Origin of the sequence: Shewanella basaltis (assembly GCF_023283885.1) — a bacterium.
Taxonomy (GTDB): domain Bacteria; phylum Pseudomonadota; class Gammaproteobacteria; order Enterobacterales; family Shewanellaceae; genus Shewanella; species Shewanella basaltis.
Window position 1 is genome coordinate 1 of sequence record NZ_JAKILA010000020.1, and the last position, 57,671, is coordinate 57,671.

A 57,671-nucleotide genomic window follows, 5' to 3' on the forward strand; every position below is an offset into this window, starting at 1 on the left:
GCTAGCTATTGACGCGTCAATTCGCCTTGTTAGCAGAACAAATGACAAGCTTGAAAGTGAGAATGGGTAACATGTTGATTTTAAATAGTATAAGTTCATCCCTTATCCCGACCTCAGGTTAATCAGAGTGATAAGTTAACCTTATCGCGAACAAGTTCTCGTGGTAAGTTATTTTTTAGACGATGGCCTAAGTGTTTTACTACACCCAAAACAATGTTGTGATAGCTGACTAACATTTCTCCTTGAGCCAAATCTGCTAAATAATCTTGCAATGGCTCATTAAATGTTTGAGTTGCTATGTCTCTACCCATTAAAAAATCTTGCGCTTGCTCTGGCGTCAGTTCGATGGTTCTGGCTGCGTCACTTGTTGAGGCTAATGCAATAATGGCCTCATGTTTCGCTTTATAGCCTTTCTTTAATGCATCAGCGAGTTTAAGACCAATACGCTGAAAACGCATTTTGCCGATAAAATCAGTAAAGTGTGCCGGAAACAACCAATACTCGTCATCTCGTAACATCATGATGTCGTCATTTGGCAGCTCGATTGAAAAAGTCTCTTTAAAATAATTTTTCAACTCAATTTGTTGCTTATCACCTGCAACAGTAAAAGGAAAATTCTTTTGCAGTTTAGGCTGTTTTTTAACCCGTTCGACTGACGCTGTTTTACGGATTTTTGCAACAAAAAAACCTTCACTGTCATAAATTTGTGGCCAAACGTGTAAAAAGCCTTCCTCAGTGCATGCTTTATCAGCACCGTCGAATAAATGGTTAAGTGATACAAATTCAACGGCATGAGGAAATTGTTGTTGTAAATGTTTACAGATAGATTGGTTCTCTAGCTGGCTGAGTGTGCATGTGGAGTATACTAAGGTACCACCAGGTTTTAAGGCTAAAAAAGCAGACTCTATGAGGTCTTTTTGAGTCTCTGCAATAGCTGTAACATGTTCAATATCCCAGTGTTTTAGTGCTAATGGATCTTTACGTACCGTGCCTTCGCCGCCACAGGGCGCATCCAAAAGAATGGCATCAAATGATTCAAATAAATACTCACCAAATACACGACCATCAAAGTGGGTTAATGCAGTATGGCTGGCGCCCATTCTGGATATGTTAGCGTGTAATACTTTCACTCGACTGGCCGAGTATTCATTTGCCACCAAAAGGCCACTATTATTCATTAATGCAGCAATTTGCGTGGTTTTAGAGCCGGGTGCTGAGGCAACGTCTAGCACTATTTCTGGATGGGTATTATCAGCAAACAAGGCTATTGGCGGTAACATTGAGCTCGCTTCTTGGATGTAAAATAATCCTTGAATATGCTCTATGGCGTTACCAAGTTGAATGTCATCATTGCCTTCGATCCAAAAACCGTCATTACACCAAGGAATACTGGTTAATTGCCAACCTGCTTGCGTCATAATATCGACAAATTTCGGTGTAGCGATTTTTAAGGTGTTGACCCTTATCGACTTTCTAAGAGGTTGATTGCAATAATCTATAAAGTCGGTGAGTGAAAGATGCGCTGGCAGTTCGTTTTCAATATGTCGAATAAAATTTGGATGTAATGGGATCATAATAAGCGGGATCATTTATATATTGCCGAATTAGCACGATCATAACACGGAATTGTTGCTCCAGATCGTCAATGATTACTGTATATTAACTAATATATGTCTACAGGGTTATGGAGCCGTGAGTGCTAAATAGAGTTTGGTTGTTATTTTTTATTGTGGCTGCAATTTCCATTTTGGTGCAATTACTTGCAGGTAACACTGAGGTGTTGAGTGATTCGGTCACGGCATTGTTTGCAAGTGCAAAGTTAGCTGCAGACATTTCATTGGGGTTGATTGGGGTTCTTGCATTATGGATGGGCCTGATGCAAGTCGGTGAAAAAGCCGGTGTGGTTGGGCTATTTGCGCGATTGTTTGAGCCTTTATTGTCTCGATTAATGCCTGAAGTACCTCGAGGGCATGTTGCTTATGGCAGCATTAGCATGAATTTAACAGCGAACATATTGGGCCTAGATAATGCCGCCACGCCCTTAGGTATAAAGGCTATGCATGATTTACAGAGCCTTAATCCAATCAAAACCGTGGCCACCAATGCACAAATTCTTTTTTTAGTATTAAATACCTCGTCAGTGACCTTAGTGCCTGTGACGGTATTTTTATACCGTGCACAACAAGGGGCTGAACACCCTGCCGATGTGTTTTTACCCATTTTACTCGCCACGAGTGCATCGACGCTGGTCGGATTGTTGGTTGTGGCAATCATACAAAAAATTCCATTATTTAACAGTGTGATATTGGCGTATACAGGACTTGTCATGGGGTCATTAATGGCGTTAGTTGCATACCTTTTGACCTTATCTGCCAATGCTATCGGATCAATGTCGATGGTGTTGGGAAATGGCATTCTATTGTTGTTAATTTTCAGCTTCATTTTGGCCGCCGGTTACCGCAAAGTGGCGGTTTTTGATGAGTTTGTTGAAGGTGCAAAACAAGGGTTTAATCAAGCGATAACCTTAATTCCATATTTGATTGCGATGCTATTGGCGATTGCTGTTTTGCGTGCATCTGGCGCGTTAGAATACGTATTGCAAATGCTCGCCACCCTTATAAGTGGATTGGGCTGGGACACACGGTTTATTGATGCAATGCCCACTGCATTGATGAAACCCTTTAGTGGCTCAGGGGCGAGGGCGATGATGTTAGAAACCATGGATCATCACGGAGTTGATTCTTTCGCAGGTCGACTCGCCGCTATTTTACAGGGCAGTACTGAAACCACTTTTTATGTGTTAGCCGTTTATTTTGGTTCTGTTGGGATCCGTAATGGGCGTCATGCGCTCAGTTGTGGCTTAACTGCTGATGTTGCCGGCATTGCAGCTGCAATTGGCGTATGTTACTGGTTTTATGGCTAGCAATGGTATTTCTATAGATAATAAAAAAGACCGATAGCTGTATCGGTCTTTAACGGTAAATACTTAGACTGGGCTTCTAGCGTGACGCATTCATTAAAACGCGCTGGCATACTCTCAGTGGTCACTTTTTATTAGGTTAAGGCTGGTAAGTCGCACAGCCTTAATCGTATCAAGCAACCTTATTTAACCTGAGCTCGGGATAAGGGATGAACTTATGCTATTTAAAATCAACATGTTACCCGTTTTCACTTTCAAGCTTGTCATTTGTTCTGCTAACAAGGCGAATTGACGCGTCAATAGCTAGCCTATTGTCAGTCGATTCGACGCAGTGAGCAGGGCAAAGGACTGTTTGAAAGGCATTTATTATCCCGAGCTCAGGTTATTTAGTTTGCTCTGGTTGCCATTCTGCCCATTCTTCACGCATAGTATGCTGCAGATTAACTCGGTCATTTTCTGATAAGCGGTTAGCGTCTGTGGTGACATCTTTTGTTGCAATAGCGATACCGCCAGCGAGGATGGTTTCAAGAGATTGCGTTTCTAACTGTGCGCCAGAAAACAAACCAACATCCAGTTTAATCCCAGAGGCATCCCAAAATTGGCTTGTTTTATTCACGAGATGATCGTATTGAGCATCGACATGCACAAACAAAGTAATGTCAACACCGCTATCTGCTAATTGGTAGCCGTCAACTTGGCCAATATTGATTCCCCTGAAAAACAGTGGGGTACCAACTTTAATCGAGCCTAATTGACTGTCTACAAGTTGGAACTTAATGGCATCTGCTGGCACGTTTGCATCTAAGCGTGCATGATTTTTAACAATAAACTTATCTGCAGTTGGCACCGTTTTACCTGGGATCACGCCAATATAAGGTCCTGTTATTAAGGTTTCTGGAGCACGGATCCCGGCTAATGAAATTTGGGCATCTACGATAAAGTATTCACTGTCGGCACGACTAAAATGTGCTGCATAGTCTCCGTAAAGGTATGCTTTTGCCTTTAGGGTTGTTAGTGCAGGGTCTAATTTCACTTGTGAAAGCTCACCTATCTGATGGCCCTGATAACGAATCGCCGTTTTGGCTGACACTTTAGCGCTCACGGGTAACGTGAGCTCTATCACGCTTGCTTGCATCAGTGCTAACGCTTCACTGTCGTAGAGTTGATAGTGAGTAGGGCTGCTGCTGACGATGTTTTTATCATGATGGCCTAAGGTTATCCCACCATTAATCGCGCCTTTTAAAGGCGCAACATCAATATCTACTCCAGTAAGGCTTGCATTTATCTTTACAGCACTGTTGCGCCAAAATAGGGTATTTTCCTTAATTAAAGGGGTAAACTTTTTATCGATATTGATGTTAATGGCAAAGGTGTCTGCGTCGGCTTGCCACTCGACTGAAGATACACTGCCTACTTGCATTTTTTTGTAATAAACCGGCGAGCCTGCGATTAAATCAGCCCCATCGATACTGTTTAAGGTGAGGGATAGCATCTGCTGTTGAGCAAATTGTGCCTGAGCACTTTCAATCGATTCATGTAATGCCAAGGAGCTGTTTGCTTCTACCAAGGTGCTGTTTTTAGCCGGCACTAGGCTTATGGCACCTTCAAGCATTGTTGTTAAATCGCGAGTAGCAACAGAAATCCCTTCGAGGGTTGCATTAATTGATAATGCTTTTTCAGGCACAAAAAAACTGCCTTGGGTAACTAAATGTTTAAATTCAGGTAAGATTTCGATTTGATATTCCACATTGGCAAAATCGTCACTTAAATTAACGCCTGTGATCGCACCAATGGGTAATTGTTTGTAGCGTACCTGCGCGCCATTGGCTATTCCGAAATGACTCGCTGCTACAACTTTGAGTGTTAACTTAGCATCTTTAAGTAAATCAGGGGCCTTCGCAGCCAGTTCAAAGCGCATTTGCTCAGTAGGTGATTGATTACCAGGCAAGACGTTAATCACACTGCCAGTAATTAAGCGGCCAACATTTTTCATGCCTTTAAGAGACAATTCAGCACCGCTTAACCAGAAACGACTGTCAGGTGTAATTAAGGCTTTATACTGATGTTCAACACGAATGTTTAACAAAACACCTTGCTCTGATAGCTGTTTTTTCTCAACGTTACCTACCGTAATACCTCGGTATACTAATGCAGTGCCTTCACTGATGTCTTCAGCGTTGTCAGCGGTTAACGTAAACAGCACTCCGCCAATGGCTGTTTGTTCATCTTGGTATAAGGCATAGGTATCGCCGTTTTGGGCTTTTTCTGTTTCAGAACCACTGTCAAAGCTAATACCACCGGCTAAAATAGAGGCGATGCTTTCTGTATTAACTTTTATGCCTGCAAGTGATGCATCAATCTTTAATCCTGACACATTCCAAAAACGAGAGTCCTTGTGTACTAGGTGAGTGTATTGCTCTTGGACAAATGCACTGATTATGATTTGTTTATTGCCATCTAAACGGTAACTAACAACGCTTCCTACAGGTACTTGACGGAAAAAGACGGGTGACCCCACATCAATAGACCCAAGCTTAGGTGATTTAAGTTCAACCATAATACCTTCGCTACCCGGCAGAATAGCCGGTGCTTCACGTTGGGCTTCAAATTCAGTTGTAGATCGGCCATCACCGGGTTGAATGGCAATATAGTTACCAGAAAATAAGGTGTCTAACCCTTCAACTCCAGTAATACTTGCCTTGGGCTTAACTAACCAAAATAAGGTATTTTTATTTAAAAATGGGTCTGCTCGATAATCCATAACCACTTTGACGTTAACGCCTTTTAAATCATCATCAATACCAATGTCAGACACTTTACCTACAGTTAACCCTTGGTATTTAACTAACGTTTTACCAATATCGATACCCGCAGCGCTCGGGAAATGAATAACAATTTCAATGCCAGATTCTTTGATACTTTTCACCCCAAGCCATGCGCCTAAAATCAACGCGACCACGGGTAATAACCAAATTGGCGAGAATAGTTTTTTCTTCACAACTTTAGGCGATTCAATTTGTGTCATGTGTTTTTTCCAAGCGGTCCCAGAGTAAACGAGTATCAAGTACTTTCGCGGCTAATTGGGTTAATAATATCACTAACGCAAAAGCCGTTGCAGCAGGTGCGGGTTTAGCATCAAGTAATTGCCCCATGTTAACAAGGGCAACAGTTAATGAAATAACAAATAAATCCAGCATCGACCATCGGCCGATCCATTCAATAATATGAAACCCTACCATTAATTTCCTTTTAGAAATTGGCAGGTTAAAGCTAATTGCAGCTAAATAGGTTGCCAGCCCAACTATTTTGAGCCAAGGGACTAAAATACTGGCAATAAATACAATAATGGCAATTGGAAACATGCCTGTTTGAACTAAATGGCTGATCCCACTAAAAATAGTATCGTTAGTCACCACCCCACGATTAGTAAGCAGCGTAATAGGATATATATTGGCCAAGACAAGTAAAATGGTGGCGGTAACCAATAGCGCCCAACTTTGTTGAATACTTGCATAGTTTCGTGTTGATAATGGGCTATAGCAACGACGACAATGGCTATGTTTGCTTGTATTAAGTTTTTTACACACTGGGCATAAACACAAACCAAGTTGGCTGCCTTGTAAATGCACTAAGTTGGCAGGCTGATGCGGATTTGCGTTGGTTGTTGGCAAATCTGCTGTAGATTGATCAGTGCTCATCTACATAACTCCACATATGTTCAAGATTGTATTCTCGTTGTAAAAACAAAATGATCGCAAACAGCATGGTAAAGCTAAATGTGCCCATACCAAAATAAACATCAGAAAAATCAGATAATTGGAATGCGGACACTAAAAAACTGATGACATAAATCTCGAGCATCGTCATTTGGGTAATTAACCCATGGTTTTTGAGTAATGTGGTATAGATCCGCTGCCAAAAAGTGGCATTGAGTGATAATTTAACGATAATGACTTGGGTTAAAATCGATAAAATTAACAAAGCTGGCGCAATCACTGCTGCCACAAGTACCGCAAGCCCTACCACCCAATACCCTTGTGCCCACACCGCAATAGCGGCTTCAGTGACTGTCGTGGTTCTTATGCTTCCCAAAAAATGGATTTCAAGCACAGGCAGTAAATTTGCAGGTACAAAAATAATCAATGCAGCCACACACAAGGCTAACATACCGTTAATAGAACAATAAGGTGTGTCATATAATGCTGTGTCGCATCGGGGACATATTGCCCTTGCGCTAGATGGCAGGGCGCGCTTTCTTACTGCCAGATCACAAGAACGACATAAGATGATGGAGTCATGATCATCAATTTCATGCATCAAATGAGTTAATCCAAAGTCAAAAGCAATGTCAGTAGGGCAAATATGCCGCCATATTGTTAGTGTTACTAAGGCCTGTTGGTCTTTGTTGCAAAAAACAACCTTGAAGCCCCTAGTATGGACGGATAAATCTGAATATCTATTTATCCGCTTAGCACGATAATATCAGAATAATCAGAACACTTGCATCATAAGTTGAATATGTGAGATTCTATGTACTGTATATAAAAACAGTGAGGATTGAATCATGGCAGTGATTACCCAATTTGTCGTGGTCAGAGAAGGGGTGGAAAAGATGACATTCACATCTAAAAAGGAGGCTGATGCCTACGATAAGATGCTTGATATTGCCGATAATCTGCTCCCTTTTTTGATTAAAGCAGACTTAGATCTTGATGAAAATAAGTGCGAACAACTCGCCTTTTACTTAGCAAACAATAAAGATGAGCTTTCTAACTTGCTAAAAGGCACTGTACAGGTTAAAACCCCTGCTGCAGTCAAAAATAAAAAGGCCGCTGCAAAAAACACAACCGCAGAATAACGACGTTAGTCCAAGAGTGAGTCATTAACGTCATAGTAAAGGAACTGAGATGAAAACCGAATTTTACCAAACATTAAACCGCCAAGCTCAAGCACTACTAGAAGGCGAAGACGATTTAATTGCAGGTATGGCCAACTTTTCAGCATTACTGAATGACAACCTTGCCGATCTCAATTGGGTTGGTTTCTACATTAAACGTGATGAGCAATTAGTATTAGGGCCTTTTCAGGGAAAAGTGGCCTGTACTCGTATCGGTATGGGCAAAGGGGTTTGTGGTACGGCAGCTGCACTTAATGCAACCCAACGCGTCGCAGATGTACATCAATTTGAAGGTCATATAGCGTGTGATTCGGCAAGTAATTCAGAGATTGTGATTCCTGTTCGTTGTGGCGAAGAGGTCGTTGCCGTGTTGGACATTGACAGCCCATTACTTAACCGATTTGATGAAGATGATCAAAAAGGCTTAGAAATGATGGTAAAAAGCTTTGAATCTTGCTTATTTGCTCAAATAGCGAACAAATAAGACTAAATCATAGTCGCATTCGCTGCTGTGGGCTTTATAATACGCAACTGCACGCATTTGTGCTGGATTTCACTGTTAGCGATGATTTAAGCTGATAGTTGGTTCGGCAAAATTGTTAAGGTTTGTGTCAATGACTTTAGCAAACAGGCGGATAGTGATAATTTGTACGTTGAGCTTTAACAGCAAAGTTTGGCGAAAGATGAACGACTGCGTGGCTAATGTTGCCGCTGAACAGTCCCTTTATTAACGTGGAAGTAAAAATGGAATCAACAGACAAGTTGACCGACACCAACGCAATTTTAGCGTATTTATATGAAACCTTTCCTTTATGCTTTATTGCTGAAGGTGAAACTAAGCCATTAAAAATTGGTTTATTTCAAGATTTGGCTGAACGGTTAGCTGATGATTCTAAAGTCAGTAAGACACAATTACGGGTAGCGCTTCGCCGTTACACCAGCAGCTGGCGTTATCTAAAAGGTGTTAAAGCGGGTGCTAAACGTATTGACCTTGACGGTAATGATTGTGGCGAATTAGAACAAGAGCACATAGATCATGCTCAAGCAACGTTAAAAGAAAGCCAAGAAAAGGCTAAAGCCAAGCGTCAAGCTCAAGCACCTAAAACGGCCGCGAAAAAGCCAGCCAAAAAAGCGCCACCAAAACGCGAATCAGTGAAAAAACAACGCCCAGCACCTGTCGCTGCTCCTGTTGTAAAACTTGAGCCAGCAAAGCTTGAAGAGTTAAAGCAACAGCAACGGGTCAATGTTAAGTTAGGTGCAACACCGGTACCTGGTGTGATTACTGACATTAACAAAGAAGATGTGCATGTTCAGTTAGACACTGGCTTGACCATTAAAGTACGTGTAGAACACATACTATTATAAAAATTTAAGGAGTACTTGTTGATGCGAAAACTTACCTTGGCCGTGTCGATTGCCAGCTTATTTGTCGGCTTTTCGGCGTGGGCAATATCACCAACGATTCAAATCAGCGAGTTACCTAAACTGGCCCAAGAGCCACAGCATAAAGTGGCTAGCAAGCGAGTAACAACCTTATTTACTCGCTCGCATTATCACCGTTTTAACCTCGACGATGCGTTTTCTGAACAAATCTACGCGCGTTTTTTAGAGCAACTCGATTATCGACGCAATGTACTTACTGCCCAAGATATTGCGAGTTTCGATAAATACAAAAACGAATTTGACAACATGGTCACATCGGGCGATATCAGTCCAGCGTTTACCATGTATGATCTTGTCCAACAGCGTCGTTATGAACGATTTGCTTACGCGCTTTCTCTTCTAGATAAAGAATTTGACTTCACCAAACCCGGTGATGCTTACGAGTTTGATCGTGAAGAAGCCGCGTGGCCAAAAGACGAAACAGAGGTCAATGAGTTATGGCGTCAACGTGTTAAATACGATGCGTTAAACTTAAAGCTAACAGGAAAAAATTGGCCAGAAATAGTTGAAGTGTTAGAAAAACGCTACAACAATGCCATAAAGCGTTTAAGTCAGACCCAAAGCGAAGATGTATTTCAAAGCGTTATGAATGCCTTTGCCCGCAGTGTTGAGCCTCATACCAGTTATTTATCGCCTCGTAATGCAGAACGTTTCCAAATGGAAATGAACCTAAGCCTTGAAGGTATAGGTGCTGTGTTACAAATGGACGACGACTACACTGTGATTAAAAGCCTTGTTGCCGGTGGCCCAGCAGCGAATAGTGAAAAACTATCCCCTGAAGATAAAATTGTCGGCGTTGGTCAAAAAGGCAGTGATATCGTTGATGTTATTGGCTGGCGTTTAGATGATGTTGTTGACTTAATTAAAGGCCCTAAGGGCACTGAAGTGGTATTACAGATTTTGCCTAAAAAAGGTGGCGCTAATGCCAAACCTTTTGAAGTCACCATCATTCGAGACAAAATTCGCTTAGAAGATCGCGCTGCAACCTCAAAAGTGATTGAGCCAAAAGACGGTCAATATGCTAAGCGAAAAGTCGGTGTGATTCAAATTCCTGGTTTTTACATGAATTTATCACAAGATGTTGCCAAAGAAATCGTTAAGCTTGAACAAGAAAACGTGGAAGGTATCATTATCGATCTACGTGGTAATGGCGGTGGAGCACTCACAGAAGCAACCTTGTTAACAGGTTTATTTATCGACATGGGACCGGTTGTTCAAATTCGTGATGCCAATGGTACTGTAAATGAAAATCGTGATAACGACGGCAAAAGTGCTTACACGGGCCCATTAACTGTGATGGTAGACCGTTACAGTGCCTCAGCATCTGAAATTTTTGCTGCCGCGTTGCAAGATTACGACCGAGCTTTAATTGTAGGGGAGTCAACCTTTGGCAAAGGGACTGTACAGCAACATAAGAGTTTAGGTCGCATTTATGACATGTATGAAAAACCTATTGGTCATGTGCAATACACTATTGCTAAATTTTATCGTATCAATGGTGGCAGTACCCAATTAAAAGGCGTCACGCCTGATGTTCGCTTCCCAAGTGCGTTAGAACCTGGGGAATACGGCGAATCTGAGGAGAAAAATGCCTTACCTTGGGATAAAGTCCCAGTGGCACAATACAGCACGCTAGGTAATATTAATCCAAACTTAATCAGTGCGTTAGATGCGAAACACAAGGCGCGTATTAGTACTGATACTGAGTTTAGCTATATTTACGAAGATATTAACGAATTTAAAAAGCATCATGATGACAAAACAATTTCGTTAGTTGAACGTGAGCGTATTGCATCGCGTGAGTCAGATGATAAACGTGCTTTAGATCGTGCAAATGCACGCCGAATTCAGCAAGGACTTGCCGCGGTTAAATCGCTAGATGAGATTGAAACCACTGACGACAGTAAACTGCCTGATGCATTTTTAGATGAAACTGCCTACATCACTTTAGATATGGCCGATGCAGAAAAGTTGGCCAAGATTGGCACTCAATAATTAATCATCTTTACAACAAAAACGCGCTTTAGGCGCGTTTTTTCTTAATGAAATGACTATTGTACAGTGACAAATTAACTGATTGGCGGTGAGGATCAGTGTAACTGTACTAAATACAAAGCGACATCAATGAGTTTGTTCGAAAAGGATCCTGTATGAGCCAAGCACAAGAAAAACACTTAAAAGATTATGCCAAGCCCGCTTTTACTATTAGCCATGTCGATCTTAATGTTATTTTAGATGGTAAAAACACCAAAGTCACAGCCACTAGTAAAGTGCATCGTACTGGCGATCATCAGCACGAATTGGTACTTGATGGTGAACAAATTTCATTAAGCTCAGTAAAATTAAATGGCGTTCCTGCTAAGTATCGTCAACATGACAATCAATTATTTATTACAACTGATCAATCAGAGTTTGAACTGGAAGTTATCACTTTATTAGATCCAGAAGACAACTCGAGCCTCGAAGGACTGTATATGTCTGACGGTGCATACTGCACACAATGTGAGGCAGAAGGCTTTCGTCGAATCACCTATTTTTTAGATCGTCCAGATGTATTGGCCATATACACAGTTCGCATTGAAGCAGACAAGAGTGCTTTTCCATTTTTATTGAGTAACGGTAATTTAGTGGATAAAGGCGAGATGCCTCGTTCTGGTCGTCACTTTGTGAAATGGCACGACCCATTTCCAAAGCCAAGCTATTTATTTGCCCTTGTGGCAGGTGATTTTGACGTATTAAACGACAGTTTTACGACTATGTCTGGTCGAGAGGTTAAGCTGCAAGTTTTTGTCGATAAAGGCAATTTGCATAAAGCTGATCATGCAATGGCCTCGTTAAAAAAATCGATGGAGTGGGACGAAACACGTTTTGGTTTAGAATATGATTTAGATATCTATATGATCGTCGCCGTCGACTTTTTTAATATGGGGGCGATGGAGAATAAAGGCTTAAACGTATTTAACACCAAATATGTGTTAGCAGACAAAGCCAGTGCTACAGATGATGATTATCATGGTATTGAATCGGTAGTGGGCCATGAATATTTTCATAATTGGACCGGCAACCGCGTAACTTGTCGCGATTGGTTTCAGTTAAGTTTAAAAGAAGGCTTAACGGTATTTCGCGATCAAGAATTTAGCTCTGACGTTGGCTCACGTGCAGTGAACCGCATTCAAGCAATCCGCGTAATGAAAAACCAACAGTTTGCTGAAGACGCAGGCCCAATGTCGCATCCCATTCGTCCGGAAAGCGTAATAGAAATGAATAATTTTTATACGGTGACGGTTTACGATAAGGGTGCGGAAGTCATTAGAATGATGCATACCATTCTGGGTGAAGCAGGGTTTCAAGCCGGAATGAAATGTTATTTTGAACGCCACGATGGACAAGCTGTGACTTGTGATGACTTTGTCGATGCCATGCAAGATGCCAGCGGTAAAGATCTCACATTATTCAGACGTTGGTATAGCCAGGCAGGTACACCGGTGTTAACAGTAACCGATAGTTATGATGCAGAAAAAGGCGAATATCATCTTACTGTTTCCCAGCAGGTTATCTCGAAGGGCATAAAAGGCCAAACCTTACATATTCCTTTCAGTATTGAGCTGTTAGACGCCACAGGACTTTCTTTAGTTAATAAAGTACTTGATGTGACTAAGGCAAGCCAAACGTTTGTATTTGATGGTTTAAGCGCTGCTCCAACACCTTCTTTACTGCAAGACTTTTCTGCACCTGTAAAATTGGTTTACGATTTTTCTATCGATCAGCTAGTTCATTTAATGCGACATGCATCGAGTGAGGTTGCAAGATGGGAAGCATCAGTACAATTAATCAGTCAAACGATTTGGTTGAACATTGAACAACTGCAGCACCAACAAGTGATGATGTTAGATGCGAGAGTGATTGAAGCGTTTAGAGGAATTATTTTAGACGGTAACCTTGACCGTGCTCTGGTGGCTGAAATCCTTTCTGTGCCGTCGGCTTCTGCTTTAATTGAACAAGTTGATAGCGTCGATTTAGATGCGCTAGCCAAAGCAAGAGAGTTTGTTGTGGAAGAACTTGCTAGCGCTTGTGAAGATGAGTTGCTGGCGCGCTATCGTGAACTGGCTAACATTGATGATGCGGGGGCGAGAGCGTTTAAAAATATCGCCCTGAGCTTACTGTGCCAAGTTTCTGATGTTTATGAGAGCTTGGTTGAAAAGCAATATCATCAAGCGAAAAATATGACCGATTGTTTAGGTGCATTAAAAGCGGCGGCGATATCACAATTAGCATGTTTGCCTACACTCCTTGATGATTTTGAATCTAAGTGGCATTCAACGCCGCTTGTTATGGATAAATGGCTGTCATTACAAGCGCTTATCAATTCAGATGACGTAATCGAAAAAATTAAACATCTAACACAGCACAGTAGTTTTAGTTTTTCTAATCCTAACCGTGTGCGCTCATTAATTGGTGCGTTTGCATCTCAAAATACTTATCAATTTCATCGGGCAGACGGTGAAGGTTATCGCTATTTAACTAAAATTTTAGTCAAATTAAATAAAAGTAACCCCCAAGTTGCTTCACGTATGATTACACCTCTTATTCAATTTGCAAAATTTGATGCTTCAAGACAAGCATTAATGAAGCAGTGTTTACAAGAGCTTAAAAATCTACCTGATCTGTCTAAAGATTTATTCGAAAAAGTGACAAAAGCCTTAGCAGAATAGTTGTCGTTTTACTGTTATTTTAGTCAAAAATTAACTCACAGTTTCTGTCATCAATCAGGAGAGCTTGCTCTCCTTTTTTTATGGTAATTAGCATGGAATTATATTTTTCATTACACGTAAGTTATGACGCTTTTTTACCTTACTACCAAGGGCTTGCAGAAAAAGTTGAGGTTCGTGATGTGCACGGCAGAGTGTTACACATCAATGGGAAGTACTTTAGGCCTTTTTTAACGCCTCAAGGAATTCGTGGAAAGTTTAAATTGGTGTTAAATAATGATGGTAGCTTTAAATCGCTCAATAAATTATAGAGCATATACTCCAAACGTTTGATTGATTCATGTTATGGGTATGTAATATTTTTGTTTATACATAAGTGCATGAAAATAAACTTTTTTCGTTAGCTGTTCATTCTCTGTAAAAAAATTGACTGTCTCAATTCAAATATTGAGTCGATTATTTTGTGTTTATTTCACTAAACAGCGTTAATTTTCTTAAACATTTTCTTTTTTTTGACCTTGCTCAATATAGTTAAATGCTGTAACAATGGTGTTGCCTGTGGGCTAACAAGATGTTGGTTTCAATTCCTATAACAACTAATCCAACAGGTTACGGAGATGAACTAAAATGAATATTGTTAAGAAAAGATTTAACAAGTCGGCTCTCGCTTTGGGGGTGGTGTCGGCATTATGTATTGGCATGAGCAGTTCAGCATCAGCAGTGTCATTTGATTGGGGTGATGTTCAAGGAACATTTGACTCAACATGGACCGCAGGTGCAAGCTGGCGTGTATCGGACCGAGATTGGTCAGGACAAATCGGTAAGGTTAACCAACCGCAATTTGACTGGTCTGGTTATTCTGCTTTTGGTGGCGCATTTGGGTCAACTAAATACACATCTGCTCAAATTTGGGACCAATCGGGCTCGTATTCGAGCAACAACGATTTAAGTAACTTATTATATTCAAAAGGTGATACCACCTCTGAGATTGTAAAAGGCCTTCATGAGCTGTCACTAAAATATGAAAACTACGGTTTATTTTTACGTGGAATGTATTTTTATGACCGCAAGTTAAATGATGGCAGTTATGATTTCAATGACCCATTAACAGGTAAAGAATTTGATCCTTGTGAAGACAGCAAAGCTTCAGAAGTGCAATGTAAAGACATTCGCCTACTTGATGCATTTGTTTATGGTAACTGGGATTTAAATGACGGTGCCAATCCACTGAGCGTCCGAGTTGGTAGCCAGGTGGTGTCATGGGGTGAAAGTGCGCTGATATCTCATGGTATTTCAGAAATCAACGCCGTAGATCTTAACATCCTTAACGCTCCAGGTTCTGAGCTTAAAGAAGCGTTCCGTCCTCAAGGCATGGTATGGGCATCGTTAGGGTTAACTGAAAACCTAAACGTTGAAGCTTTTTATCAATATGAATGGCAAGGAATTTGGGTGCCGACTCCAGGATCTAACTTTGCAACCAACGACTTTGCTGGTTTTGGTGGTTATGATCAAAATGCTCAGTTAGGTTTCAATGCTAACCCAGATATCAATCAAGATTTCTTAATTTCTGAATATTCACGTTTGTATGAAGCTGCTGCAGCTACAGGCTTTAACGCTGCTTATGCTGCCTACATGACAGCTTACTCAACCAAAGTTGCTTTGGTTCAAGATGCTGCTGATCCAAGCGATGACGGTCAATATGGTGTTAAATTAGGCTACTATTCACCTGAACTTGGTGAAACAGAGTTTGGTTTGTACTACATGAATTACCACAGTCGCCGTCCTATTATTAGTGGTACCGCCTCTAACTTCACATCAGAAGCGATTGCTCGAGATTATGGTCGGTTAGCGGCTAGCGGCGGTAATATTGATCGTGACTTATTACTTAGCATGGAAACATTTACTAAATCTCAAATTGTGTATCCTGAAGATATTCAATTATACGGATTTAGTTTCAACACTTTGGTGGGTGAAACCTCTGTTGCCGGTGAAATTGCACATCGTGTAGATGAACCGTTACAAATTGACGATGTTGAATTACTGTTTGCTGCGATGCCGCAACAGTTAGCTAACGCAGGTTTACGACCTGATTTAGACGGCATTTCTCAAATGGATGTATTCCCACCTGGTGAAACCGTCGATGGGTATATCACACGTGATACTACTCAAGCTCAAATGACGTTCACTCATTTATTTGGCCCAACGTTAGGGTTAGATAATTTGACCATGTTAGCTGAAGTGGGTGGGGTTTGGATCCATGACATGCCTGGTTTTGATGAGTTGCGTTTAAGTGGTCCAGGTACTGCTCGTTCTGGTGGTAACCCTGATATGCCAGGTATCATTGAAGCGTTACATAATGGTCCAGAAACTAATCCATTCCCAACCGATTTTGCTTGGGGTTACCGTTTAGTTGCTAAAGCAGATTTTAACAACGTGTTTGCTGGGGTAAACATGTATCCTCGTGTGATTTTCTCTCACGATGTTGACGGTATTACACCCGATCCAATGTTTTTATTCACTGAAGGCAGAAAATCTGTTGCTGTGGGTCTAACCTTTGACTATCAGAGCCGCTGGGGTGCTGACATCTCTTACAACAACTTCTTTGGTGGTGTAGGAACAACTAATGCGATGACTGACAGAGATTATATCTCTTTCAACGTCAAGTATTCGATTTAAAAGGATAATTATAATGAAGAAACTGACGATATTATCGGCAGCAGTGATTATGGCACTTGGTGCACCTGCTGCGCTGGCGAAAGTATCACAAGCTGACGCTGATAAATTAGGTACAACATTAACGCCATTAGGTGGTGAGAAAGCTGCAAATGCTGATGGCTCAATTCCTGCTTGGGATGGTGGTATTACAAAACCAGTTGCTGGCTACACTAAAGGGATGCATCACCCAGATCCGTTCCCAGAAGATAAAATTTTATTTACCATTACCAATGCCAATAAAGCGCAATATGCTGAGTTTTTAACCCCTGGGCAAAACAAGCTATTCGAGTTGTATCCTGATACGTACAAAATGAATGTCTACCAAACGCGTCGTAGTGCATCAGTACCTCAGTATGTTTACGATGCAACAAAAAATAATGCTGTTACTGCTGAATTAGTTTCTCAAGGTAATGGTATTTCTGGTGCGACGATTGGTGTGCCGTTTCCTATTCCATCTAATGGTTTAGAAGTCATTTGGAATCATATTCTTCGTTATCGTGGTGTAGATGTTGAAACGTATCGTAGTCAAGCAGCACCTACGTCAACCGGAGCGTATACTTTGGTTGAAAATGCTGAAGAGATCCGTTTTGAGTATACCCGTCCTGAAATTACCCTAGACAAGCTTAAAGAAACCAACACCTTGTTTTATTTTAAACAAGTTGTTACCCAACCTGCGCGTTTAGCTGGCACCGCGCTACTCGTGAAAGAAACCATGGATCAAGAGGCATTACCTCGCCAAGCTTGGACTTACAACACTGGGCAACGTCGCGTTCGTAAGGCACCTAACGTGGCATTTGATACGCCAGGTACTGTATCTGACGGTTTGAGAACCACAGACGATTTCGATATGTTTAACGGTTCTCCATCGCGTTACAACTGGGAATTGGTTGGCAAAAAAGAGATTTATATTCCTTACAATGACTACAAGCTACATTCAGATAAGCTTAAGTATGATCAGATTTTAAAACCTGGCCATATTAACCCTGAATTTGCTCGTTATGAAAAACACCGTGTATGGGAAGTGAAGGCAACGTTGAAAGACGGTATGCGTCATATCTACAAATCGCGTGTATTTTATATTGACGAAGATTCATGGCAAATTGCGCTAACCGATATGTATGATAACCGTGATGAGTTATATCGTGTTGGTGTTGCTCATTCAATTAACTACTACGATGCGCTAACAAACTGGAGTACCTTAGAAGTATTCCATGATTTGCAGTCTCGTCGCTATTTGGCTATGGGCTTAGACAACGAAGGTCGCATGTACAATTTTGATGCTTCTCTTTCTGAATCTAATTTTACTCCAGATGCATTAAGACGTGCTGGTATTCGTTAATTAGCCATAAAATTGGGGCGCTTAGCGCCCCTTCATTGTTAAGGAAGTTTGTATGACGTTTAGCATGCTTCGCAGTGCAGTGGCGATTGGGATTAGTGCATGTTTATATACTGCTTCAGTAGATGCCCAATTTGACCCACTAACTGTTCAAATTCAACCTTTAGCTCAATCTTCTCTGTTACTTGATATTGCCAATGCAGGCGACCACCTTGTTGCCGTTGGGCAACGTGGTAATGTGTTATTACTTAAAAATGGTCAATGGCAACAGGTTGCTACTCCTGTGTTAACCCAGTTAACAAAAGTCTTTTTTTTCGACGATAAGCAAGGCTGGGCGGTCGGTCACGATGCCACCATTATTCACACCAATGACGGTGGTGAAACGTGGACCTTGCAAATGCAATCTACCGAGATTGAAAAACCGTTTTTAGACGTCCGTTTTTATACTGCAAATGAGGGTATTGCTGTGGGCGCTTATGGGTTGTTTTATCGGACAACCGATGGCGGTAAAACATGGCAGGATGAATTTCATCAAGAATTATTATTTGAAGAAGATATTGCCTATTTAAATGAATTAAAAGCAGAAGATGAAGCCCTATATTTATCTGAGCGTTCTGCTTTATTGCCTCATTTTAATCGTTTAATTCGCTTAGCTGACACTCGATTACTACTCGTCGGCGAATTAGGCATGGTTGCCGTATCAGATGATAACGGACATACTTTTACGAAAGTGGATTTTGATTATGATGGTTCAATGTTCAATGCTATACAGGTTAACGATAGCATTTACGTAATGGGACTTCGTGGTCACGTGTTTAAATCAGATTTAACTTTGTCGCAATGGCAACAAGTTGAATTACCCGTTGAGTCATCTATTAATGGTGCTCTCGTGACTGCTAAAGATGAATTATACCTTGTGGGAAATGCTGGGATTGTATTGTCAGTTGACGATACCCAAGCAGAGATTGTGACGCGTAGGCAGGGTGAAAACATTGTAGCAATAGCAAAGGACAGTGAAGGCCAATTATGGTTTGCCGGTTCTAAGGGACTGTTCCAGCTTAAATAACCTTATGGTTAATTTGGATAATTAAAACAACAATAATAGGGCCGATAAGATGTTAGAAAAACTGGTCAATGGATTTGAGTCTCATTTATTCCGTAATCGGAAGTGGGTCATTATTTCGTTTATTTTTATAACCGTTTTCTTAGGTTATCAAGCCAGCCAATTAAAAATGGATGCGGCTTTTAGTAAAAATATTCCGCTCAACCATTCGTACATGAAAACCTACACCAAACACCAGAAAGACTTTGGTGGTGCAAATAGCATTATGGTTGCCGTTGAAGACACGAGTGGCAATATTTTTAACCCAGTCTTTTTTGATGCGCTAAAAAATGTGCATGACCAATTATTTTTTATTCCGGGTGTTGAGCGTTCGCAAGTAAAATCTCTTTTTTCACCGTCAACGCGTTTTACCGAAGTGGTTGAAGACGGTTTTGCCGGTGGCCCAGTCATACCTGCAGACTTTAGTAACGATGAATACGGTTTGCAAGTTGTACGTGACAATATTGAAAAAGCTGGAATTGTTGGCCGATTAATTGGTAATGATTACACGTCAGCAATGGTAACAGCACAGTTAATGGAGTTTGACCCACAAACGGGCAAAGCTATTGATACCATTGCATTTGCTAATCAATTAGAGCAAGAGCTTCGTGGTAAGTTTGAAAATGATAAAATAAAAATCCATATCATTGGTTTTGCCAAAATGGCTGGCGATGTAGCAGAAGGCGCTAAAGGTGTTTTGCTGTTTTTCTTAATCGCTATTTTAGTGACTGCCGTGATGGTGTATTTATTCTCTAAATCGGTCATGTTAACGATTTTGCCGTTAGCATGCAGTTTAATTGCTGTATGTTGGCAGTTAGGCTTATTGACAGTGGTTGGATTTGGCTTAGATCCCATGTCGATTTTAGTGCCATTTTTAGTTTTTGCCATTGGTGTGAGCCACGGTGTACAGATGATTAACGCTGTGCGTCGACGAGTGCTTGATGGCCAATCAACTAAAGCGGCATCGGCGTCAGCGTTTAGAAGTTTACTCGTACCAGGTGGCGTCGCGCTGTTATCTGACACTGTGGGCTTTTTAACCTTGCTTGCCATTGATATTGGCATTATTCGTGAGTTGGCTATTTCTGCTTCTTTGGGTGTTGCGGTGATTATTCTCACCAACCTTATTTTGCTACCGTTGGTAATTTCGTATTTTGAATTACCTAAAAAGCCAGATAATCCGCAAAAGGCACAGCAAATTGAAAACATTTGGCGCTGGTTATCTAATTTTGCCACCCCCAAATATGCCGTTGTTGTTTTAGTCTCTACAGTGATTTTGTATGGTGTTGGCTTTATGCAAGCCACCAAAATGAAAATTGGCGACTTGCAAGGCGGTGCACCGGCACTTCATCAAGATTCACGTTACAATCAAGATACCTTCTTTATCACTGACCATTTTTCTATTACAACAGATGTGATGACAGTGATTGTTGAAGCTGCGCCTGAAGCCTGTACCTACCATTCTGTGTTGTCACAAATTGATCAATTTGAGTGGATGGTGGCCAATACCCCTGGTGTTGAGTCAACGGCGAGTTTGGCTTCGGTTGCACAAAAGGTCAATGCGGGCTTCAATGAGGGTAATCCGCGCTGGGAGATTTTACCCCGTACCACTGCAAGTTTGGTCCAAGCTGTGGGGCAGGTTCCAACCACTTCTGGTTTGCTAAATGGCAATTGTTCAGTGATGCCTGTGTATTTGTTCTTAAAAGATCATAAAGCAGAAACTATTGAGGTCGTGGTTACAAAGGTCAAAGCCGTTGCGGCAGAGCTGAACAGCGATACATTGCAGTTTAAATTGGCTTCTGGTCCTGTTGGTGTGATGGCGGCGACAAATGAGGCCGTAAGTGAAGCGCAACTGCCAATGATGTTGTATGTCTATGGTGCTGTGTTTGTATTGTGCTTAATAAGCTTTAAATCGCTTAAAGCGACCATCGCCGTGATCATCCCTTTGTATGTAGTGTCGACGTTAGCGCAAGCGTTAATGACGTTATTGGATATTGGCCTTGCAGTGAGTACGTTACCGGTGATTGCGCTAGGTGTTGGGATTGGTGTTGATTATGGTATTTATATTTTGTCGACTATGTCCAATAAACTCACCAATGGCATGCCCATTCAGCAAGCGTATTTTGAAGCGTTAGTTGAACGCGGCAGTGCGGTTATTTTTACCGGCTTAACATTAGCCATTGGTGTGAGCACTTGGTTCTTTTCCGATCTTAAATTCCAAATGGACATGGGGATTTTGCTGACATTTATGTTTTTAGTAAATATGTTAGGTGCAATTATTATTCTACCTGCACTTTCAGCAATATTTTGGCGAAAAAAATAATTAAAACATGTAATTGAATAAAAAAGGGAGCCTAGCTCCCTTTTTTATTTTGCATAGTTAGTCTATCTAAACGACTTAAATGTCATTTTAAACGCTAATATCACTTCACAACTGGATTTATAGAGGATGTACCACTAAAATTTTCCTCGATATAGCAGCAATTTAGTAATAAACTTTGCAGCGGATCTCAAATATGAGTTTCTTTTGTAAAACGCAAAACACATGTTTACGTGATAAATACAAATGACTCGGACCGACCGAATCAACAAGCCGAAGCATCCATATAATGATAAGAGCGCTGCCATAGACGCTTAAGGAATCTGCAACATGGCCTTGAAAGATGCAATGCCTTCTGTACTACTTGAAAATGTAGTCAATTTAATTCACACAAAAATCCCTAGTTCTCAAGCAAAACAAGTAGAGCAATTTGCTAATTGTCTCTATGCCCATATGTCAAAAGACGACCTCAATGCGCGTAACGACAGCGATTTGTATGGTGCAGTTGTCAGCTTGTGGAATGCCTTAAATAAAACCTCACCCGAGCAAACCCATATTCGGGTGTTTAACCCAAGCCAAGCGAAACATGGTTGGCAATCATCACACAGTATTATTGAAGTCATCCAACCAGATATGCCATTTTTGGTTGACTCATTAAGCATGGCGCTGAATCGTCTGGGGATTACAGCTCATGTAATGCTACATACACCATTAGCCGTTATGCGTGATAAAAATACCGTCACTGGCGTATCATTTTTAAATGACGCAGCAGAAAACAGCGGCAGTGTTGCAGTATTTTTAATTGAGATTGACAAGCAAAACACCGATGCCGACATTAAAATTATAGAAAAAGAAATACAGTCGGTACTTGCAGATGTTGCGGCGTCAGTGAATGACTGGCAGTTAATGACAAATAAATTAACTGATACAATCAAACAATTGCCTTCTCGACCATTTCCTGGTGACAAGACTGAATTACAAGAGTCGATTGATTTTTTAAATTATTTAAACAATCACCACTTCACGTTACTCGGTTACCGCTATTACGACTTAAAGCGTGTAGAAGGTGATGTGGAGCTTGTCCCGGATTTAGATTCAAGTCTTGGTTTAATGAATCGCTCTAAAACGTCGCAAGGCGAGCGTGGTTTGTTACTGTCCACCTTGTCCGATTCAGCCCGTAAAGAAGCATTAGATAACACCTTATTAGTATTAACTAAAAGCTCAGCTAAAAGCCGTGTTCATCGTCCGGCTTATGTTGATTATGTTGGTATTAAGCGCTTTGATAAAAAAGGTAACGTCATTGGCGAAGACCGTTTTATCGGGTTATATGCTTCTAATTTATATAATCGCAGTCCGCGTGAAATCCCATTATTGGCTGAAAAAGTCCAGCGGATTTTAAATAACTCAGGGCTTACACCACGTTCTCATGACTACAAAGCTCTGATGAACATTCTTGAGAATTTACCTCGTGATGAGCTAATACAAGCCAAAGATCATCAATTGGCCAGTATGGCTCATGGCGTATTAGAAATGCAGGACCGCGATAAGCTAAAACTATTTGTTCGCAAAGATGGTTTTGGGCGTTTCTTTTCGTGCTTGGTTTATGTGTCTAAAGATCGTTACAACACTAAATTACGTCAAGATACTCAGCGTATTTTGGCGCAGCATTTTAAAAGTAATGAAGATGTTGAGTTCACTACGTATTTTTCTGAGTCTACTTTGGCTCGAACTCACTACATTATCAAAGTTGATAATAACGATATGGATGTTGATGTGGCCGCGATTGAAAGAAACCTGATTGAAGCAGCACGTTCGTGGGATGATAAATTACATACTGCATTAAATAACGATCTCGGTGAGCAGGCTGGTACTGGCTTAACAAAACGTTATCTCAATGCTTTCCCGCCAAGTTACAAAGATGATGTGCTTCCAAGCTCTGCTGTTGTTGATATGCAACATTTAGAAGCGTTAGACGATGACCACAAGTTAGGCATGCTGTTTTATCAGCCACAAGAGTCAGCGTTAAACGACAACAAGGTTCGTTTAAAATTATTCCATAAAGATGAACCGATTCATTTATCTGACGTGTTGCCAATGTTAGAAAACTTCGGCCTACGTGTCATTAATGAACGTCCTTATGAAGTGAAAACCAACGACGGTGCAACGTTCTGGATTTTAGACTTTTTAATGACAGTACAAGGTGCTGCCACTGAGAACCTGGCAGACAGCCAAGACCGTTTCCAAACCGCGCTGTTACAAGTGTGGCAAAAGAAACTTGAAGACGATGGTTTCAACCGCATGGTACTGTCAACAGGCTTAAGTGGTCGCGAAGTGTCTATTTTACGGGCTTATGCTAAATACATGCGCCAAATCGATGCGACATTTAGCCAGTCGTACATCGAAGAAACCTTTAGTCGTTATCCAAAATTAGCTGACTTACTGGTGAAAATGTTCATCCGTAAGTTTAATCCAAAGCTAAAAACGCGTACCTTGAGTAAGTTCCTAGAACAAATCAATATTCAACTAGACGATGTATCAAGTCTTGATGATGACCGTATTATTCGTCGCTATCTTGATTTAATTAACGCGACGTTACGCACAAACTTTTATCAAACAACGGGTGGCGTGGCGAAAGACTACGTTTCATTTAAGTTTGCTCCTGGATTAATTCCAGAAATGCCCAAACCACTGCCTAAGTTTGAAATTTTTGTTTATTCACCGCGGGTTGAAGGTGTCCATTTACGTGGCGGCAAAGTCGCTCGTGGTGGGTTACGTTGGTCAGATCGTCGTGAAGATTTCCGTACAGAAGTGTTAGGCCTTGTTAAAGCACAGCAAGTTAAAAATACCGTTATTGTACCTGTTGGTGCAAAGGGTGGTTTTGTGTGTAAACAACTGCCTACCGAAGGCGGACGCGAAGCATTTTTTACTGAAGGTCAAGAATGTTACCGTATCTTTATTCGTGCATTGCTCGATATTTCTGACAACATTGTTAACGGCGAAGTAGTACCGCCTGTTGATGTTGTTCGTCATGATGAGGACGATCCATACCTTGTCGTTGCGGCTGACAAAGGTACAGCAACCTTCTCCGATATTGCTAACGCCATTGCGATTGAATATAACTTCTGGCTCGGTGATGCGTTTGCATCTGGTGGCAGTAATGGTTATGACCACAAGAAAATGGGGATCACAGCACGCGGTGCATGGGAATCTGTTAAACGTCATTTCCGCGAAATTGGTGTCGATTGCCAAACAACGCCTTTTAGCTGTTTGGCTATTGGTGACATGGCGGGTGATGTATTTGGTAACGGTATGTTGTTATCTGAGCAAACTCAATTGGTTGCTGCCTTTAACCACATGCACATCTTTATCGACCCAACGCCTAATATTGAAAAAAGTTACATTGAGCGCCAACGGTTGTTTGCTTTACCACGCTCAAGCTGGGAAGACTATAACGCTAAGTTAATCTCTAAGGGTGGTGGCATATTCTTACGTTCGGCTAAGTCAATTAAGCTGACGCCAGAGATCAAGCAAATGCTTGCCACTGACAAAGACAGCATGAACCCAACTGAGCTAATGAAAGAACTTCTGAAAATGCCAGTAGATTTGATTTGGAACGGTGGTATCGGTACTTATGTTAAGTCGAGTAAAGAAACACATGCTGAAGTAGGCGACCGCGCAAATGATGCATTACGTGTCAACGGTAAAGAAGTGCGCGCCAAAATTATTGGTGAAGGTGGTAACCTAGGTTGTACACAATTAGGCCGTATTGAATACTGCGCTAATGGCGGCCGTATGAATACCGACTTTGTTGATAACGTGGGTGGTGTTGATTGCTCAGACAACGAAGTAAACATCAAGATTTTCTTAAACACCTTAGTTGCAGAAGGTGAGTTAACGGTAAAACAACGTAACCGTTTACTTGAAGAAATGACAGATGAAGTCAGCGACATCGTGATTCAAGATTGTAAGGATCAAACGCGAACTATTTCGGTCACTCAAGTCCATGGTGTATCACAGCTTAAAGAACAAATTCGGTTTATTCAGTATCTTGAAAAAGACGGTAAACTTGATCGCGCTCTTGAGTTTTTACCAACTGACGACGATTTAGCTGAACGCTTAGCCAATGGTCGTGCGTTAACTCGACCAGAACTGTCAGTGTTAGTGGCTTACGCTAAGATGGTGCTAAAAGAACAGTTAGTCACGCCTGAAATCACAGAAGATCCATTCTTGAGTAAACTGTTGGTGGCTTATTTCCCTAAAAAGTTACAAGCCAAATATGCTGACAGAATGACGGCTCATCCGCTGCGCGGTGAGATTATTGCCACTTCGTTAGCAAATGAGTTAGTTAACGACATGGGCTTTAATTTTGTACAACGTATGCAAGATGAGACAGGTGCAACAGTTGCCGAAGCGGCTATTTGTTATACTATGGCGCGTGAAGTGTTTGGACTTGATGAATTAACCACATCAATTACAGACTTAAATGGCGTAATCCCAGCACATGTGCAAGGTGAAATGTTGCATCAGTTACGCCGTAATATGCGCCGAGCTTGTCGTTGGTTTATCCGCCATCGCAACCGTGCACATGATATTGTGCAAACCGTTGCATTCTTTAAGCCTGTATTTGAACAGCTTAAATTAAACGTTGACCAATATATGATTGCTGCTGAAGTGAAAGCCATTTCTGCTGAAATCACTAAGCTAACTAACCAAAATGTCCCTAAAGCTGTCGCACAAGTGGTAGCTAAAATGAGTACGTTATTTTCAGCGTTAGATATCGCTCAGATTGCTCAACTTGAAAATAAAACGTTAGAATTGGTTTCTGAAACTTACTTTAAATTGGGTGCCAAAGTTGAGTTACATTGGTTCTTAGAACAAATTAGTGCTCAACCTGTCGCAAATCACTGGCAAGCACTTGCTAGAGCCGCGTTTAGAGAAGAGCTAGATTGGCAACAACGTGCGTTAAGCTCTGCAGTATTACGTACTTGTACTGACACGTGTAACGCCGACAGTGTGATTAATGAATGGATGGCATTAAACAAGCCATTACTTGAAAGATGGTATCATATGCTTTCAGACTTCAAAGTCTCACAAACACATGAATTTGCTAAGTTCTCAGTCGCCTTAAGAGAACTGAACTTACTGATTTTACATTGCGAAGGTCAGAAGTAGTTTTATACCCAAACTTCAACTAGTTTGGGTATATAATGTCAACAAGCCCTGGCGATTGCCGGGGCTTTTTTTAGGTCTAGGAGAAACCATGTTTTACACTATCGCACAAAAAGTCATGTTTCAGATGGACCCAGAGCTAGCGCATAATGTCGCTATTGGCAGTTTGAAAATGACTGGGAATACACCATTAAATTGTTTTTATCGCCAACATGTTAAATCAGCACCTGTGACCTGTATGGGTCTCACTTTTCCCAATCCCGTTGGGTTAGCTGCTGGAATGGATAAAGACGGTGAGTCTATCGATGCGTTCCATGCGATGGGATTTGGCCATGTTGAAGTCGGTACCGTTACCCCTCGTCCACAACCGGGTAATGATCAGCCAAGACTATTTAGATTAAAACCTGCTCAAGGGATTATTAATCGAATGGGCTTTAACAACAAAGGCGTCGATAATTTAGTGCGTAATCTTATCGCCAAAAAAACCGATATTATGGTCGGGGTCAATATTGGTAAAAATAAAGATACGCCAGTAGAGCAGGGTAAAGATGACTACCTAATCTGCATGGAAAAAGTATACCAACACGCCAGTTATATTGCCGTTAATATCTCTTCACCGAATACGCCAGGTCTTCGCGCCATGCAATACGGTGAGTTATTGGATGATTTACTCAGTTCAATTAAAGCCAAACAAGCGCAATTGGCTGAAAAACATGGTAAATATGTACCTGTTGCGTTAAAAATAGCCCCCGATTTAACCTCTGATGAAATTCAGGCCATTGCTGATTCTTTAGTGAATAACCAGTTTGATGGCGTCATAGCAACTAACACTACATTAAGCCGCGATGCGGTTGTTGGCTTAGCGCATGCTGAAGAAATGGGCGGGCTCAGTGGTAAGCCATTAACTGATTTATCAACTCAAGTGATCAAACAATTGTCGATCTGTTTACAAGGTAAGATCCCGATCATTGGTGTGGGTGGCATCAACAGTGCAGCAGATGCATTGGCCAAATTTGACGCTGGCTCTACTATGGTACAGATTTATTCTGGCTTTATATATCAGGGACCCAAACTGATTGATCAGATCGTTAAAGCCTATTGTGCAAAATAACGACTAAATAGCTAAGTTATTGATCAAAAATCATGCCGCGATCGAAATGTTGATCGTTCGATCGCGCTAACACTATGATAGATATGTTATATTTTATAATTAAATTTTGATATTGCGTGAAAATTCATCTATTATGCACTGGTGTTCATTACTATTTAGGTGCAGACAGCCATGTTATTAATGCCAAACAAGGACTGGCATTGGGAATACAATGAGACTTGCAAGCAGCTGAGTATTTCATTGGGTTCCGAGATGGAGTTCTTAACCCCATATAAATCAAAAATACTCATTCCAGATGCACTATGTGCAGCTGAATTTTGCCTTGAGCACGCCAAATTTTATATCAAAATGCTTGAAACGCTTCCTAAAATACTGCATCTGTCAGACGCGGCGATTGTTCAAACTGCGTTAAACGCTACCGCAGCTCATTTTATGTTACAGTCACAAATGCCTAAATCTTGGTTTTTTGATGTCAGTGACGAATGTGTCTACTGTGAAATCGGTAAGCTATTTCAATTGAAGTGCGGCAATTCTAAGGTATTGGCATTAGTGATTGATAACGGTTTACAGGCCGCGACTGTGATGATTTTATCGCAACATTGTCAGTTATCAGACAACAAATCCTTGATGCAATTCGATACCATTAAAGTTATGCACAACCGTTTACATCCTTTACGTAAACTTAGGCAAGTGGTTGCAGCCTAGCGTGTTCGTGTTGGTGTTATTAAACAAAATGCCAAACGTTGAGTTTGGCATTTTGTTTAGATGGCTGTTTTTAAAATCGGCTAACTCATTTTGGCAATAATGCTAATTGGCGCAACGCGTAATATCCAATGTAACAAGGCCCAAGGATAGCTTGGCACAAAGGCATTGGCTTGCTCTTTTTGTATTGCATTGACCATGGCTTTACAGCCCGTTTCGGTATCAACAATAAATGGGACTTTTTTCACTTTTTCATTAATTTCACTGCGAATAAACCCAGGATGCACACAGGTCACTTTTATGGGGGTATTGATTACATCGATACGAATCCCTTCAGTTAATGAGGTTAAGGCGGCTTTGGTTGCTGCGTATACTGTCATTGCCCGTCTAAAACCTCGTACGGCACTTATCGATGAAATGGTGACTAAATGTCCGCTATTTTGCTCACGAAAAATAGCCATAGCCGCTTCACACTGTGCAATTGCTGCAATAAAGTTGGTTTGCGCAGTTTGTAAGTTAGCCGCAAAATACCCAGTACCTATTGATGCGCCTTTGCCCATACCTGCATTGACGATGACACGGTCAAGTTGTCCCATTTCTTGTTTAAATTGGCTAAATACTTCAAACACTTGTGGGTGGTCATTCACATCAAGTGGCTTAATGAGTACATTAATATTTGGGTTGATACTCAATAAATGTTGCTTCAATTCTTCTAGTTTATCTACGCGCCTTGCACATAATGCAAGGTTATGATTTTGTTTTGCAAATTCAATTGCCATTCCGCGCCCTAAACCTGAGCTTGCTCCGGTAATTAATATGTTAGTCCGTTTCATAAGTGACTCTTTATTATTGTTAGCTCTTTTGTGCGGCAAAAGAGAAAGTGAGTGTAGAGGGTTAAATTAAAGTGTGTAAGTGATGTTGTTCACCGCTAAAGTAACTGTGTTCATTTAATGTAATGACACTTAACCTTTGTCGTTTTAGTTGTAATTGAGTGATCCCACAATTGACTAATTGCTTATTAATATTAAAAAATTCGGATTCTTTTATGGATAATATTTGCATAACAGCAGCACTAATTACACCACCAGATGTGTAAATAAAGACGGTATCATTTTCGGGTGTTTGTTTGATTAACTCTGTTAAACCGTTTGCAACACGCTGATTAAATTGTCTCCATGACTCTGTATATTGTGAATGATTGCTTGAACATTGCCATTGCTCAATGGCTTGGCTAAACAATGTAATGAATGCCCTTGTCGGCGAGGCTTGCTCACTAAGGTATTGCTTCATCGTGTTAGGATTGGCTAAATCAGGGCGGTAAACGGCAATGACTTCTTCATGGTTGAATTCATTCCATGCGGGGCTTATCTGCTGTGAGTCATGCAATAACGCAGGTGATAATGCCGCCAAACACGCATTTCGCGTTTGTTGATGGCGAGCCATATTGCCACAAATTACATGATTGGGTTGAACTCTGCGTTGGTTCAAATGTTCTGCTAGATGGCGTGCTTGGCTATGCCCTAAAGGCGACAAGTTGTCATAGTTGTTTGCCCCGAAACTGGCTTGACCATGACGAATTAAATAAATGTTTGCCATGTGATCCCTTATGACTTCATTGCACGGTGACAACGCCAAATTAAATAATGTGAGAAAACCCAAAAATGCTTAAATGCTGGATTACGTGTTTGCTTGTGGTGATAGCGGTAATATATTTGTTGCACAATGCCTGCTAAACGGAATAATCCAAACACTTCATAAAAGCGAAAATCCTCAATTGTGATAGCCATCTTGTTGCAATAATACTCAACCACCTGTTGGCGAGTGAGCATTCCATTAAGGTGTGTCGGTTGGCGGCGGGTCATCTGTGCTAAAAAATCATCATTGGCTTCAACCCAGTAGGCTAGGGTGTTGCCTAAATCCATCAGGGGATTACCTAATGTTGCTAATTCCCAGTCGAGCACTCCGGTGACGTTACTGATGTTATCTGGATCTAAAACGACATTGTCAAAGCGAAAGTCATTGTGCGTGAGGCAAATGGTTTCTTGTGTGGGTTTGTGTTGTTCAAGCCAGGCCATCACGCGTTTTGCTGAGGGCACATTCCAGGTTTTTGCCTGGGTATAGCGTTGGCTCCAACCTTCAATTTGGCGTTGGGTGTAACCTTCGCCTTTACCGATATGATTGAGATTGGCAGCATTCACATCCACTTTATGCAATTCAATTAAGCAGTCGATGACATTGGTGCAGAGTGTTCTGGCCTGCTGTGCATTAAGGTTGAGCCCTTTTGGGAGGTTTTGCCTTGGAATGATGCCATTGAGTTTTTCCATGACATAAAACTCAGTACCTATTACGCTTTCGTCGTCACAATGGGCAAGCATGGTCGGGACATAAGGGTAAACGGGCTTTAATGCTTGCTGCAAGCGATACTCGCGCCCCATGTCGTGAGCACCTTTGGCTTTTGTACCTATTGGTGCTCGGCGTAATATGAGCTCACAATTGTCGTATGTAAGGCAATATGTCCAATTAGACGCGCCGCCAGTATATTGGGTTATTTTAAGCTCGCCTTGAAGTCCTTGAATATGTTGCATTAACCAGGGACCAATAATGTTTGGGTCAAGTTCTTCACCGGTTCTAACCGGTTTTGCTTTGTCTAAATACTGTTGATTCATTGAGTTTGCTCATTCCCTAGCAATTGTCTTAGTCTACGTGTTTGTGCTAATACCAATGTAAAATACAAACTACGTGGCAATAAACGTTTTAGCAAATACAAACGCTTACCCTGTTGATGGGTTAATAACAGAAACTGTTTATTGCTCTCACCTTGATAGGCAATCTCAGCCACTTGTTCGGCATTGATGGGGGACTTATCAAATAGTTTACCCAAGAGTTTTTCCATTGTAGGTAATTGAGTTCGTAAACTACTGCCTAAATTGGTTTTAAAGAAACCTGGGCACAAGACACTGACATTGATATTGTCACTGGCAAGCTCTAAACGTAATGTCTCTGACAGTGATACTACTGCAGCTTTTGAGGCATTATAACTAGACATAAAGGGGATTGGCGTCAAGCCCGCTTGTGAGGCTACATTCAAGATACTGCCATAGCCTTGTTGTTTAAACACCGGAATAAATTGCTGACACATATTAACAATGCCAAATACGTTGATTTCCATTACCCAGCGCCATTGTGCTATGGGTTCTACTTCCATTATATCTGCGCTGGCTACGCCGGCATTGTTAATCAATAAATCTATGCTTTGCCAACGTGATAGTAAGCATTCCTTTAGCGACGTAATACTGTCGATATTGGTGATGTCACAGGGTATAAAAAATGCCTTTCCTCCTTGAGAGAGAATTTCAGCACACACTTGCTCACCGGCCTGTTGATTGATATCGGCTACACAGATCTCAGCTTGCATCGCGGCCCATTTGAGTGCCAATGCTTTGCCTAAGCCAGAGGCGGCACCAGTAATGAGTACGTGTTTGGTTGATTTCATGGGGATAACCTTATTTATATTTGGCCATTTCTAGGCGTGACACCATGGCTGTGTGTACTTCATCAGGTCCGTCTGCCAAGCGTAAGCTGCGTGCCATGGTTGCAAACCCTGCCAGTGGCGAGTCATGATTCATACCCGCACCACCATGAAGTTGAATCGCCATATCAACCACTTGGGTTAGCATATTAGGCACGACAACTTTAATGGCAGATATTTCTGTCATGGCATGTTTAATGCCTTGATTATCAACTTTCCAAGCTGCATTGAGGGTTAATAGCCTAGCTTGATCAATTGCCATACGTGCATGAGCAATACGTTCTAAATTACCCCCAAGCTGAATGATGGGTTGCCCAAAAGCAGTACGTGACAAGCCACGCTCTATGGCTAACGACAAGGCGCGTTCAGCAGCGCCAATTGCGCGCATACAATGATGAATTCGTCCAGGACCTAAGCGACCTTGGGCTATTTCAAAGCCTTTTCCAAGCCCCATAATCACATGACTTTTAGGCACTCGAACATTAATCAGTTCCATTTCACCGTGGCCATAGGGAGCATCGTAGTCACCATAGGCGGTTAACATACGCTTGATATTGACACCAGGAGTATTCATCGGCACCAATACCATACTGTGACGTTGATGTTTTGGCGCATCAGGGTGAGATAGTCCCATAAAAATCATGACTTTACTCTTTGGATGACCTAATCCTGTAGACCACCATTTACGGCCATTGATTATCACATCGTCTCCATCGTCAATGATGGTTGCTTGCATGTTTGTCGCGTCAGACGATGCAACGTCAGGTTCTGTCATAGCAAACACTGAGCGTATTTCGCCATTGAGTAGAGGCGTGAGCCACTGGCTTTGTTGATGTTCATCACCAAAATGGTAAAGAACCTCCATGTTGCCGGTGTCGGGGGCGTTACAGTTAAAGATCTCTGGCGCTAGCATTGAACGGCCCATTTCTTCAGCTAATGGAGCATATTCTACACAAGTTAGTCCTTGACCATAGGTGGCGTCTGGCAAAAACAAGTTCCATAATCCGCTTGCCTTTGCCTGCTCTTTAAGGGCTTCTATTTGCGGTATTAATTGCCATTGAGTCCAATCACTATTGTGATTTAGTTTTCTGTTTTGGTTGAGCAATTCAGTTTCAATGGGCAGCACTTTCTCATTAATAAATGTGCTGACTTGTGCAAGATAATGTTGTGATTTTTCAGTCGCGTAAATATTCATCTCTATGCCTATATCATCTCAATACTCAAAGGAGATTAAGGGGATTTCGTACTTGATGTTGTCAGCATAGCCTAGTATCAAAAATGAATGAAATGAAATAAAGTGATAGCCTACTATGAATGTGAATCATAGCTTGATAACCCATTTTGACTGAGGCTCTTATGGCAGATACAAAAGCAATTCAACAACTTGATTTAAATTTGCTTAAAATTTTTGAAGCGTTATATCGTGAACAAAATATGACACTGGCAGCGAAGTCGCTTTTTATTACGCCATCGGCAGTCAGTCACGCCATAAAACGATTACGGCTAGTGTTAAATGATCCGCTGTTTGTACGTCAAGGTCAGCAAATGCTTCCCACCGCGGCTTGCCAGCGTATGGCACCACAATTGATAAATGCGTTAAACAACATTAGAGAAGTGTTGCAGCAATGTGGTGATTTTGACCCATTAACGACTCAGCAAACATTTAATATTGCAATTCATGAGGCGTTAGAGAGTCAAATTATGCCTGTTATGATTAATCATTTGGCTAGGCTTATTCCGTGTGCACATATTGCCAGTGTCGCACTTTCTCGGGAGCATATAGCGAGACAACTGAGCAACGGAGAAGTTGATTTGGTCATTGATGTGGCTAGAGCGGTGAATGCTCCTTTAATGCACTCGGCATTAGTGTCAGATCCATTTTGTGTATTGGTTGATCCACGCCAGCACGCGTTTGAGCATGGTTGTTTAAGCCAAGCTGATTATATTGCCGCGCAGCACATTGCGGTATCAAGTCGACCAACAGGCAGGGTAATGGAAGATTTACTATTACAACAACAAGGGATAAATCGTCAAATTAAGTACCGATGTCAAACCTATCAAACCGCAGCCAAAATCGTTACAGGTTCACCGTTTATGCTCACTTTGCCACGTTCAATTGCAGAGCAGTTTTTATCTTCTAATCATGCAATCTATCCACTGCCATTTTCACTATCAGATATTGATACTCATTTATACTGGCATAGCAATACACAAAATGACCCCGCGCTAAACTGGTTGCGCCAGCACATTACAATTGCGGTGCAAAATTCACCTATATAACAACAGTAAAATGTAAAAGTATTTTGATGAATAAATACACATCACCTACACTGTAAATAACACGATAAGTGGATAAAAAACAATGAATGTCAGTGTTAGTTTGCCGATATATGAGCTCTAGCGAGTGTTTGTTCATCAATAAAAATCAAAAGAGATGGTATACACATGAACATGTTAAATCTGTTGTTTCGTAAAACATCAATTGCTAACAGATTAATGGGGATGTTAGCACTTGCGATTAGCGCCACATTAATCGTTTTCTGGTTTTCTCTTAATCGAGTCGAGACTGTGTTGGTCGACGAGAAGGAGGCCAAGTTACATGCACTGGTTGATGCTGCGGTCACCATTGCAGATAAATTTTATCAAGATAGCCAATCACAATTGTTACCTGAAGCAACCGCAAAAGAACTTGCACTGGCCGCCATAGATAAGCTGCGTTATTCGGGTAATGAATATTATTTTAGTATTGATACCCAGGGTACGATGATCCAGCATGCATTTGCCAAACAGTTAGTGAATACCAGTGTCAGAGGAATGAAAGACCCAAACGGTGTCGCATTATTTGAATTGATGATCCAAGGAACAGAGTCTGCAGATGCGGTTCGGGTGGATTATATGTGGAATAAACCTCAGCAAGATCAACCCAGCCCTAAAATGTCTGTGGTTAAACGTTTTAGACCTTGGGGATGGATTATCGGTACAGGTATTTATGTTGATGATATTCAAACGGATAAACAACAATTTATTAGTGACTATTTATTGCTTCTTGTGTTGGTTTGGTTGCCCGTTATTGCATTGTTATATTTTATTATTCGTAGTGTTTCGGTCCCTATGCAAGAAACCATTAATGCATTTGAAAATATTGCCAAAGGTGAGGGTAATTTAACGTTACGTTTATCAGAAGAGGGCAATGACGAATTAAAACACATAGCACATCACTTTAATGTGTTTACCAGTAAAATCCAAAAACTCATAAAATCGGTGGGAGAGTCTGTAAACGAATCGAGTCGTTTGGCGCAAGAGATGTCTGCGGTGGCGGCATCTGCGAAACAATTTTCAATTAATGCTCAAGCAGAAACAGAAAACGTTGCTACGGCAATTAATCAAATGTCGATGACAGCAGAAGAAGTTGCATCAAATGCTAAGTTAGCAGCAGATAGCACCCATGAGGCAGACCGTGAAGCCGACATCTCTGCAAATGTTGTTGATAATGCGATGAGGAAAATTACCGAGCTTTCAACTGAATTAACATCAACAGAAAATGTCGCTAAAGGTTTACAAGTGAGTTCAAGTAAAATAGGGCAAATCTTAGATGTGATTGTCGGTATTGCAGAGCAAACTAACTTATTGGCCTTAAATGCTGCAATTGAAGCGGCAAGAGCTGGAGAAGCTGGCCGAGGCTTTGCTGTGGTTGCCGATGAAGTCCGAACATTGGCAAGTCGCACGCAGGCATCCACCAACGAGATTAATCAGATTATCGACGCCATTAGAAAAGATATTGATTCTGTTAATGGGTCTGTTGCCATGGCAAAAAACAAATCTACAGAAACGGTTAACGACACCCAAAAAGTGGTGGCTGCTTTAAATAATATCAAGCAATCGATTGGACAAATATCGCAAATGAATATTCAAATTGCCAGTGCCACAGAAGAGCAAAATGCAGTGATATCAGAACTCAATGTAAACATTACACGTATTAATGAGCTATCGATAGAAAATAGATCGCAAAACGAAAAAATTAGCAAAGGCAGTGTCGCAATAGTACAAGAAGCACAAAGCTTAGACACTCAAATAGAACAATTTAAAATATAATACTCATTAACCAGTGAGAATGTGTTCAGCGTTTTTAGTTAAAGGCATCACTATGCAGTTATGATTGCTCTTTTTATAAAGCGCCTAGGGTGTTCTTCTGAGGCGTGTTATCACTTATCTAATACACATTTAATACGCAATTTAATTCGCAATGGTAATAGTGACGATGTTTTGAAAAACGAGGTTTGTGTTAATACCGTATTAACACAAACTGACGATAAACAAGAATAAGTCGATAAAATAAGTTATCTTATACAACTCAAATAAAACTGATTAACGGTTTATTACTCATTTTTATTTAGCAAGCTGAACCATGATATTAATCACGTCTTGATATGAAATGTTATATTGGCGTGACAAATTGATAATTTTGGTTTTATAAGTTTGAATATGTTCTTGTTTAATAAGATCAGACTGTTTTTGTTCTACGATCTCATTAACAGACTCTTGGAGAATCAACAAACGGCGCAAACTGTAATCTAATGAATTAATGTAAGCAGTCATTTGTTGCTTATTACGTGCATTTTCAAGATTCGACGTCGTGCGTTTCTCGAAATCTAATTCGTCAAATGCATTTATCATTTGTTGTAAGTTTAAATCGTTGCTCATAAGTATGATGGTCGACATTATTTTGTCAGATTATATTCATATTTCACTGCTAAGTCACCTTTGAAATGCTAAATTGCGCAAAAAGCATTCTCAAGATTACCTATAATTAACAATACTTGTTGAAACACATAATTATCAGTAACCTGAGATTTTGATACTCAAGGAGGACTTATGCAAGATCTATTACCTGACTTATTCGATAACTACCCAAATGATTTGACTTTATTGTCGGCTCCATGGCGTACCTATGGTGCTAAGCCATTATTTTATGGCGAAATTGTCACGGTTAAATGTTTTGAAGACAACTCAATGGTGAAGTCAGAATTGGCCAAAAAAGGACACGGTAAAGTGTTGGTGGTTGATGGGGGTGGCTCAACAAGACGTGCATTACTTGGTGACATGATAGCGCTTAACGCTGTTGAAAACGGATGGGAAGGTATCATTATTTATGGCTGTGTTCGTGACGCGGGCACAATCAGCACCCTTGATATTGGGGTTCAAGCCTTGGGCACCAATCCGATAAAAACAGACAAAAAAGGGCTAGGTGAAGTCAATGTCAGCATTGAAATTGCAGGGGTAAGCCTAACACCTGGCATGATGATTTATGCCGACCTTAATGGCATTGCCGTGAGTCAAAAAGCACTAGATATGTCTGTATTACTTTAGAAAAAATTGAGATAAGGAAGCAAGAATGAAACTCGTGAAGTGGTTGTTGGCCATGATGCTAACACTGGTTGTAGGCATTACTGTTTACCTAACAATGTTTTTCGACCTTAATGATTTTAAACCGCAAATTGTCGACGCTGTTAAAAAGAAAACCGGGCGTGATTTACACATTACCGACGATTTGAGTTGGAGTGTTTTTCCCTCTTTAGGCATTAAGCTTGGGGGGATCACACTGTCAAATCCTGAGAATTTTACGCCTGCATCAATGCTTGATGTTAACGAAGCGGTTGCCAATGTGGCGCTCATGCCATTATTTAGTCAACAAATTGAGGTCGATTTATTAAAGCTTGATGGCTTAACCTTAAATTTAGTCACCCAAAAAAATGGTAAAACAAGTTTTGACGGCCTAATGGATGATAGCAGCACGGCTGAAACTCATGTTGACTCCCAAACGAGCGATGCCAAGGCTAATTCGTTGCAAACTCTGGATATTGGCGGCATTTCGATAACCAATAGTACTGTTAATGTGATTGATGTGGCGAGTAATACTACGCAAACATTTAGCTTAAAAAGCTTTACCTTGGAGCAGTTTAGTTTAGGAAAATTAGCCGATTTTGCTTATGAGTTTTCGGCCACGTTACCTGATATGTCCCTTATGTCATCTGGCAAAGGTCAAGTTCAAGTTGCCCAAGATCTTAACAATGTCACTATCACTGACTTTACCATGAGCCATCAGGCTAACGGTGACAGTTTACCAAACAAAACGCTCACAGCTGAAATGACGGCGCAAGTCGCGATGGCATTAGAGACTAAAACCATCGAATTACAACTCACCAAATTGTCTGCTTTAGATATTGCGGCAGCAGGAGATGTAAAGGTTAATTATGCCAATAAGATCCCTAAGGTAGCGATGAACTTAGCACTAGGAGACATTGATGTTGATGCGCTATTGCCAAAAGAAGCAACAAGTGAGGAGGCAACAACAGAAGTTGCCACAGTGTCCAATACTGAACCTGATTTATCAGCACTCAGTGCAATTGATTTAACGGTTAAGTTAACGGCAAAATCAATCAAAGTGAATAACATGTTGACTCAAAACTGGCTAATGGACATGGCCATCAGTAAAGGCGTGTTAACGTTATCGCAATTAACCGCTGATCTTTATCAAGGCAAACTGGCCTTGAGTGCCAAACTTGATGGGCGTAAATCCCTGCCTAGTTATCAATTTGATAAAAAGCTGACTGGTGTCAACATTAGACCATTGTTAATGGATGCGGCAGAGATTGATTTACTTTCTGGGCTAGCCAGTTTTGAAGTTAAAGGCAGTGGTGCAAGCTTGATCCCCGATAACGTGAAAAAGAACCTTGATGCGGTGGGCAAATTTGAGGTGAGTGATGGTTCATTGTACGGTGTTAATATTCCGCAAATGATCCGCAGTGCCCAACAAAAGTTGCAGGGTAACTTGTCTGCCGACAGTAAAGAGGAACTTAAAACCGATTTTACCAGTTTAACCGGCAGCTTTACTTTAAAAGACGCCGTTGTCACAAACCCTGATTTAGCAATGGCTGCGCCATTAATCCGTTTAAAAGGCAAGGGCACTGCTAATATTGCTTCAGAAGCGCTCGATTACACACTAACTACCAGTGTGGTTGGCTCGCTTGCAGGGCAAGGTGGCGAGATTGATGAGTCGCTTAAGGGCGTTGATATTCCATTAACGATTAAAGGAACCTTTCAAGCCCCTAAGTTTGGCCTTGACACTAAAGCACTGTTAGAAGGTCAATTTAAAGATGAAGCAGATAAAGCAAAAGAAAAGCTTAAAGACAGTTTATTAAAAAAACTGGGTGTTTAAAGGAGCGTGAGAAACTGTTATGCATTAGTGTGGTGTCGTATCGAGCCTATTAAGGCGCGGGACACCACACCTCACAACAATGCAATGCACAACACATAAATCAGTGACCAGAAAGTGCGTCGGATAACTCGCTCAGCATAAGGCAGAGGTTGCAGCGAGTGTGTTACTTTCAACATTGCTAACCAGGTGATGAGAAATGCTAACCAGCCAGGGTGTCAGCTATCGCTAAAGTCCTGCTAATCCACACTGTATTTTGCATTATGTAACCTGAGCTCGGGATAAGGGATGAACTTATACTATTTAAAATCAACACGTTACCCATTCTCACTTTCAAGCTTGTCATTTGTTCTGCTAACAAGGCGAATTGACGCGTCAATAGCTAGCCTATTGTAAGTCGATTCAACGCAGTGAGCAGGGCAAAGGACTGTTTGAAAGGCATTTATTATCCCGAGCTCAGGTTATGTAGCTCAGATTTTGCGAAAAAAGCATAAAAAAACGGACAAGTAATTGCTTGTCCGTTTTTTATTATTAGCCGTGGATCAAGAATTAGTCATGATCAGTTTTAAGATTTGCCCTGGTTGAATGAGTCTACTGTTTTGTAAACTGTTCCATTCAATTAACTCGGCAACAGTGACATTATATTTCGTTGCTATACGCGCTAAAGAGTCACCTGAACGCACACGATAGGTGATGGTTTTTTCTGTGCCGGTATTGTTTGTGGCAATTTCATTTGGGTAAATAACTAAGTTTTTACCTACAGTTAAAGTAGATTGTTGCTTGAGGTTATTCCATTTCATTAATTGAGCTACCGTCACCTGTTGTGATTGAGCTATTTTCCATAATGAATCACCGGATTTAATGGTGTAAGACTGTTTATTCTGGCTCGATTTAACCACTTTTTTGCGGGCTAGGATTTGATCTGCTGACAATGTCGCTAAATCAGGATCTTTAGCTGCCACAGGGATAATTAAAAACTTACCTGCAATAATATTGTTGCCTTTAATACCATTACTGCTACGAATTAACGTTGCTGTGGTTTCAAATTGATCCGCTATGCGACTGATGCTGTCACCAGATTTGATTTTATAGCGTACCCAATTGATGCGAGAGTCAGGCTCTACAGTGGCTAATGCACGTTTAAAACTTGCTGCTTTATCGCTTGGCACGATAAGTTGATGTGGGCCTTGTGGTGCTGTTGCCCAACGTTTTAAACCTGGATTAATCGCTTTTAAGTCAACAATATCGATTTGAGCTAAGTCAGCGGCTAAGTTGATATCAAGCTGGCTTTCAATATTAACGACTTCAATTTGTGGCGCGTTTTCAATTGGCGCGAGAGTGATACCGTACTTTTCTGCATTTTTTATCACATCGGCTAAGGCCAGCAATTGCGGGACATAATGCGCCGTTTCTTTAGGCAAGCTTAATGACCAAAAGTCAGCTGATTTACCCCGCGCCTGATTACTTTTTATGGCGCTCAATAAACGCCCCTCGCCAGAATTATAGGCTGCAATGGTGTAAAACCAATTATTTTCCATTTTAGGATATAAATACTGCAATAGGTCTAATGCCGCTTTGGTTGATGAGGCAACATCTTGACGACCATCAAACCACCAGTTGGTTTTTACGCCAAAAGAGAGTGCGGTTGGTGGTGTTAATTGCCATAAACCTGAGGCGTGACTGTTTGAATACGCTAATGGATCAAAACCGCTTTCCACAATCGGCAATAAAGCTAATTCGATCGGTAGGTTACGTGCTTCGAGTTGTTCGACAATATAGTATAAAAACGGGCTGGCACGTTGAGTGACGATTTCTAAATGCTTTGGGTTGTCGAGATACCACTGTCTGTAATGGGCAACAAGGGCATTGTCAACAACAGGTAAACTCATTTGATTACTGATCCGCAGCCATAAATTATTGACCTCAGCAACTTGTTCTTCTATTTCATCTATTGTGACGCTAGCAGATTTTTTGCTTTTGGCTTTTGTTACTGTGCTGACTTGATCATCATTTGTTTGTGATGTTGTAGACTGGAGCGTCTGGCACCCCGTTACCGCCACAATAGTGCCGGCAATAATTAATAAATTTACTTTCATTGAAGATACACTTCCTCAAGTTCTCAGGCCTTTACATTAAGGATCGAACATACCAAATGCCTATGAGACTCTTTTGGTCATGCTTTAGTTCAGATTGGCATTGTAGATTAAAACATTTAGCTTGTCTTATTAAAGTGTTTTCATGTTGGATTAAAACTGATTCTTCCACTCTCTTAATATGGTAAACGTCTGAATATTATCGATATTTTCAATGTTATATTTGCTCGATATTGCGACTTGAGTCTCATTTAAATGACATCGCAGGAAGGGGTTTATCGCTTTTTCTAGTGCAATTGTGCTAGGTATGGTTGGTTTATTTTGTGAGCGTAATTGTGCCGCTTTTAACGCGTATTGGTTCAACTTGCTGTTATGGGGGATGACGTGTTGAGCAAATGCAAGATTTGCGAGGGTGTATTCGTGGGCGCAAAATACTTGGGTATTATCGGGTAACGCAGCTAACAAGTTAAGCGACTTAAGCATTTGCTTTGGTGTACCTTCAAACAAACGGCCGCAACCTCCGCTAAATAATGTATCACCGCAAAATAGTTTATTGTCGATGCAATAGGCAATATGTCCGAGAGTGTGGCCTGGCACTGCAAATACCTGTGTCTTACCCAAACTTGGTATGTCGATGTAAATAGCCGCATTGGGCGAGAGCTGCTGAGTTAGCCCTTCAATAGGTTCGTTACTTGGACCATAAACCTCAAGTTTATGATTAAAATGTTGTTGTAACTGTTTAATTCCACCAGTGTGATCATTATGATGGTGGGTAATTAAAATACCGACTAAATTAAGATCCGTTGTGGCTAAATAGTCGATAACACTCTTGGCGCAACCAGGGTCGACGATATAAGCGTTGCGATCGTCACTGCGATGAACTAGCCAAAGGTAATTGTCATTAAAAGCTGGAATGGTATGTACGTTAAGCATATTCTGGCTCGAGTGAGGCTACATTATTTGTTAGGGTAACGGATAAATCAGAATGACAGCAAGTGCTGAACCACTTAAGGTATCTAGAATAATAAACCGAGGAGTAAATTGTGACTAACTCAAGGTTAGTACCACAACAGTGGCATGACTTACCTTTTGGTGAGGTGTTGCAAGCCGAGATTGAAACTGCGCTTGCGCCATGGTGGCCACGCATTTTTGGTTATCACTTACTCAAAGTGGGTGCGCTAAGTAGCCAGATAAACAGTTTACATTGTTCAATTACCCGTCATTTTTCATTGTTTGATGGTGATGAGGCCAATATTCAAGCCGATCCTAACCAATTACCGTTACAACAACACGCAATAGATGCCGTAATTAGCTGTTTTTTATTAGAGTTTGAACAGAACCCCTATCAAATATTACGTGAATTTGACCGAGTGTTGATCAACAGTGGTTATGTCTTTATTGTCGGTTTTAATCCGGTCAGCCCCGTCTTTGTTGGAAAAATGTTACCTAAATATCAATCTAAATTGCCATGGAATGGACAGTTTTTCATGCCATCTAGGGTAAAAGATTGGCTGGGACTACTTGGATATCAAGTGTTGGCAGATGAACGTTTAATGCATCATTCATTACTTGGTCCAGTAGGTAGACAAACCAAACATCACCCATGGTGGCAAAAAAGTTTAGCTAATTGGTTACCAAGTACTGGCAGTGTCTATGTTATTGTTGCCCGTAAAATCACTGTGCCATTTACACCGATTAAAGATAAATCTAAAGTCAGTGCCCCCAATTGGTCGACCGCTCCTACCGCTGGGCGTACCAGCCTGTAGGCTGTAAAGCACACTCGGTTATCACTTTGATGTTGGTTGGCACTCGTAAGTGGGCCCAAGACACGTTATGGTACATAACCCTCATCAATTTGGGTCGGTTTTGCCTCTGCAGCTTGCCTTGCCAGTGTATCGCATCGCTCGTTTTCCACGTGGCCAGCATGGCCTTTAACCCAGCGCCAATCAATAATGTGCTTTTGACTGACGGCATCTAAGCGTTGCCACAGGTCAACATTTTTAACAGGTTGCTTGGTTGATGTTATCCAACCTTTCTTTTTCCAACCGTGGATCCAAGAGGTAATGCCTTGTCGCATGTATTGGCTGTCGCTTGATAAAATAATGTTACAAGGTTCATATAAGGCTTCAAGTGCCATAATAGGAGCCAGTAATTCCATTCGGTTATTGGTGGTCAGAACAAAGCCGCCAGCGAGCTCCTTAACCTGATTTTTGTATTTCATCACCACACCATAACCGCCATAACCAGGGTTACCTAAACAAGATCCATCAGTAAAGATATACAGCTGTTTGAGATCGGCCATCAAGTTGTTACCATAGTCAAATAATCGCGCCAGTATACTCAATTTAGTAAAGGGCGAGGGCTTAAAGAGTAAAAATTATGAACATTATTTCAAGTGCGAGTCGCCAAGTTATTTTGGATACCGAAACAACAGGTATGAATCAAGCTGGTGGTCCGGTTTATGTTGGTCATCGAATTATTGAAATTGGTTGTGTTGAAGTCATTAACCGTCGTTTAACTGGCCGTACCTACCACCAGTATATTAATCCTGGTCAGGCGATTGATGAAGAAGCGATTCAAGTACATGGTATTACCAATGAACGAGTAGCAAATGAACCTAGGTTTCATCAAATAGCTCAAGAGTTTATCGATTTTATTGATGGTGCTGAAATTGTTGCACACAACGCCAACTTCGACGTGAGTTTTATGGACCACGAGTTTGCAAAACTCAATCCTGTTGGGCCAAAAACCAAAGACATTTGCACAATCTTAGACAGTTTAGCCATTGCAAAACGGCTGCATCCGGGGCAAAAAAATAACCTAGATGCCTTATGTAAACGCTATGGTATTGATAATAGCCGCAGAACGTATCATGGCGCGTTACTCGATGCCGAAATCCTTGCCGATGTGTATTTAATTATGACCGGCGGACAAATTAAATTTAATTTGTCTAACGAGAAGGCAGGACAGGAAGCGGGTGGTATAAAAAAAATTGATACATCGGCGTTTAACCTTAAAGTAGTCGGTGCTACGGCCGATGAATTAGTATTACACGAACAACGACTTGACCTCATTGCCAAGTCTGGAAAATGTCTCTGGAGAGGGTAAATCCACCTTTATGACTGCTAGCCTTTCACGCCGTGCGACCTTTGCTTGTTTATTATTACTATGCCCACTGTTGGCGTGGCAATCTGTGGTGTTAGGGGCACCGGTTAAAGCATCGCAAGCCGCTGAACTTAAAAACCGATTTCGTATAGATCATATGGTAGACAGTTTAACCCTAGTGATTCAGCGTGATTATGGTTCCGCTCCGGTGGTTGTTGTTTTACCTGATGGCAGTAAATGGTATTCAACTCGTCACCCACAGCATGTCAAATGGGTTGACGGCGTTGCAGCCGATATGATCCAAATTGAAAAACCGATGCCAGGGCCTTGGCAGTTGCTTGGGCAAGTGACTGACGGTTCTACCATACAAAAAATCTCTAAACTGGATATCGAAGTAGAGCCTTTGCCTCAACCGCTCTTTCAGGGGGAACGTCTTAAAGTCACCGCCCGATTATTAGGCGATGAATTAACCATGAGGATGCCCGGTTTAGAATATATGGTTGAGTGGACATCACGTTTTACCAGCCAACATAGAGCAGGCGATGATAATTTTGCCACAGGCACAATCATTGTTGGTGCATATAAAGATAATGGTGAAGAGTTAGATGAAGCACCTGATGATGGCGTATTTACTGGCGCTCATAACTTAGAGCAGCCAACGGGTCATTACATGTTAACGGTGACCGCGCGCAACAATGTATTTGAACGTGAATTTGTTATGCCGTTTGTGTTATCTAAACAGCCAGTTAAAGCCGAAATGGTACCCAACAATGATCCTTTAAAAGGCATTTGGCAAATACAGTTATCGGTTGATGAAAGCCAAGTGTTACTCGCAGAAACACACTTTGAATTTGAGCTTGTCGGCCCAGCTGGCCTACAAGTGCCCATAACACTACAAAAGATGAGCAGTGCAGAACAAATATTGTATCTGCCTAAAGTGACTGAATATGGGAGTTATCGGGTGAAAGGTACAGCGGTAACAACCGCCGTCGGTGGCCGCGAAGTTATTTTTAATTTACCTGAAATGTTTTTCAATTTGATCGAACCTCCAGCGCCTGGCCCTTCTGCTGAAGAGCTTGCTGAGCAGGCCGCTGCACAAGCCGCGATAGAAGAGCAAATTGCCAAAGACAACGCGATATTTTGGATTGTGACGGTCAATGGTGTGTTGTTCCTATTGGGCATTATTGCTGTTGTGGTGTGGCGCAAAAAACAGACGCTTGCTAAAGCAATGGCCGCTGCAGAAGAAAGGTTAAAACAAAATCCTCCCACAGAGGATAAGCCAACCAAAAATGAGATCGAGACTTTAGATTTAGATGACATTGATTTAACAATGCCTGACGATAAAAATTGATCGACTAAATCAGGGGTAAGTTGCTTAATTTTTGTATTTAAAAACAATATTTGTGTATTTTTTAGCTAAACGCATCAAAACATTTAAAAAACAGTTGACGATTAATTATCACAACTTTATTATTCATCGCACTTGAGTGGAGCGGTAGTTCAGTTGGTTAGAATACCGGCCTGTCACGCCGGGGGTCGCGGGTTCGAGTCCCGTCCGCTCCGCCAATCAAGTGACTGTTTATACTTAATAAAGTTGATATTAAGTTAATTTTATTAAGTGTAAACAAACCGTTTTGGAGCGGTAGTTCAGTTGGTTAGAATACCGGCCTGTCACGCCGGGGGTCGCGGGTTCGAGTCCCGTCCGCTCCGCCAAATAATGAAGCCCTTACAGCAATGTAAGGGCTTTTTTATTGTTTGAGGTTAATCGCTCAGTCTAAATTGCTCGTTTCCGACTCTAGATAACCTCAACTCTGGATAAGAGATGTATTGATAACGATATAAATCAATAGATTGACTAAAATCCACTGTCAAGCTTGTGATTTGTTTTGCTAACAAGGCGAATTAACGCGTCAATAGCTAGCCTATTGCAAGTTAATTCAACGCAGTGAGGAAGGCAAAGGACTGCTTGAAAGGCGTTTGTTATCCAGAGCTGAGGTTAGATATTAAAACAGGCCCTAAAATGCGTAGTTAACACTCAGTTCTACAGTGCGGCCAGTTGCTGCCATTTGTTGAAACCCTTGGCTATTATCTGCTTTATAGTTGGCAATACTGACACCGCCCAATGGCAGTTGATAATAGTGGTCAAGTAAGTTTTTGACAGAAACAGCTAGGGTGGTGTTTTGCCATTCGATAGTGCTTGTGACGTTTATCAGAGAATAACTGTCAGTGGTATTTTCTAAGCGATTGTTGTCAACACGATCTTTTGCTGTAACCCATTGCCAACTTACGTTGTTTTGCCAATCACCGAGTTGATGTTGCAAGGCCAGCTCAGTTTGTAATGGCTTAATTTGGTATAAAGGCTCATTGGTATCATCACGTTCACCCCGGGTCATACTGATACTGGCTGAAGTTGACCATTGCCCATAAGTATTTTCCGTTAACTGGTAGGCCGCGTCCATTCTGGCGCCAAATAGCCTGGCGTTAACATTGGTAAATTGTAAAATATTTCGTTTGCTCAAATCATTACCTGTTGAGGTAAAGCTGCTCAAGACATTTGCATCAATATAGTCTGTGATCTTGCTATACCATGCGGTGGCAGAGGCTGAAAGATCATCTTGAGTCAATTGGTATGCGGCACTGAATGTATGTGCCGTTTCCTCTTGTAAATCAAGATTGCCGACATAGCCGTTGCCATCACCATACCAACCAATCATGGTGGTAGCCATAGTGCTTTGGCCCCAGCTATAGCGTTCATACAAATTGGGTGATCGGCTTTTACGTGCTAAGCCCAATTCTATTATTTCAGTATCACTTAACTGATATTTTGCTAATAGGGTTGCATCAATAATGTGATGATGACGCTGACGGTCACTCTGGTTGAATGTGTCTGCAGCCAGTGCATTAACGTTTGTCATGCCCATCAAACTCATGGTGTTGTAAGGCTGTACTTCATCGGCGCGAGTGGTGACGTATTCGTAACGTACACCCGCTGAAATCCACCATTGTGTATTGAGTGTTTCCTGCCATTGTGCAAACACCGCAGCTCGTTTGCGTTTACCGTTGTTAATATTAATATAATCGTTTGGGCCCATCATGCTTGAGCCTTCTATGGCAGGCCAGCTATCGTCAAGTTGGTATAAATAATATCCCTGCCCAAGAAGTAATGTGCTTTGATTGGTTATCGGTAATAGCCAATGTAACTGATAGCTTAAGTCGTTACCCGTGGTTTCCATCGGCATCATGCCGGTTTTTTCAGGGGTGAAGAATCCCATTTCATGTTCGACACGTTGCCAGTTTGCTTGTGCTGTGAATAAGCCTTCATTGTCGAGTGACAACTGATAACGCACCAATGCGCCATAACTGTCATTATTGGTCATATCCATATACTGATTGGCAAAACCTTGAAATGGAATATGCTGGTGAGTCAATTTAACCGCAATTTGTTGTGAGTCGTCTTTCCAGGCCGAGAGTAAAGCATGGTTTTGAGCTTGATATAGCGTGTCTAACACCTTGTTACCATGACCATCTGTGTAACTGTTTGCATCTTCATAAGCCCCCTGATAGCTGAAACTCAATGCTTCGCTTGCCATAGTGGAATTGACACTGGCTAAGCGGGTATCGCTGTTACTTCTGTATCCTGCCGAGACAATACCACTGTCCCATATCAGTTGTTTACTGTCGTTAAACACAGGTTCTAAGCTATTGATATGAATGACACCGGCAATATTATCGCCACCAGCACTCACAGGCGAGACTCCAGCAATCACTTGAGCAGTAGCAATTTGGTTTGCAGCAACATAAGACAGTGGTGGGTTCATGTGATTAGCGCATGACGAGGTAATGTCGCTTCCATCAATTAAGACTTTAATACGATCGCCCATCATCCCGTTGAGTACAGGTAATGCAGATACACCACCTGCTTGCGAAAAGTCCACACCTTGTTTGGACAGTAATCGTTCAGCAGAACCTAATAGATCTTGATGAGCATGGTGTTGGCCATGGATTTCCATCCGTTCAATATCAGCTTGATTGTTTGATTCCGATTGCTGCGCTGAAACCTGTGGCGATAAAGCCAAGATTATGGCTAAAGAAATTGATGAGTAAACAAAATTTAAATTACATTGAGAATGAGCCACTTGTGTTGTATTTAGATTCAAAATCATCACCGCGATTATATTGTTTGTTTAATTTGATGAATAATTTTCATCAAATATTCATTTTGTTTGATGATTATAACTCGCTAATAATTCAATGGAATGCGACATATTGCCGCACCCTGAGGCATGTTGAATTACCTATTTTAGTGATTTTAATTGATAACCATTTCAGGCTAACTTAGCCACAGGTGTAATGGATAAATTGACAGGATTGCTACAATTAAAGGCTTGTTTTTCTCTTGAAAGCTTGCTTATACTGCTGCACATCTTGTCGGAGTGCCATTTATGGCTGAGACCGTTTATTCGGGATCCGTTGAACCTGATCAGGCTAGAACCTGCGAAGGAAACAAGCGTAATATCATGTTATTAGGATGTCATTTTAACCTTGTTATTGACCGTATTGTTGTATCCCTTGATATAACAGCGTTGTTTGATAATGGTTAACCTACAGTCGCATAAACCATGATTAACATAAGCCCCAGGTGATAATGGGTTTATGGCTTCTCAACACCTCTCCAGACAAGCAACTCTACTCTTAAAAAATGAGGTTGCTAATGTCAAATTCAAACCGCCGTCAAACTCGAGCAGATGCTCAACAATTTATTGATACTCTCACACCACTGCAACACCCTAATTCCGAGAAAGTGTATTTAACAGGCAGCCGTGATGATTTACTCGTAGGCATGCGCAGGATCTATCAATCGAGCACCAGAATTGGTGGTAGTGATGAATCCCCAGTGATGCAAACAAACCCTGCAATTATGGTCTATGACTGTGCAGGGGCTTATTCAGATCCTAAGGCAGATATTGATGTACGTCGCGGATTAGCCAAGTTGCGTCAGCACTGGATTAATGAACGCCAAGATACCGAGCAGCTCAGTCATGCCAGCTCTCAATTTACCCAACAACGCTTAGCTGATGATGGTTTGGATCATTTACGTTTTGATGGATTAACTGCCCCAATTCGTGCCAAAGCCGGTAAACGTGTTACCCAAATGCATTATGCTCGACAAGGCATTATTACCCCTGAAATGGAATATATTGCCATTCGTGAAAATATGGCGCGCAGTGAAGTTAACGACAAGGTGTTAACACAAAAAGCCGCTGGAGAAGCGTTTGGCGCACAAATTGGGGCGTTAATCACACCTGAGTTTGTCCGTGATGAAGTCGCCAGAGGCCGAGCGATTATCCCGCTGAACATTAATCACCCCGAAGCCGAACCTATGATCATCGGGCGTAATTTTTTAGTAAAAGTGAATGCCAATATTGGCAATTCTGCTGTGACATCATCGATTGAAGAAGAAGTAGAAAAGTTAGTGTGGTCAACCCGATGGGGGGCCGATACCGTTATGGATCTGTCAACAGGACGATACATTCATGAAACACGTGAGTGGATTATACGTAACTCACCTGTGCCCATTGGTACAGTACCTATCTATCAGGCCTTAGAAAAAGTTAACGGGGTTGCAGAAGATCTGAGCTGGGAAGTGTTTCGCGACACCTTAATTGAACAGGCTGAGCAAGGCGTCGATTATTTTACCATTCATGCAGGTGTGTTGCTGCGTTACGTGCCCATGACTGCAAATCGTTTAACGGGTATTGTTTCTCGCGGTGGTTCAATTATGGCCAAATGGTGTCTTAGCCACCACAAAGAGAGTTTTTTATACGAGCACTTTGAAGACATTTGCCAAATTTGTGCCCAATATGATGTGTCGCTCTCACTGGGTGATGGCATGAGGCCCGGCTCGATTGCCGATGCCAATGATGAGGCTCAATTTGCTGAGTTAGCCACACTCGGCGAGCTCGTAAAAGTGGCTTGGCGATATGATGTTCAGACCATAATCGAAGGTCCTGGGCATGTACCCATGCAGCTGATTAAAGTGAACATGGAAAAACAACTTGCCCACTGTGATGAGGCTCCTTTTTACACCTTAGGCCCTCAAACCACAGATATTGCACCGGGTTACGATCACTTTACCTCTGGTATCGGCGCCGCCATGATGGCGTGGTACGGAGTGGCCATGTTGTGTTATGTCACTCCAAAAGAACACTTAGGGCTACCAAATAAAGAAGATGTTAAACAGGGTCTTATCGCATATAAAATCGCAGCTCATGCTGCCGATGTCGCAAAAGGGCATCCTGGAGCGCAAATCCGTGATAACGCATTATCAAAAGCACGCTTCGAATTTCGTTGGGAAGACCAATATAACTTAGGATTAGACCCCGATACTGCACGGGCATACCATGACGAATCTTTACCCCAAGAGTCGGCTAAAGTGGCACACTTTTGTTCTATGTGTGGACCTAAATTTTGTTCGATGAAAATCACCCAAGAGGTTCGTGATTACGCAAAATCTTTAACCACCGGCGACACGATAACGTCAAATCAACACATTGAGTTAACCTCAGCCAGTGATTATCAAGCGATTGCGATGGCACAAAAGTCTGTTGAATTTAAAGCATCAGGCTCTGCTATTTATCATCCGGTTTCCACTTCTGATGCAAAAGAAGGAGTGGCATGATGGGACGGCTACAATGTATCAAAACCTTGGAACGTCAACCCATAGTATGGACTATTGCGGGGTCTGACAGTGGTGGCGGGGCGGGTATTCAAGCAGATTTGTTGACAATGAAAGATTTAGATTGTCATGGCTGTAGTGTGATTACGAGTATTACAGCACAAAATTCAGTGGCGGTTGAGCTAGTTGAACCTGTGTCAGAGCACATGTTAATCAGTCAACTTGATGCGCTATGGAGCGACTTACCGCCGCGAGCCATTAAAATTGGGCTCTTAGTGAGTCAACAGCAAGTCAATTGTGTTGCCAAGTGGCTGACTAATTTGGCTCAGCAAGACCTGCTACCTTTTGTGGTACTCGATCCTGTCATGGTGGCGAGTAGCGGTCATGGGTTTGGCCAATGTTCAATCGACTTTAAGCCAATGGCGGGGTTAATGAGTTTATTGACACCAAATCAACACGAACTTAGCCATTTATGTGCAAACTTGTTGTTGAGCCGCCAGCAAGATACGTCGCCGGTAAATGATGAACACACCATGGCCAGTGCGGCAACATGGCTGGCAAATGAATATCAGTGTCATGTGGTTGCCAAAGGTGGCGATGCGCGTTGGCAACAGCAAGATGCAATAGACATGTATGTCACTCAAAAGGTCGCCAATGCCAGTGATATTCATAATCATCGTGTCTTTAAGCTATCTAGCCCAAGAGTGAATACCCAAGATAATCATGGTAGTGGCTGCACATTTTCTGCCGCCATTGCGTGCTTTATTGCGCATCAATTTGTCCTTCATGACGCGATAGTGATGGCCAAAGCGTATGTTAACAATGGATTAACCAATAGTTATCAAGTCGGTCAAGGCCCTGGTGTGTTAGCTCGTACTGGCTGGCCAGACACCTTAGCATTTATGCCAACTATTACGCCTGTTGGTACTGTGCATCCTAGTCATTGTCAAACAAGGTTTAAACCTATACTCAGTCCATTGGGTGTTTACCCGGTATTAGACTCACTTTCACAATTAATTGCAGTATTAAACGCAGGATGTAAAACACTTCAATTTAGAGTGAAAGTTGATCCACCACTGAGTCCACTTCAGACACAAGCATTAGAACAATCGATTATTGATGCCATTGCAATAGGGCGAGATTTTAATGCGCAGTTATTCATTAATGATCATTGGCAGTTGGCCATTAAACACGGCGCTTTTGGTGTTCATTTAGGACAAGAAGATCTTAGCTGTGCCGATTTAAATGCAATTGCAAATGCTGGGCTTGCATTGGGTATTTCGAGTCATGGTTGTTTTGAAGCATTGTTGGCACATCAATATTCACCTTCTTATATTGCCCTTGGTCATATTTACCCCACTAGCACTAAGCAAATGCCCTCAGCACCACAAGGGCTCATTAAACTGGCACATTATGTGACGTTATTGGGTGAGCATTATCCCACAGTGGCGATAGGAGGGATTGATAGTGATCGTCTTGAACTTGTGGCCAGTACCGGGGTTGCAGATGTGGCCGTTGTGAGGGCCATTACTGAAGCACCCGATCCCGCATTGTCATATCGATTATTACATCAACGCTGGTTACAGCTAACTCGCAAGCGAGCCATGGCTCAGTGTTTACCATTTTCTTCGGAGTCATTATGCAGCGCTTAACCGACAGAGAATATTTACTTTATTCACGTACTATGTTGCTTAACGATATTGGTGAAGCAGGGCAACTGGCCATTTTAAACAGCAGTGTGGTCATTATTGGCATGGGGGGCTTGGGGCAATTAGTGGCGCAATATCTTGCTGCGTCAGGTGTCAAACATCTTATTTTGGTTGACCATGATAATGTCGAGCTTTCTAACTTGCCCCGTCAATTACTTTATGTGAGCACTGATATTGGTAAAAATAAAGCGTCTGTGGCAAAGCGTACCTTGAGCCGAGTGCATTCTGACATCCATATTTGTGCGATCACGGAGCCATTTACCGAACATAGCCATCCGCAATTGGCGCAACTTATCACTCATAACACTGTGGTATTTGATTGCACAGACAATATCCCATCCCGTCATAGCATTAATGCATTTTGCGTTAACAAACGATTAACCTTGGTCAGCGCCGCTATTAGTGCATATCAAGGCCAATTATTCTGTCTCGATTTTGCTAATCAAGTCGACGGGGTAAACCATCAAGGTTGTTATCAGTGCTTGTACCCTTTAGATACCGATCTTGCTCAAACGTGCTCACAGCAAGGCGTGTTTGGGCCTGCCGTTGGGGTGATGGCGAGTATGCAAGCATTGTTTGGTTTACAACATATTTGCCGCACATTTGACAATTACGGCATATTGCTGCGATTTGATGCGTTATCACTGCACTGGTATCGAGCAAAAATGAGCCGTGATCCATTATGTAATGTATGTCAGCAACCTCATTTAAAGGCACAAAACGATGAGATCTAGTCACAATTCAACCACTATCAACGTCACAATAAACGGCAAAGCAGAATCCATTTTGAACAATATTACTGTTTCTGAGTTATTAATATTAAAAGAAATACCTCAGCAACATGTTGCTATTGTGGTTAACGATACTGTGGTGCCTCGTAGTCGTTGGAATAATATTGTTTGCCAACACAACGACAACATCAATGTGTTTTCTGCTGTGGCAGGAGGGTAGCCATGTTAACTATTTCAGGACATCAATTTACCTCGCGACTCTTTACTGGAACAGGTAAGTTTAGTCATCAAGACATTATGCTTTCAGCCATTGCTAGTTCAAAATCAGAACTGGTTACCTTGGCGATGAAGCGCATTGATTTACAAGCGGATCACGATAATTTGTTAGGGCCACTCAATAGTTTAGGCGTCAAGTTATTACCTAATACCGCAGGAGCGCGAAACGCGAATGAAGCCATATTTGCAGCACATTTAGCCTATGAAATGTTAGGCACTAAATGGATTAAATTAGAAATCCATCCCGATCCTAAATATCTTATGCCCGATCCCATAGAAACTTTGCTTGCCGCTAAGCAGCTGTGCCAAGAGGGCTTCATTGTGATGCCTTATGTCCATGCTGATCCTGTTTTATGTCGACGCCTTGAAGATGTTGGATGTGCTGCAGTGATGCCACTAGGAAGCCCAATTGGCAGTAATCAAGGCTTAGCAACAGAATCGTTTTTAAAAATAATCATCGAACAAGCACAGGTTCCAGTGGTCATTGACGCCGGGATTGGTACGCCATCACAAGCATGCAAAGCGATGGAGATGGGCGCCGATGCCGTACTGGTGAACACCGCCATTGCCACTAGTGCCCATCCAGAAAAAATGGCTCAATGCTTTGCACAGGCCGTGCACACGGGTCGACAAGCGTTTGAGGCTGGGTTGGGTAAAGTGAATCTGCATGCTCAGGCCAGTAGCCCACTGACAGGATTTTTGGAGCAGAGGCGATGAAAACATTTGCTGATGAGTTTGCAACGCTTAATATCGATGCCATGTCATTACGTATGTATGCAACAACAACTGAAGATGTTGAGCGTGCCTTACTCAATCCGACAGGGGATTTAACTAGCCTAATGGCATTATTGTCCCCAGCTGCAATGGCGTATTTAGAGCCAATGGCACAACAAGCTGCGGCGTTAACTCGGCAGCGATTTGGGGCAAATTTAGGCTTATTTATTCCTTTATATGTATCAAATTTATGTGCAAATGAATGTGATTATTGTGGCTTTAGCATGAGTAACAAGGTAAAGCGCAAAACCCTCAGTCTCGATGAATTAAACCAAGAAGTCGCAATCATAAAGCAGCGTGGATTTGATTCTGTGTTATTAGTGTCAGGTGAGCATGAAACCAAAGTCGGCCCCAGTTATTTTGAAGCCATCATGCCATACATTAAGGCGCAATTTAGTCATGTCGCCATCGAAATACAACCGCTTGAAACCCTTGATTATCAACGCCTGGCCAGGCTCGGCGTCGATGCCGTTATGGTTTACCAAGAAACCTATCGATCACATACCTATGCTAAACATCATACTCGAGGCAAAAAACAAGATTTTAATTATCGTTTAACCTCCGCAGATCGTATTGCCAATGCTGGCATTGATAAGATTGGATTAGGCGTACTGCTTGGGTTAGATGACTGGCGTATGGATGCACTGTTAATGGCACATCACCTAGATTACCTAGAAAAAACCTATTGGCGAACCCGATATAGTATTTCTTTGCCAAGATTGCGGCCCTGTACTGGCGGAATCACGCCTAAAGTTGAGCTAAGTGATGCCGGATTGGTGCAACTTATTTGTGCTTTTCGGTTGTTTAATCCTCAAGTTGAAATGAGCTTGTCGACACGTGAATTACCTAGCTTACGCGATAATTTATTACCACTTGGTATAACACACTTAAGCGCAGGAAGCTCTACTCAACCGGGGGGATACCACAATCCTAAAACGGAATTGGATCAATTTGATATCAATGATGAACGTACAGTAGAGCAAGTGGTTTCAGCACTTAAACTTCGCGGGTTTAATCCGTTATGGAAAGATTGGGAGATGGCTTGGATTAACGTGCCATAACGTTAATTTATCAACAGTATTTATTGAACAGATAACAGTAACATTGACTAGCGCTGTTTATGGTTTGCTCCAATTTTGGAGTAGACCATATACAGGTCATCATTAGCGCTAGCAAAGGGGCGGTAACAACTATAAAGAGATCTTGTTCACAATCGATTTTACTCAAAACCGACCCTCAATGTGTCAGGCATTGTATTAACAAGCTGGGTATTAGCCGGTGCGTCAGTTGCCGATAAGTTATTGTTGCTTAAAAACTGTACATTTTAACGGCTTTAGGCAATAATAAATTGCCTATATTTTTAAACTTATGATCTAATTCAGGAGCAAGATTATGCAAGTTCAATCAGCGTATGCATCAGGAATGCAGGGATTGCAAAATGCACAACAAGGCTTAGCACAAGCTACAACATCTGTTGCCGCAACGGATCAACAAAAGCCCGCAGTACCAACACAGACTCAAGATACTGTGACCTTAAGTGCGCAAGCTGTGGCACAAAGCGATCAAGCTTCGGCGCTGATTTCTGCGACAGAATCGCTTAATCAAGCGCAAGCATCTACCAAAGTCATTGAGACTGCTTCTGAGACTCTTGGTAGCCTGATTGATATTGAAGTGTAAACATGGATGCGGTTTTCCGCTCAGCAACCATGTCCACGATGAGTTCTGCTATGACTCAACGCGGAAGTGTTCTCACTTCCGCAAATCTGGCTTCCATAACGCCTACTTCCACAACTCTCGCTGCAATAAATAGTCCCAATCAAGGTTCTACGCCTCGAATTGCCTTGACGCTGCCGGCTCAGTTAACAAGTAACCAGCAATCCACAGCCCATTTTAACCTACCAGTGCAAGCAACGGAGTTAACAGTTGCTGAGCAGGATGTGGTTGCAAGCCCGGTTACTTCTACTCAGACGGGCACCGCAAGCTACAGTTTAAAACGTGGTCCGCTATCAATTTCTGCGGTATTGCAACAAACACCACCTTCGATTGCGACTAACGAGTCAAGCAGTGATACAAGTGGCTTAAATATTTCAACAAACAATGAGCACTCGCACATTGCTCCTTATTTATCAGAACAAAATCAAGCATCAGGATCAGGAGCTTCTGCAGCCGATGCATCTGCTCAGTCTGGTTCACCTATCGCACAACCTTTAACACCTGTTGAAGATACCTACGATCCATTTGCAGCATTAGAGCGTGACCCTGTGTCTGGTACAGGCCAATCGATAACAGAGCAAACGGACCACAAAGACGCTGGGCAAAATGATGCAGATGACGAGCAACAACAAGTAGATAAACAGATTGAGCAAAAACAGCAACAAATAGAGCTGGCTGAAGCTCAGCAAATTGCTGAATTAGCTAAGCGCGACATTGAAGTAAAAAACCACGAACAAGCGCATGCGGCTGTTGGCGGGAGTCTTGCACAAAGCCCACGTTATGAATATGAAAAAGGCCCAGATGGAAGGCGTTATGCCGTTGAAGGTGAAGTCAGTATTGATGTGTCGATTGTGTCTGGCGATCCCCAAGCAACTATCAATAAAATGCAGAAAGTGTATGCCGCGGCAATGGCGCCGGTACAACCTTCTATGGCTGATATCCGTGTTGCCGCTCAAGCGTTGCAAAATATTAATGAAGCCAAACAAGCCTTAACAGTACAACGTCAGCAGTCAATCATTAGCACTGAAGATAATGAACAATTGATTGCCTTAGGTAACCTATTTCAAGACACAGATAGCAGCGACCCATTATCACCGTTTATGAAAGATCCATCAGCATCTGAACACAATCAACTCGACGCCGCAGTGGTTACTGCTAGCCAATCGACACTGAGGGCAAACGATAGTGCAAATACGTCATTAAATGACACTAACCGCGCAGCGCTTAACTCAAACACTAGGTCATCTGTTAACCAAGATGAACGCCCTCCAATCCGTTACAACCCTTACCAAGCAACGCTTAATCGCAGTAGCAATCCGTCAGCGCTTCATGGAGTTGAGCTCTACGTGTAACAGAATTAATACCATTGCGTGTTAGTAAGTGATCTCTTTGCGAGAATTTAAAAGGGCTTAAACAAGGCGAATGACTGAA

43 protein-coding genes, 2 tRNA genes and 1 riboswitch are annotated in these 57,671 nt (G+C 41.7%); of the genes, 31 read left to right on the forward strand and 14 right to left on the reverse strand.

Annotation, left to right across the window (positions count from 1 at the left end; translation table 11 throughout):
* Positions 1-122: 122 nt before the first annotated feature.
* Positions 123-1,574 (reverse strand): 16S rRNA (cytosine(1407)-C(5))-methyltransferase RsmF, encoded by a 1,452-nt coding sequence (gene rsmF, locus L2703_RS14120; protein ID WP_248971793.1) that lies wholly within the window; start codon positions 1,572-1,574, stop codon positions 123-125.
* Between the two features lie 122 nt (positions 1,575-1,696).
* Here rsmF and L2703_RS14125 point away from each other — a divergent pair, with 122 nt between their 5' ends.
* Positions 1,697-2,923: a nucleoside recognition domain-containing protein gene (locus L2703_RS14125; RefSeq protein ID WP_248971723.1), complete on the forward strand. Its 1,227-nt coding sequence runs from the start codon at positions 1,697-1,699 to the stop codon at positions 2,921-2,923.
* A 379-nt stretch (positions 2,924-3,302) separates the two neighbouring features.
* On the opposite strand, the gene L2703_RS14130 is transcribed toward L2703_RS14125, so the two are convergent.
* The 3 genes from L2703_RS14130 to L2703_RS14140 are packed head-to-tail and all read right to left on the reverse strand — an operon-like array spanning position 3,303 to position 7,237.
* The gene (locus tag L2703_RS14130) at positions 3,303-5,945 is read right to left on the reverse strand and encodes an MlaD family protein (RefSeq protein WP_248971724.1); all 2,643 of its coding nucleotides are present in this window, start codon (positions 5,943-5,945) and stop codon (positions 3,303-3,305) included.
* Complete coding sequence (locus L2703_RS14135) at positions 5,932-6,618, reverse strand: paraquat-inducible protein A (RefSeq protein WP_283107892.1); 687 nt, start codon at positions 6,616-6,618, stop codon at positions 5,932-5,934. The genes L2703_RS14130 and L2703_RS14135 overlap by 14 nt, the downstream gene beginning before the upstream one ends.
* Positions 6,608-7,237 (reverse strand): paraquat-inducible protein A, encoded by a 630-nt coding sequence (locus tag L2703_RS14140; RefSeq protein ID WP_248971725.1) that lies wholly within the window; start codon positions 7,235-7,237, stop codon positions 6,608-6,610. The genes L2703_RS14135 and L2703_RS14140 overlap by 11 nt, the downstream gene beginning before the upstream one ends.
* Before the next feature lie 247 nt (positions 7,238-7,484).
* Here L2703_RS14140 and L2703_RS14145 point away from each other — a divergent pair, with 247 nt between their 5' ends.
* From L2703_RS14145 to L2703_RS14205, 13 genes are all read left to right on the forward strand, one after another.
* The gene (locus tag L2703_RS14145) at positions 7,485-7,778 is read left to right on the forward strand and encodes a YebG family protein (RefSeq protein ID WP_248971726.1); all 294 of its coding nucleotides are present in this window, start codon (positions 7,485-7,487) and stop codon (positions 7,776-7,778) included.
* Between the two features lie 49 nt (positions 7,779-7,827).
* Complete coding sequence (locus L2703_RS14150) at positions 7,828-8,301, forward strand: GAF domain-containing protein (protein WP_248971727.1); 474 nt, start codon at positions 7,828-7,830, stop codon at positions 8,299-8,301.
* Between the two features lie 260 nt (positions 8,302-8,561).
* Positions 8,562-9,182: an RNA chaperone ProQ gene (proQ, locus tag L2703_RS14155; protein ID WP_248971728.1), complete on the forward strand. Its 621-nt coding sequence runs from the start codon at positions 8,562-8,564 to the stop codon at positions 9,180-9,182.
* Positions 9,183-9,203: 21 nt separating this feature from the next.
* Complete coding sequence (gene prc, locus L2703_RS14160; RefSeq protein WP_248971729.1) at positions 9,204-11,255, forward strand: carboxy terminal-processing peptidase; 2,052 nt, start codon at positions 9,204-9,206, stop codon at positions 11,253-11,255.
* A gap of 155 nt (positions 11,256-11,410) precedes the next feature.
* Entirely contained in the window at positions 11,411-13,972 is a 2,562-nt protein-coding gene (gene pepN / locus L2703_RS14165; protein ID WP_248971730.1) for an aminopeptidase N, read from the forward strand.
* 92 nt (positions 13,973-14,064) lie between these two features.
* Positions 14,065-14,280 carry a DUF2835 domain-containing protein gene (locus L2703_RS14170; RefSeq protein WP_248971731.1) on the forward strand — a complete coding sequence of 72 codons (216 nt, stop codon included), beginning with the start codon at positions 14,065-14,067 and terminating at the stop codon, positions 14,278-14,280.
* A gap of 316 nt (positions 14,281-14,596) precedes the next feature.
* Positions 14,597-16,645 (forward strand): DUF1302 domain-containing protein, encoded by a 2,049-nt coding sequence (locus L2703_RS14175; protein WP_248971732.1) that lies wholly within the window; start codon positions 14,597-14,599, stop codon positions 16,643-16,645.
* 13 nt (positions 16,646-16,658) lie between these two features.
* Entirely contained in the window at positions 16,659-18,023 is a 1,365-nt protein-coding gene (locus L2703_RS14180) for a DUF1329 domain-containing protein (RefSeq protein ID WP_248971733.1), read from the forward strand.
* 52 nt (positions 18,024-18,075) lie between these two features.
* The gene (locus tag L2703_RS14185) at positions 18,076-19,086 is read left to right on the forward strand and encodes a WD40/YVTN/BNR-like repeat-containing protein (RefSeq protein WP_248971734.1); all 1,011 of its coding nucleotides are present in this window, start codon (positions 18,076-18,078) and stop codon (positions 19,084-19,086) included.
* A gap of 49 nt (positions 19,087-19,135) precedes the next feature.
* Positions 19,136-21,442 (forward strand): efflux RND transporter permease subunit, encoded by a 2,307-nt coding sequence (locus tag L2703_RS14190; RefSeq protein WP_248971735.1) that lies wholly within the window; start codon positions 19,136-19,138, stop codon positions 21,440-21,442.
* A gap of 327 nt (positions 21,443-21,769) precedes the next feature.
* On the forward strand, positions 21,770-26,611 hold the full coding sequence (locus L2703_RS14195) for an NAD-glutamate dehydrogenase (RefSeq protein WP_248971736.1): 4,842 nt from the start codon (positions 21,770-21,772) through the stop codon (positions 26,609-26,611).
* An 88-nt stretch (positions 26,612-26,699) separates the two neighbouring features.
* Positions 26,700-27,719, forward strand: a complete 1,020-nt coding sequence (gene pyrD, locus L2703_RS14200; protein ID WP_248971737.1) for a quinone-dependent dihydroorotate dehydrogenase — start codon at positions 26,700-26,702, stop codon at positions 27,717-27,719.
* Between the two features lie 171 nt (positions 27,720-27,890).
* Positions 27,891-28,424 carry a cell division protein ZapC gene (locus L2703_RS14205; RefSeq protein ID WP_248971738.1) on the forward strand — a complete coding sequence of 178 codons (534 nt, stop codon included), beginning with the start codon at positions 27,891-27,893 and terminating at the stop codon, positions 28,422-28,424.
* An 80-nt stretch (positions 28,425-28,504) separates the two neighbouring features.
* Here the strand turns inward: L2703_RS14205 and L2703_RS14210 are convergent, their stop codons facing one another.
* The 5 genes from L2703_RS14210 to L2703_RS14230 form a co-directional block, all read right to left on the reverse strand.
* The gene (locus L2703_RS14210; RefSeq protein WP_248971739.1) at positions 28,505-29,254 is read right to left on the reverse strand and encodes an SDR family oxidoreductase; all 750 of its coding nucleotides are present in this window, start codon (positions 29,252-29,254) and stop codon (positions 28,505-28,507) included.
* A gap of 61 nt (positions 29,255-29,315) precedes the next feature.
* On the reverse strand, positions 29,316-30,017 hold the full coding sequence (locus L2703_RS14215) for a histidine phosphatase family protein (RefSeq protein ID WP_248971740.1): 702 nt from the start codon (positions 30,015-30,017) through the stop codon (positions 29,316-29,318).
* A gap of 8 nt (positions 30,018-30,025) precedes the next feature.
* Positions 30,026-31,087 carry a phosphotransferase family protein gene (locus L2703_RS14220; RefSeq protein ID WP_248971741.1) on the reverse strand — a complete coding sequence of 354 codons (1,062 nt, stop codon included), beginning with the start codon at positions 31,085-31,087 and terminating at the stop codon, positions 30,026-30,028.
* Positions 31,084-31,914 carry an SDR family oxidoreductase gene (locus L2703_RS14225; protein WP_248971742.1) on the reverse strand — a complete coding sequence of 277 codons (831 nt, stop codon included), beginning with the start codon at positions 31,912-31,914 and terminating at the stop codon, positions 31,084-31,086. Before L2703_RS14225 ends, L2703_RS14220 begins: the two co-directional genes overlap by 4 nt.
* A gap of 10 nt (positions 31,915-31,924) precedes the next feature.
* Positions 31,925-33,145 carry an acyl-CoA dehydrogenase family protein gene (locus tag L2703_RS14230; protein WP_248971743.1) on the reverse strand — a complete coding sequence of 407 codons (1,221 nt, stop codon included), beginning with the start codon at positions 33,143-33,145 and terminating at the stop codon, positions 31,925-31,927.
* 161 nt (positions 33,146-33,306) lie between these two features.
* Here L2703_RS14230 and L2703_RS14235 point away from each other — a divergent pair, with 161 nt between their 5' ends.
* Together L2703_RS14235 and L2703_RS14240 are read left to right on the forward strand one after the other, a co-directional pair.
* On the forward strand, positions 33,307-34,230 hold the full coding sequence (locus L2703_RS14235) for a LysR family transcriptional regulator (protein WP_248971744.1): 924 nt from the start codon (positions 33,307-33,309) through the stop codon (positions 34,228-34,230).
* A gap of 165 nt (positions 34,231-34,395) precedes the next feature.
* The gene (locus L2703_RS14240) at positions 34,396-36,042 is read left to right on the forward strand and encodes a methyl-accepting chemotaxis protein (protein ID WP_248971745.1); all 1,647 of its coding nucleotides are present in this window, start codon (positions 34,396-34,398) and stop codon (positions 36,040-36,042) included.
* A 294-nt stretch (positions 36,043-36,336) separates the two neighbouring features.
* On the opposite strand, the gene L2703_RS14245 is transcribed toward L2703_RS14240, so the two are convergent.
* The gene (locus L2703_RS14245; RefSeq protein ID WP_248971795.1) at positions 36,337-36,651 is read right to left on the reverse strand and encodes a hypothetical protein; all 315 of its coding nucleotides are present in this window, start codon (positions 36,649-36,651) and stop codon (positions 36,337-36,339) included.
* Between the two features lie 171 nt (positions 36,652-36,822).
* On the opposite strand from L2703_RS14245, the gene L2703_RS14250 reads away from it, so the two are divergent.
* The gene (locus L2703_RS14250; RefSeq protein ID WP_248971746.1) at positions 36,823-37,317 is read left to right on the forward strand and encodes a putative 4-hydroxy-4-methyl-2-oxoglutarate aldolase; all 495 of its coding nucleotides are present in this window, start codon (positions 36,823-36,825) and stop codon (positions 37,315-37,317) included.
* A gap of 25 nt (positions 37,318-37,342) precedes the next feature.
* The gene (locus tag L2703_RS14255) at positions 37,343-39,166 is read left to right on the forward strand and encodes an AsmA family protein (protein WP_248971747.1); all 1,824 of its coding nucleotides are present in this window, start codon (positions 37,343-37,345) and stop codon (positions 39,164-39,166) included.
* A gap of 539 nt (positions 39,167-39,705) precedes the next feature.
* On the opposite strand, the gene L2703_RS14260 is transcribed toward L2703_RS14255, so the two are convergent.
* Positions 39,706-41,259: a lytic transglycosylase gene (locus tag L2703_RS14260; protein ID WP_248971748.1), complete on the reverse strand. Its 1,554-nt coding sequence runs from the start codon at positions 41,257-41,259 to the stop codon at positions 39,706-39,708.
* Between the two features lie 150 nt (positions 41,260-41,409).
* Positions 41,410-42,189, reverse strand: coding sequence for a hydroxyacylglutathione hydrolase (gene gloB, locus L2703_RS14265; protein ID WP_248971749.1), 780 nt, complete (start codon positions 42,187-42,189; stop codon positions 41,410-41,412).
* Between the two features lie 110 nt (positions 42,190-42,299).
* Here gloB and L2703_RS14270 point away from each other — a divergent pair, with 110 nt between their 5' ends.
* A complete protein-coding gene (locus tag L2703_RS14270) occupies positions 42,300-43,022 on the forward strand; it encodes a class I SAM-dependent methyltransferase (RefSeq protein WP_248971750.1) in 723 nt (240 codons plus the stop codon).
* Positions 43,023-43,087: 65 nt separating this feature from the next.
* Here the strand turns inward: L2703_RS14270 and rnhA are convergent, their stop codons facing one another.
* On the reverse strand, positions 43,088-43,558 hold the full coding sequence (gene rnhA, locus L2703_RS14275; protein WP_248971751.1) for a ribonuclease HI: 471 nt from the start codon (positions 43,556-43,558) through the stop codon (positions 43,088-43,090).
* Between the two features lie 77 nt (positions 43,559-43,635).
* Between rnhA and dnaQ the strand changes: the two genes are divergently transcribed.
* The 4 genes from dnaQ to L2703_RS14295 all read left to right on the forward strand — a co-directional run bounded on the left by dnaQ (position 43,636) and on the right by L2703_RS14295 (position 46,074).
* Positions 43,636-44,364: a DNA polymerase III subunit epsilon gene (gene dnaQ / locus L2703_RS14280; RefSeq protein ID WP_248971752.1), complete on the forward strand. Its 729-nt coding sequence runs from the start codon at positions 43,636-43,638 to the stop codon at positions 44,362-44,364.
* Between the two features lie 10 nt (positions 44,365-44,374).
* On the forward strand, positions 44,375-45,712 hold the full coding sequence (locus L2703_RS14285; protein ID WP_248971753.1) for a TIGR03503 family protein: 1,338 nt from the start codon (positions 44,375-44,377) through the stop codon (positions 45,710-45,712).
* Between the two features lie 138 nt (positions 45,713-45,850).
* A tRNA-Asp gene (locus tag L2703_RS14290) sits at positions 45,851-45,927 on the forward strand.
* 70 nt (positions 45,928-45,997) lie between these two features.
* Positions 45,998-46,074, forward strand: a tRNA-Asp gene (locus L2703_RS14295).
* Positions 46,075-46,376: 302 nt separating this feature from the next.
* On the opposite strand, the gene L2703_RS14300 is transcribed toward L2703_RS14295, so the two are convergent.
* Positions 46,377-48,524 (reverse strand): TonB-dependent receptor plug domain-containing protein, encoded by a 2,148-nt coding sequence (locus L2703_RS14300; RefSeq protein ID WP_428848663.1) that lies wholly within the window; start codon positions 48,522-48,524, stop codon positions 46,377-46,379.
* 256 nt (positions 48,525-48,780) lie between these two features.
* Positions 48,781-48,881: riboswitch (TPP riboswitch) on the forward strand.
* 191 nt (positions 48,882-49,072) lie between these two features.
* On the opposite strand from L2703_RS14300, the gene thiC reads away from it, so the two are divergent.
* From thiC to L2703_RS14340, 8 genes are all read left to right on the forward strand, one after another.
* Positions 49,073-51,040, forward strand: a complete 1,968-nt coding sequence (gene thiC / locus L2703_RS14305; protein WP_248971755.1) for a phosphomethylpyrimidine synthase ThiC — start codon at positions 49,073-49,075, stop codon at positions 51,038-51,040.
* On the forward strand, positions 51,040-52,689 hold the full coding sequence (gene thiE, locus L2703_RS14310; RefSeq protein WP_248971796.1) for a thiamine phosphate synthase: 1,650 nt from the start codon (positions 51,040-51,042) through the stop codon (positions 52,687-52,689). Before thiC ends, thiE begins: the two co-directional genes overlap by 1 nt.
* Positions 52,677-53,480, forward strand: a complete 804-nt coding sequence (locus L2703_RS14315; protein WP_248971756.1) for a HesA/MoeB/ThiF family protein — start codon at positions 52,677-52,679, stop codon at positions 53,478-53,480. Before thiE ends, L2703_RS14315 begins: the two co-directional genes overlap by 13 nt.
* The gene (gene thiS / locus L2703_RS14320; protein ID WP_248971757.1) at positions 53,470-53,697 is read left to right on the forward strand and encodes a sulfur carrier protein ThiS; all 228 of its coding nucleotides are present in this window, start codon (positions 53,470-53,472) and stop codon (positions 53,695-53,697) included. Before L2703_RS14315 ends, thiS begins: the two co-directional genes overlap by 11 nt.
* A 2-nt stretch (positions 53,698-53,699) precedes the next feature.
* Positions 53,700-54,470 (forward strand): thiazole synthase, encoded by a 771-nt coding sequence (locus tag L2703_RS14325; protein ID WP_248971758.1) that lies wholly within the window; start codon positions 53,700-53,702, stop codon positions 54,468-54,470.
* Complete coding sequence (gene thiH / locus L2703_RS14330) at positions 54,467-55,588, forward strand: 2-iminoacetate synthase ThiH (protein WP_248971759.1); 1,122 nt, start codon at positions 54,467-54,469, stop codon at positions 55,586-55,588. The genes L2703_RS14325 and thiH overlap by 4 nt, the downstream gene beginning before the upstream one ends.
* 331 nt (positions 55,589-55,919) lie before the next feature.
* Complete coding sequence (locus L2703_RS14335) at positions 55,920-56,204, forward strand: chemotaxis protein (protein ID WP_248971760.1); 285 nt, start codon at positions 55,920-55,922, stop codon at positions 56,202-56,204.
* Between the two features lie 164 nt (positions 56,205-56,368).
* Positions 56,369-57,592 carry a putative metalloprotease CJM1_0395 family protein gene (locus L2703_RS14340; RefSeq protein ID WP_248971761.1) on the forward strand — a complete coding sequence of 408 codons (1,224 nt, stop codon included), beginning with the start codon at positions 56,369-56,371 and terminating at the stop codon, positions 57,590-57,592.
* Positions 57,593-57,671 lie beyond the last annotated feature (79 nt).

Coding starts and splice junctions, on each gene's coding strand:
- rsmF (WP_248971793.1), bottom strand. CDS start 1,574: ATGATCCCATTACATCCAAATTTTATTCGACATATTGAAAACGAACTG.
- L2703_RS14130 (WP_248971724.1), bottom strand. CDS start 5,945: ATGACACAAATTGAATCGCCTAAAGTTGTGAAGAAAAAACTATTCTCG.
- L2703_RS14135 (WP_283107892.1), bottom strand. CDS start 6,618: ATGAGCACTGATCAATCTACAGCAGATTTGCCAACAACCAACGCAAAT.
- L2703_RS14140 (WP_248971725.1), bottom strand. CDS start 7,237: ATGCATGAAATTGATGATCATGACTCCATCATCTTATGTCGTTCTTGT.
- L2703_RS14145 (WP_248971726.1), top strand. CDS start 7,485: ATGGCAGTGATTACCCAATTTGTCGTGGTCAGAGAAGGGGTGGAAAAG.
- L2703_RS14150 (WP_248971727.1), top strand. CDS start 7,828: ATGAAAACCGAATTTTACCAAACATTAAACCGCCAAGCTCAAGCACTA.
- proQ (WP_248971728.1), top strand. CDS start 8,562: ATGGAATCAACAGACAAGTTGACCGACACCAACGCAATTTTAGCGTAT.
- prc (WP_248971729.1), top strand. CDS start 9,204: ATGCGAAAACTTACCTTGGCCGTGTCGATTGCCAGCTTATTTGTCGGC.
- pepN (WP_248971730.1), top strand. CDS start 11,411: ATGAGCCAAGCACAAGAAAAACACTTAAAAGATTATGCCAAGCCCGCT.
- L2703_RS14170 (WP_248971731.1), top strand. CDS start 14,065: ATGGAATTATATTTTTCATTACACGTAAGTTATGACGCTTTTTTACCT.
- L2703_RS14175 (WP_248971732.1), top strand. CDS start 14,597: ATGAATATTGTTAAGAAAAGATTTAACAAGTCGGCTCTCGCTTTGGGG.
- L2703_RS14180 (WP_248971733.1), top strand. CDS start 16,659: ATGAAGAAACTGACGATATTATCGGCAGCAGTGATTATGGCACTTGGT.
- L2703_RS14185 (WP_248971734.1), top strand. CDS start 18,076: ATGACGTTTAGCATGCTTCGCAGTGCAGTGGCGATTGGGATTAGTGCA.
- L2703_RS14190 (WP_248971735.1), top strand. CDS start 19,136: ATGTTAGAAAAACTGGTCAATGGATTTGAGTCTCATTTATTCCGTAAT.
- L2703_RS14195 (WP_248971736.1), top strand. CDS start 21,770: ATGGCCTTGAAAGATGCAATGCCTTCTGTACTACTTGAAAATGTAGTC.
- pyrD (WP_248971737.1), top strand. CDS start 26,700: ATGTTTTACACTATCGCACAAAAAGTCATGTTTCAGATGGACCCAGAG.
- L2703_RS14205 (WP_248971738.1), top strand. CDS start 27,891: ATGTTATTAATGCCAAACAAGGACTGGCATTGGGAATACAATGAGACT.
- L2703_RS14210 (WP_248971739.1), bottom strand. CDS start 29,254: ATGAAACGGACTAACATATTAATTACCGGAGCAAGCTCAGGTTTAGGG.
- L2703_RS14215 (WP_248971740.1), bottom strand. CDS start 30,017: ATGGCAAACATTTATTTAATTCGTCATGGTCAAGCCAGTTTCGGGGCA.
- L2703_RS14220 (WP_248971741.1), bottom strand. CDS start 31,087: ATGAATCAACAGTATTTAGACAAAGCAAAACCGGTTAGAACCGGTGAA.
- L2703_RS14225 (WP_248971742.1), bottom strand. CDS start 31,914: ATGAAATCAACCAAACACGTACTCATTACTGGTGCCGCCTCTGGCTTA.
- L2703_RS14230 (WP_248971743.1), bottom strand. CDS start 33,145: ATGAATATTTACGCGACTGAAAAATCACAACATTATCTTGCACAAGTC.
- L2703_RS14235 (WP_248971744.1), top strand. CDS start 33,307: ATGGCAGATACAAAAGCAATTCAACAACTTGATTTAAATTTGCTTAAA.
- L2703_RS14240 (WP_248971745.1), top strand. CDS start 34,396: ATGAACATGTTAAATCTGTTGTTTCGTAAAACATCAATTGCTAACAGA.
- L2703_RS14245 (WP_248971795.1), bottom strand. CDS start 36,651: ATGAGCAACGATTTAAACTTACAACAAATGATAAATGCATTTGACGAA.
- L2703_RS14250 (WP_248971746.1), top strand. CDS start 36,823: ATGCAAGATCTATTACCTGACTTATTCGATAACTACCCAAATGATTTG.
- L2703_RS14255 (WP_248971747.1), top strand. CDS start 37,343: ATGAAACTCGTGAAGTGGTTGTTGGCCATGATGCTAACACTGGTTGTA.
- L2703_RS14260 (WP_248971748.1), bottom strand. CDS start 41,259: ATGAAAGTAAATTTATTAATTATTGCCGGCACTATTGTGGCGGTAACG.
- gloB (WP_248971749.1), bottom strand. CDS start 42,189: ATGCTTAACGTACATACCATTCCAGCTTTTAATGACAATTACCTTTGG.
- rnhA (WP_248971751.1), bottom strand. CDS start 43,558: ATGGCCGATCTCAAACAGCTGTATATCTTTACTGATGGATCTTGTTTA.
- dnaQ (WP_248971752.1), top strand. CDS start 43,636: ATGAACATTATTTCAAGTGCGAGTCGCCAAGTTATTTTGGATACCGAA.
- L2703_RS14285 (WP_248971753.1), top strand. CDS start 44,375: ATGACTGCTAGCCTTTCACGCCGTGCGACCTTTGCTTGTTTATTATTA.
- L2703_RS14300 (WP_428848663.1), bottom strand. CDS start 48,524: ATGATTTTGAATCTAAATACAACACAAGTGGCTCATTCTCAATGTAAT.
- thiC (WP_248971755.1), top strand. CDS start 49,073: ATGTCAAATTCAAACCGCCGTCAAACTCGAGCAGATGCTCAACAATTT.
- thiE (WP_248971796.1), top strand. CDS start 51,040: ATGGGACGGCTACAATGTATCAAAACCTTGGAACGTCAACCCATAGTA.
- L2703_RS14315 (WP_248971756.1), top strand. CDS start 52,677: ATGCAGCGCTTAACCGACAGAGAATATTTACTTTATTCACGTACTATG.
- thiS (WP_248971757.1), top strand. CDS start 53,470: ATGAGATCTAGTCACAATTCAACCACTATCAACGTCACAATAAACGGC.
- L2703_RS14325 (WP_248971758.1), top strand. CDS start 53,700: ATGTTAACTATTTCAGGACATCAATTTACCTCGCGACTCTTTACTGGA.
- thiH (WP_248971759.1), top strand. CDS start 54,467: ATGAAAACATTTGCTGATGAGTTTGCAACGCTTAATATCGATGCCATG.
- L2703_RS14335 (WP_248971760.1), top strand. CDS start 55,920: ATGCAAGTTCAATCAGCGTATGCATCAGGAATGCAGGGATTGCAAAAT.